Annotated in this window: 59 protein-coding genes and 2 pseudogenes (1 of these 61 running past the window's edge); 34 read left to right on the top strand and 27 right to left on the bottom strand. The window is 63.3% G+C overall.

Going from position 1 to position 54,788, the window contains the following annotated elements; all coding sequences use genetic code 11:
* From BMZ25_RS07485 to BMZ25_RS21135, 5 genes are all read right to left on the bottom strand, one after another.
* On the bottom strand, window positions 1-522 hold the start of the coding sequence (locus BMZ25_RS07485) for an APC family permease (protein ID WP_092691267.1). 825 nt of this gene lie to the left of the window's left edge; 522 of the gene's 1,347 nt are visible here — the first part of the coding sequence; the start codon lies at window positions 520-522; the stop codon falls past the left edge of the window.
* Window positions 519-1,193 (bottom strand): TVP38/TMEM64 family protein, encoded by a 675-nt coding sequence (locus BMZ25_RS07480; protein ID WP_092691265.1) that lies wholly within the window; start codon window positions 1,191-1,193, stop codon window positions 519-521. Before BMZ25_RS07480 ends, BMZ25_RS07485 begins: the two co-directional genes overlap by 4 nt.
* A gap of 16 nt (window positions 1,194-1,209) precedes the next feature.
* Complete coding sequence (locus tag BMZ25_RS07475; RefSeq protein ID WP_092691262.1) at window positions 1,210-1,620, bottom strand: DUF6010 family protein; 411 nt, start codon at window positions 1,618-1,620, stop codon at window positions 1,210-1,212.
* A complete protein-coding gene (locus tag BMZ25_RS07470; protein WP_092691256.1) occupies window positions 1,617-2,003 on the bottom strand; it encodes a DUF302 domain-containing protein in 387 nt (128 codons plus the stop codon). The genes BMZ25_RS07475 and BMZ25_RS07470 overlap by 4 nt, the downstream gene beginning before the upstream one ends.
* Window positions 2,004-2,078: 75 nt before the next feature.
* Window positions 2,079-2,639 carry an EF-hand domain-containing protein gene (locus BMZ25_RS21135; protein WP_092691250.1) on the bottom strand — a complete coding sequence of 187 codons (561 nt, stop codon included), beginning with the start codon at window positions 2,637-2,639 and terminating at the stop codon, window positions 2,079-2,081.
* A gap of 170 nt (window positions 2,640-2,809) precedes the next feature.
* Here BMZ25_RS21135 and BMZ25_RS07460 point away from each other — a divergent pair, with 170 nt between their 5' ends.
* The 3 genes from BMZ25_RS07460 to BMZ25_RS07450 are packed head-to-tail and all read left to right on the top strand — an operon-like array spanning window position 2,810 to window position 5,273.
* The gene (locus BMZ25_RS07460; protein WP_092692426.1) at window positions 2,810-3,532 is read left to right on the top strand and encodes a response regulator; all 723 of its coding nucleotides are present in this window, start codon (window positions 2,810-2,812) and stop codon (window positions 3,530-3,532) included.
* Between the two features lie 56 nt (window positions 3,533-3,588).
* Entirely contained in the window at window positions 3,589-4,950 is a 1,362-nt protein-coding gene (locus tag BMZ25_RS07455; RefSeq protein ID WP_235859816.1) for an ATP-binding protein, read from the top strand.
* 2 nt (window positions 4,951-4,952) lie between these two features.
* Window positions 4,953-5,273, top strand: coding sequence for an SHOCT domain-containing protein (locus BMZ25_RS07450; protein WP_235859815.1), 321 nt, complete (start codon window positions 4,953-4,955; stop codon window positions 5,271-5,273).
* A gap of 110 nt (window positions 5,274-5,383) precedes the next feature.
* Here BMZ25_RS07450 and BMZ25_RS07445 read toward each other — a convergent pair whose 3' ends face one another.
* From BMZ25_RS07445 to BMZ25_RS07430, 3 genes are all read right to left on the bottom strand, one after another.
* Entirely contained in the window at window positions 5,384-7,438 is a 2,055-nt protein-coding gene (locus BMZ25_RS07445) for a protein-disulfide reductase DsbD family protein (RefSeq protein ID WP_328586840.1), read from the bottom strand.
* A gap of 65 nt (window positions 7,439-7,503) precedes the next feature.
* Entirely contained in the window at window positions 7,504-8,274 is a 771-nt protein-coding gene (locus BMZ25_RS07440; RefSeq protein WP_092691239.1) for a DsbA family protein, read from the bottom strand.
* A 255-nt stretch (window positions 8,275-8,529) separates the two neighbouring features.
* Window positions 8,530-8,787: a DUF2933 domain-containing protein gene (locus tag BMZ25_RS07430; RefSeq protein ID WP_235859814.1), complete on the bottom strand. Its 258-nt coding sequence runs from the start codon at window positions 8,785-8,787 to the stop codon at window positions 8,530-8,532.
* Window positions 8,788-9,050: 263 nt separating this feature from the next.
* On the opposite strand from BMZ25_RS07430, the gene BMZ25_RS07425 reads away from it, so the two are divergent.
* The 7 genes from BMZ25_RS07425 to BMZ25_RS07400 all read left to right on the top strand — a co-directional run bounded on the left by BMZ25_RS07425 (window position 9,051) and on the right by BMZ25_RS07400 (window position 13,795).
* The gene (locus BMZ25_RS07425; RefSeq protein WP_092691220.1) at window positions 9,051-9,515 is read left to right on the top strand and encodes a c-type cytochrome; all 465 of its coding nucleotides are present in this window, start codon (window positions 9,051-9,053) and stop codon (window positions 9,513-9,515) included.
* Window positions 9,515-9,901, top strand: coding sequence for a hypothetical protein (locus tag BMZ25_RS20415; RefSeq protein ID WP_143071501.1), 387 nt, complete (start codon window positions 9,515-9,517; stop codon window positions 9,899-9,901). The genes BMZ25_RS07425 and BMZ25_RS20415 overlap by 1 nt, the downstream gene beginning before the upstream one ends.
* A gap of 11 nt (window positions 9,902-9,912) precedes the next feature.
* Window positions 9,913-10,425, top strand: a complete 513-nt coding sequence (locus tag BMZ25_RS07420) for a cupredoxin domain-containing protein (protein WP_092691217.1) — start codon at window positions 9,913-9,915, stop codon at window positions 10,423-10,425.
* A gap of 65 nt (window positions 10,426-10,490) precedes the next feature.
* Entirely contained in the window at window positions 10,491-11,885 is a 1,395-nt protein-coding gene (locus tag BMZ25_RS07415) for a multicopper oxidase family protein (protein ID WP_092692424.1), read from the top strand.
* Window positions 11,867-12,379 (top strand): c-type cytochrome, encoded by a 513-nt coding sequence (locus tag BMZ25_RS07410; RefSeq protein ID WP_092691212.1) that lies wholly within the window; start codon window positions 11,867-11,869, stop codon window positions 12,377-12,379. Before BMZ25_RS07415 ends, BMZ25_RS07410 begins: the two co-directional genes overlap by 19 nt.
* Before the next feature lies 1 nt (window position 12,380).
* Window positions 12,381-13,112: a DsbA family protein gene (locus BMZ25_RS07405; RefSeq protein WP_092691206.1), complete on the top strand. Its 732-nt coding sequence runs from the start codon at window positions 12,381-12,383 to the stop codon at window positions 13,110-13,112.
* Window positions 13,109-13,795: a L,D-transpeptidase gene (locus BMZ25_RS07400; protein ID WP_092691201.1), complete on the top strand. Its 687-nt coding sequence runs from the start codon at window positions 13,109-13,111 to the stop codon at window positions 13,793-13,795. Before BMZ25_RS07405 ends, BMZ25_RS07400 begins: the two co-directional genes overlap by 4 nt.
* Before the next feature lie 505 nt (window positions 13,796-14,300).
* Here BMZ25_RS07400 and BMZ25_RS21345 read toward each other — a convergent pair.
* Genes BMZ25_RS21345 through BMZ25_RS07365 form a run of 7 tightly spaced genes read right to left on the bottom strand, consistent with a single transcriptional unit; the run spans window position 14,301 to window position 17,733 of the window.
* Window positions 14,301-14,432, bottom strand: a complete 132-nt coding sequence (locus BMZ25_RS21345) for an NAD-binding protein (protein WP_328586845.1) — start codon at window positions 14,430-14,432, stop codon at window positions 14,301-14,303.
* The gene (locus tag BMZ25_RS07390) at window positions 14,433-14,960 is read right to left on the bottom strand and encodes an FAD-dependent oxidoreductase (RefSeq protein ID WP_235859813.1); all 528 of its coding nucleotides are present in this window, start codon (window positions 14,958-14,960) and stop codon (window positions 14,433-14,435) included.
* Between the two features lie 37 nt (window positions 14,961-14,997).
* Window positions 14,998-15,327: a YnfA family protein gene (locus BMZ25_RS07385; protein ID WP_092691190.1), complete on the bottom strand. Its 330-nt coding sequence runs from the start codon at window positions 15,325-15,327 to the stop codon at window positions 14,998-15,000.
* 33 nt (window positions 15,328-15,360) lie between these two features.
* On the bottom strand, window positions 15,361-16,776 hold the full coding sequence (gene merA, locus BMZ25_RS07380; protein ID WP_092691187.1) for a mercury(II) reductase: 1,416 nt from the start codon (window positions 16,774-16,776) through the stop codon (window positions 15,361-15,363).
* 12 nt (window positions 16,777-16,788) lie between these two features.
* Entirely contained in the window at window positions 16,789-17,016 is a 228-nt protein-coding gene (gene merF, locus BMZ25_RS07375; protein ID WP_092691182.1) for a mercury resistance system transport protein MerF, read from the bottom strand.
* Complete coding sequence (locus BMZ25_RS07370; RefSeq protein ID WP_092691179.1) at window positions 17,016-17,321, bottom strand: hypothetical protein; 306 nt, start codon at window positions 17,319-17,321, stop codon at window positions 17,016-17,018. The genes merF and BMZ25_RS07370 overlap by 1 nt, the downstream gene beginning before the upstream one ends.
* A 13-nt stretch (window positions 17,322-17,334) precedes the next feature.
* Window positions 17,335-17,733, bottom strand: coding sequence for a mercuric transporter MerT family protein (locus tag BMZ25_RS07365; RefSeq protein WP_092691176.1), 399 nt, complete (start codon window positions 17,731-17,733; stop codon window positions 17,335-17,337).
* 73 nt (window positions 17,734-17,806) lie between these two features.
* Between BMZ25_RS07365 and BMZ25_RS07360 the strand changes: the two genes are divergently transcribed.
* Window positions 17,807-18,262, top strand: a complete 456-nt coding sequence (locus BMZ25_RS07360) for a MerR family transcriptional regulator (RefSeq protein ID WP_092691174.1) — start codon at window positions 17,807-17,809, stop codon at window positions 18,260-18,262.
* 331 nt (window positions 18,263-18,593) lie between these two features.
* Here BMZ25_RS07360 and BMZ25_RS07355 read toward each other — a convergent pair whose 3' ends face one another.
* Window positions 18,594-19,496 carry a LysR family transcriptional regulator ArgP gene (locus tag BMZ25_RS07355; RefSeq protein WP_092691171.1) on the bottom strand — a complete coding sequence of 301 codons (903 nt, stop codon included), beginning with the start codon at window positions 19,494-19,496 and terminating at the stop codon, window positions 18,594-18,596.
* Between the two features lie 94 nt (window positions 19,497-19,590).
* On the opposite strand from BMZ25_RS07355, the gene BMZ25_RS07350 reads away from it, so the two are divergent.
* From BMZ25_RS07350 to BMZ25_RS07335, 4 genes are all read left to right on the top strand, one after another.
* Window positions 19,591-20,202 carry a LysE/ArgO family amino acid transporter gene (locus BMZ25_RS07350; RefSeq protein ID WP_092691166.1) on the top strand — a complete coding sequence of 204 codons (612 nt, stop codon included), beginning with the start codon at window positions 19,591-19,593 and terminating at the stop codon, window positions 20,200-20,202.
* 12 nt (window positions 20,203-20,214) lie between these two features.
* Window positions 20,215-20,850, top strand: a complete 636-nt coding sequence (locus BMZ25_RS07345; RefSeq protein ID WP_092691161.1) for a LysE family translocator — start codon at window positions 20,215-20,217, stop codon at window positions 20,848-20,850.
* 13 nt (window positions 20,851-20,863) lie between these two features.
* Window positions 20,864-21,763, top strand: a complete 900-nt coding sequence (locus tag BMZ25_RS07340) for a dihydrodipicolinate synthase family protein (RefSeq protein WP_092691158.1) — start codon at window positions 20,864-20,866, stop codon at window positions 21,761-21,763.
* A 320-nt stretch (window positions 21,764-22,083) separates the two neighbouring features.
* Window positions 22,084-22,830: a sulfite exporter TauE/SafE family protein gene (locus BMZ25_RS07335; protein ID WP_092691154.1), complete on the top strand. Its 747-nt coding sequence runs from the start codon at window positions 22,084-22,086 to the stop codon at window positions 22,828-22,830.
* Between the two features lie 21 nt (window positions 22,831-22,851).
* On the opposite strand, the gene BMZ25_RS07330 is transcribed toward BMZ25_RS07335, so the two are convergent.
* The 3 genes from BMZ25_RS07330 to BMZ25_RS21385 all read right to left on the bottom strand — a co-directional run bounded on the left by BMZ25_RS07330 (window position 22,852) and on the right by BMZ25_RS21385 (window position 24,137).
* On the bottom strand, window positions 22,852-23,502 hold the full coding sequence (locus BMZ25_RS07330; protein ID WP_092691151.1) for a 5-formyltetrahydrofolate cyclo-ligase: 651 nt from the start codon (window positions 23,500-23,502) through the stop codon (window positions 22,852-22,854).
* Window positions 23,499-23,930, bottom strand: a complete 432-nt coding sequence (locus BMZ25_RS07325; RefSeq protein ID WP_092692420.1) for a PACE efflux transporter — start codon at window positions 23,928-23,930, stop codon at window positions 23,499-23,501. The genes BMZ25_RS07330 and BMZ25_RS07325 overlap by 4 nt, the downstream gene beginning before the upstream one ends.
* Window positions 23,931-24,044: 114 nt before the next feature.
* Entirely contained in the window at window positions 24,045-24,137 is a 93-nt protein-coding gene (locus BMZ25_RS21385; RefSeq protein WP_177190416.1) for a hypothetical protein, read from the bottom strand.
* 352 nt (window positions 24,138-24,489) lie between these two features.
* Between BMZ25_RS21385 and istA the strand changes: the two genes are divergently transcribed.
* The 3 genes and pseudogenes from istA to BMZ25_RS07300 all read left to right on the top strand — a co-directional run.
* Window positions 24,490-26,055 (top strand): IS21 family transposase, encoded by a 1,566-nt coding sequence (istA, locus tag BMZ25_RS07310; RefSeq protein ID WP_092691145.1) that lies wholly within the window; start codon window positions 24,490-24,492, stop codon window positions 26,053-26,055.
* Window positions 25,988-26,716 (top strand): IS21-like element helper ATPase IstB, encoded by a 729-nt coding sequence (gene istB, locus BMZ25_RS07305; protein ID WP_092691140.1) that lies wholly within the window; start codon window positions 25,988-25,990, stop codon window positions 26,714-26,716. Before istA ends, istB begins: the two co-directional genes overlap by 68 nt.
* A 156-nt stretch (window positions 26,717-26,872) precedes the next feature.
* Window positions 26,873-27,523: pseudogene (locus tag BMZ25_RS07300) on the top strand (transposase); the annotation flags it as partial.
* A gap of 143 nt (window positions 27,524-27,666) precedes the next feature.
* Here BMZ25_RS07300 and rnk read toward each other — a convergent pair.
* From rnk to BMZ25_RS07280, 4 genes are all read right to left on the bottom strand, one after another.
* Window positions 27,667-28,110: a nucleoside diphosphate kinase regulator gene (gene rnk / locus BMZ25_RS07295; RefSeq protein WP_092691137.1), complete on the bottom strand. Its 444-nt coding sequence runs from the start codon at window positions 28,108-28,110 to the stop codon at window positions 27,667-27,669.
* A gap of 82 nt (window positions 28,111-28,192) precedes the next feature.
* Complete coding sequence (locus tag BMZ25_RS07290; protein WP_092691134.1) at window positions 28,193-28,660, bottom strand: hypothetical protein; 468 nt, start codon at window positions 28,658-28,660, stop codon at window positions 28,193-28,195.
* Between the two features lie 309 nt (window positions 28,661-28,969).
* Window positions 28,970-29,236 carry a DUF6522 family protein gene (locus BMZ25_RS07285; RefSeq protein WP_235859811.1) on the bottom strand — a complete coding sequence of 89 codons (267 nt, stop codon included), beginning with the start codon at window positions 29,234-29,236 and terminating at the stop codon, window positions 28,970-28,972.
* Window positions 29,237-29,280: 44 nt separating this feature from the next.
* Entirely contained in the window at window positions 29,281-29,700 is a 420-nt protein-coding gene (locus BMZ25_RS07280; RefSeq protein ID WP_092691131.1) for an Rrf2 family transcriptional regulator, read from the bottom strand.
* Between the two features lie 150 nt (window positions 29,701-29,850).
* Between BMZ25_RS07280 and BMZ25_RS07275 the strand changes: the two genes are divergently transcribed.
* From BMZ25_RS07275 to BMZ25_RS07265, 3 genes are all read left to right on the top strand, one after another.
* Window positions 29,851-30,246 (top strand): group III truncated hemoglobin, encoded by a 396-nt coding sequence (locus BMZ25_RS07275; RefSeq protein WP_092691128.1) that lies wholly within the window; start codon window positions 29,851-29,853, stop codon window positions 30,244-30,246.
* Between the two features lie 187 nt (window positions 30,247-30,433).
* Window positions 30,434-31,639, top strand: a complete 1,206-nt coding sequence (locus BMZ25_RS07270) for an NnrS family protein (RefSeq protein WP_092691123.1) — start codon at window positions 30,434-30,436, stop codon at window positions 31,637-31,639.
* An 11-nt stretch (window positions 31,640-31,650) separates the two neighbouring features.
* A complete protein-coding gene (locus tag BMZ25_RS07265) occupies window positions 31,651-32,316 on the top strand; it encodes an NnrU family protein (protein ID WP_092691120.1) in 666 nt (221 codons plus the stop codon).
* 3 nt (window positions 32,317-32,319) lie between these two features.
* On the opposite strand, the gene BMZ25_RS07260 is transcribed toward BMZ25_RS07265, so the two are convergent.
* Both BMZ25_RS07260 and BMZ25_RS07255 read right to left on the bottom strand, forming a co-directional pair.
* Window positions 32,320-32,631: a carboxymuconolactone decarboxylase family protein gene (locus BMZ25_RS07260; RefSeq protein ID WP_092691117.1), complete on the bottom strand. Its 312-nt coding sequence runs from the start codon at window positions 32,629-32,631 to the stop codon at window positions 32,320-32,322.
* Between the two features lie 11 nt (window positions 32,632-32,642).
* Window positions 32,643-33,341 (bottom strand): helix-turn-helix domain-containing protein, encoded by a 699-nt coding sequence (locus BMZ25_RS07255; RefSeq protein WP_092691111.1) that lies wholly within the window; start codon window positions 33,339-33,341, stop codon window positions 32,643-32,645.
* A 251-nt stretch (window positions 33,342-33,592) separates the two neighbouring features.
* On the opposite strand from BMZ25_RS07255, the gene BMZ25_RS07250 reads away from it, so the two are divergent.
* The 10 genes from BMZ25_RS07250 (at window position 33,593) to BMZ25_RS07205 (ending at window position 47,072) form a co-directional block, all read left to right on the top strand.
* A complete protein-coding gene (locus tag BMZ25_RS07250) occupies window positions 33,593-36,316 on the top strand; it encodes a nitrate/nitrite transporter (protein ID WP_092691108.1) in 2,724 nt (907 codons plus the stop codon).
* Window positions 36,317-36,380: 64 nt separating this feature from the next.
* The gene (locus BMZ25_RS07245; protein ID WP_092691104.1) at window positions 36,381-40,139 is read left to right on the top strand and encodes a nitrate reductase subunit alpha; all 3,759 of its coding nucleotides are present in this window, start codon (window positions 36,381-36,383) and stop codon (window positions 40,137-40,139) included.
* Window positions 40,136-41,662 (top strand): nitrate reductase subunit beta, encoded by a 1,527-nt coding sequence (gene narH, locus BMZ25_RS07240; RefSeq protein ID WP_092691102.1) that lies wholly within the window; start codon window positions 40,136-40,138, stop codon window positions 41,660-41,662. Before BMZ25_RS07245 ends, narH begins: the two co-directional genes overlap by 4 nt.
* A complete protein-coding gene (narJ, locus tag BMZ25_RS07235; RefSeq protein ID WP_092691099.1) occupies window positions 41,662-42,366 on the top strand; it encodes a nitrate reductase molybdenum cofactor assembly chaperone in 705 nt (234 codons plus the stop codon). The genes narH and narJ overlap by 1 nt, the downstream gene beginning before the upstream one ends.
* 1 nt (window position 42,367) lies before the next feature.
* Complete coding sequence (gene narI, locus BMZ25_RS07230) at window positions 42,368-43,153, top strand: respiratory nitrate reductase subunit gamma (RefSeq protein WP_092691096.1); 786 nt, start codon at window positions 42,368-42,370, stop codon at window positions 43,151-43,153.
* 5 nt (window positions 43,154-43,158) lie between these two features.
* Complete coding sequence (locus BMZ25_RS07225; RefSeq protein WP_092691091.1) at window positions 43,159-43,953, top strand: peptidylprolyl isomerase; 795 nt, start codon at window positions 43,159-43,161, stop codon at window positions 43,951-43,953.
* A 21-nt stretch (window positions 43,954-43,974) separates the two neighbouring features.
* The gene (locus BMZ25_RS07220) at window positions 43,975-44,544 is read left to right on the top strand and encodes a hemerythrin domain-containing protein (protein WP_092691088.1); all 570 of its coding nucleotides are present in this window, start codon (window positions 43,975-43,977) and stop codon (window positions 44,542-44,544) included.
* Window positions 44,534-45,166 carry a carbonic anhydrase gene (locus BMZ25_RS07215; protein WP_092691085.1) on the top strand — a complete coding sequence of 211 codons (633 nt, stop codon included), beginning with the start codon at window positions 44,534-44,536 and terminating at the stop codon, window positions 45,164-45,166. The genes BMZ25_RS07220 and BMZ25_RS07215 overlap by 11 nt, the downstream gene beginning before the upstream one ends.
* Window positions 45,163-46,443: a molybdopterin molybdotransferase MoeA gene (locus tag BMZ25_RS07210; RefSeq protein WP_092691082.1), complete on the top strand. Its 1,281-nt coding sequence runs from the start codon at window positions 45,163-45,165 to the stop codon at window positions 46,441-46,443. Before BMZ25_RS07215 ends, BMZ25_RS07210 begins: the two co-directional genes overlap by 4 nt.
* Window positions 46,444-46,454: 11 nt before the next feature.
* Window positions 46,455-47,072, top strand: coding sequence for a DUF2478 domain-containing protein (locus tag BMZ25_RS07205; RefSeq protein WP_092691079.1), 618 nt, complete (start codon window positions 46,455-46,457; stop codon window positions 47,070-47,072).
* A 181-nt stretch (window positions 47,073-47,253) separates the two neighbouring features.
* On the opposite strand, the gene BMZ25_RS07200 is transcribed toward BMZ25_RS07205, so the two are convergent.
* A protein-coding gene (locus tag BMZ25_RS07200; protein ID WP_092691075.1) for an IS3 family transposase occupies window positions 47,254-48,422 on the bottom strand; the annotation gives its coding sequence in 2 pieces (ribosomal slippage) (window positions 47,254-48,158 and window positions 48,158-48,422; 1,170 coding nt in all).
* A 1,327-nt stretch (window positions 48,423-49,749) separates the two neighbouring features.
* Here BMZ25_RS07200 and BMZ25_RS07190 point away from each other — a divergent pair.
* Window positions 49,750-51,588 carry an ABC transporter ATP-binding protein gene (locus tag BMZ25_RS07190; protein ID WP_092691069.1) on the top strand — a complete coding sequence of 613 codons (1,839 nt, stop codon included), beginning with the start codon at window positions 49,750-49,752 and terminating at the stop codon, window positions 51,586-51,588.
* Window positions 51,585-53,486 (top strand): ABC transporter ATP-binding protein, encoded by a 1,902-nt coding sequence (locus tag BMZ25_RS07185; RefSeq protein WP_092691063.1) that lies wholly within the window; start codon window positions 51,585-51,587, stop codon window positions 53,484-53,486. The genes BMZ25_RS07190 and BMZ25_RS07185 overlap by 4 nt, the downstream gene beginning before the upstream one ends.
* Before the next feature lie 219 nt (window positions 53,487-53,705).
* Here BMZ25_RS07185 and BMZ25_RS20775 read toward each other — a convergent pair whose 3' ends face one another.
* Window positions 53,706-53,879 (bottom strand): RSP_7527 family protein, encoded by a 174-nt coding sequence (locus BMZ25_RS20775; RefSeq protein WP_177190415.1) that lies wholly within the window; start codon window positions 53,877-53,879, stop codon window positions 53,706-53,708.
* Between the two features lie 625 nt (window positions 53,880-54,504).
* Here BMZ25_RS20775 and BMZ25_RS07180 point away from each other — a divergent pair.
* Window positions 54,505-54,788: pseudogene (locus BMZ25_RS07180) on the top strand (BCCT family transporter); the annotation flags it as partial.

Here is a 54,788-nt window from a genome sequence, read left to right as displayed (position 1 = left end):
CGCCCAAAGCGCCGCAATGCCGAAGAGCGCGATCCCGCCGACCTTGAGGACCGCCATGATCTGCGAAAGGAGCCCCACCGATCTGTTGCCGGAGGCATTCACGAGGTAGGCGAAGACGATCAGGCCGACACCAATCGTTGGAACGAGCCAGCCGCCCGGCTCCATCCCCAGCCCGCGCATCAGGTAGGTGGCGAAGGTCCGTGCGACGAGGCTTTCGTTGATGACCATCGAAAAGGCCATCAGGAGTGCCGCGCCAGCGGCAACCGTCGTCGGCCCATAGGCCTTCTTCAGGATCATGCCGATGCCGCCGGCGGACGGCCAGGCATTGGACATCTTGATGTAGGTGTAGGCGCTGAATGCAGTCACGACGGCGCCAGCGACAAAGGCCAGAGGGAACCACGGGCCGGCCAGTTCGGCAATCTGCCCAGTCAGGGCAAGGATACCGGCGCCGATCATAACGCCCGTTCCCATCGCCACGGCGTCGAGAAGGCTGAGGCTGTTTTTCTTGTAGTCGGAACTCATGATCGACTGGCCTCCGTCACATCTTTGTTCGGGGCGCCCTTTCTGAAAGCAGAACCACGCCGAAGCGCAAGCAGCAGGAGGGGAAGCCCCGTCATCAGCCCGAGCCCAAGCGCGCCCCATTCCGCGCTGCCGAAGGTGCCCTCCATCGCCGCGCTTCCGAAATGCGCGAGCACGAAACTCGCAGGCAGGATGCCGGCCATCGTGGCTAGGGCGAACCGCCAGAAGTGCAGGCGACTGAGGCCAGCGGCATAGCTCATCGCGTCAAAAGAGACGAATGGCAGAAGACGACTCACGAACACCGTGAGCGTCAGCGCGTTCTGAGACCCCAGCAGACCGTATTCGGCCTTTTCGCCAAGGAGGCGCTCGACTGGCCCACGCCCCAGCCCGCGGGCGATGAGGAAGGCCGCAAGTGCGCCGATCTCGGACCCGAGGGCGACATAGGCCGATCCGGCATAGTGGCCGTAGGCCGCCCCCGAAGCCAGCGCGATGGGCGCGCTCGGAATGGGACTGGCGACGACGGCCACAGTCATCAACGCGATCACCGCGAGCGGGCCCCAAGGCCCTGCCGCCGAGACCCAGCTTTCAACGGCGTTGCGGTCGACAGATCCAGGAAGCCATTCACCGATCCAGGCACCCAGAGCCAGCAGGACAAAAAGCCCCGCAGCGGCCATGCCGATGGACCGATATCTACGACGCATAGAGCAGCACCAGAAAAGCGGCGACGGCGAGGTCAACGACAACACAGAACGAAATGTACCACGCTGGTACCGGGGCACCGAAAGTGCGACGATGATGGGCCATGTCCCAGACCGCGTGCAGCGCCAAGCCGAGGGGTAGTGCAATCCAGTGCCAGACAAGGCCGGCCAACGCTGCGAGCCCGAAGAGCACGGCACCCGTAAACTCTATCCAGAATACCCGGGCATCCGCTGCACGCGCTCCGAACCCGATATAGGCTCCACCGATCAGCGCGAGTGTCACCGCAGCGATGGCAACAGAGACATCCTTGCTGACCAACAGATGCACGGGAACGGACATTGCAAACAGCAGACCGCCGGTGGCGGCCGGTGCCGGCATCCTGAGACCGCTTTCTTCGGTCATGCGCTCTCGACAGCACCGAACAGCATGTCGCGGACCTGCCCGGCGACCTCGTGCAGCTCGGCGTTTTCCACCGCCTGCATCGATGCGACCGGGTCGATGGCGCTCACCTCGGTGCCGCCCTCGACGCTGCGCAGGATGACATTGCAGGGTAGCATCGCGCCGATCCGCGGCTCGAGGCTCATGGCCTCCCAAGCCATGTTCGGATTGCAGGCGCCAAGGATCTTGTAGCCATCCATGTCCTTTTCGATCTTTTTCTTCATCGTGGCCTTTACGTCGATCTCGGTCAGAACGCCGAAGCCTGCCTCCGTCAGCGCCGCGCGCACGCGGGCTTCCGCGTCGTCGATGCCCGTGCCCGCCATCTTGCGGTCGTGCGTATATGCCATTCTGTCTGTCCTTTCATGGCCGAGGCCCGGTCCCGCGGGACGCAGGGCCGGGCAAGGGATGGCGATAAGGCGAGCTCAGTTGTTGCCCATGCGACCCTCGCCGGGTGCCCCCATCATGCCGCCGTCGCCCTGCATGCCGACGTTCGGTCCGGGCATCATGCCGTTGCGCATGGTCTCCATCTGCCCCATCATGTCAGCCGGCTCGACTATTTCTGCCGCGGTCACCGCGCCATCTCCATCGGCGTCAAGGAATTGGAAACGGTCCACCATGGTTTCGCGAATGAGCGCGCTGTGGAGGGTCTCGAATTCGGCGAGCGACAGGTCTTCGTCGCCATCGGCGTCATATTCCGCTAGCAGGGCCTGTAATCCTTCGTTGGCCTCCTGCGATGTCACCGTGCCATCGCCATTCGTGTCCAGCCGCTCCATGATCGTGCCCATCATGACCATGCCGCCCGCGGGCCCACCGCCCCCCATCATCTGCGCGTGCATCTGCATCATGTCATGATTGCCAGCCCTCGGACCCTGCGCTCCCGAAGCGCCCTGGCGATCATGGCCATGATCGCCCGCGGCTAGGGCGACACCGCCCAGAGACATCAGAATGGCGGTAGCCGCCGTGAGTTTCGCTCCAGCCTTCATGTCCGTATCCTTCCTCGTGTTAAACGCCTCACCGACATGGGAAAGTAATAATGAACGCCAAGGCTGCGTCATTTCCGATATTGTATCCGTTCGTCGCAACGCGGGTGCCTGATACAAAGCGTTACAATCGCGGTACTGACCCAGTGTCGCCACCCTGCCAAATGATCTGGGTGAATAGTTTGCCGCATATCCTGGTTGTCGACGACCACCGCCAGATACGGGACTCGGTCACGCGATTCCTGGAACGAAATGGTATGCGGGCGACTTCGGCAAAAGATGCTCGAGACATGGACGAGAAGCTCGCGAAAGGTCACTTCGACCTGATGGTGCTCGACGTCATGATGCCGGGCGAGGACGGACTTTCGATCTGCAAGCGCCTATCGGCCGAGAAACGGCTTCCGATCATCATGCTCACGGCACTCGGGCAGGATCAGGACCGTATCGTGGGTCTGGAGATCGGCGCTGACGACTACCTCCCGAAACCGTTCAACCCGCGCGAGCTTCTCGCGCGGATCAAGGCGGTTCTGCGCCGTGCGCCCGAGGAGAGGAACGAGGCCGGAACGCTTTCAGGTCGCATCCTGCGGTTCGGTGGGCTGACGCTGGATACCGATGCCCTTATCATTACTGACCGTCACGGCGATCGCGTGCGACTAACGACGGCGGATTTTCGGTTGTTGACGGTCCTTCTGGCGCGTCCGCGCACGGTTCTGAGCCGCGAGCAGCTTCTTGATCTCACGGCGGGACGCGCGGCGGGCCCACTCGACCGCACGATCGACAACCAAATCTCTCGGCTGCGGCGCAAGATCGAGACTGATCCGTTGCGCCCGACGCTCATCACCACCGTTCGGAGCCATGGCTACAGTCTGAACGCGGATGTTGAAGTGATCTCGTGACCCGGTCGCAGATAGGCAGCCTGCGCGCGCAGCTCGTGATCCTCATCCTCGGGGCGTTGGCCGTCGCGCAGGCGGTGAGCCTGTGGCTCTTCGCGGACGAACGCAGCCTGGCCGTCCGCGCCGCCCTGGGCTTCGAGGCGGCGGGGCGCGCCGCCAATGTCGTGCGCCTACTGGAAGAAGCGCCGCCCGATCTTTCCGCGTCAATCGTGCGGGCGGCGAATTCGCCGCTTGTGCGGTTCGACCTTGCGCCCACCCCGAGTGTCACCGCGCCCGATCATCATCACGCCGCCTACATCGAAACGCGCGTCAGGGCATTGCTTGGCGACAGCTTCAGTCGCGACATTCGGGTCAACCTAAGGGAAGCCGCCGTCCCTCTTCATCCGATCCCGAACCTTTCCCCTCAAATGGCCAAGATGCATCAAGAGATGATGCGTGGCCGGATGCAGGCGGTCGAGATGAGCCTGTCCATCGCTTTGACCGGCGGCCGATGGCTGAACGTCGCCACGCGGTTCGAACGCCCGCCATTGCAATGGCCCCTGTTTTCCTTCCTGGCCTTCGGGCTGACGGCCGCGTTGATCCTCGTCGCGGCGTTCTGGTTCGTGATGACCCGCCTGACCGGGCCCCTGCGGGTTCTGTCGCGCGCCGCCGAGGATCTGGGGCGCGGCGACGCGGGTGAGCTGTTGCCGGTCGCCGGCCCTGAAGAGGTGCGGGACCTCACCCGCGCGTTTAATCGCATGCAAGAGCGGCTGACGCGCTTTGTCGCGGATCGCACCCGCATTCTCGCCGCGGTCAGCCATGACCTGCGATCGCCGCTCACGGCGATGCGCTTCGATGCCGAACTCGTCGAGGACGAGGAGACCCGCGAGAGCCTGATCGCCTCAATCGACGAGATGCAGACGATGGCCGAGGCCACACTCAACTTCGCCGAGGGCCTGGCGGGGCGCGAAGTCTCAGAGGTCGTCGAGGTACCCGATTGGCTCGGGGCACTGGCAGACGACAAGGCCACGCCGTTTGATCTGAATGGTGGCCCGTCGATGACGATGCGCATTCGTCCGCTCGCACTGCGCAGGGCCGTTCGCAACCTGGTCGAGAACGCTATCCGCTACGGTGGTAGCGCCACGGTCGGCTGGCACCGCGCGGGCGACGACCTGGTGCTTGAGGTGACCGATCACGGCCCTGGAATCCCCGAGGACGAGCTCGAAGAGGTCTTTGCGCCATTTCACCGGCTGGAAGCGTCCCGCTCGCTCGAAACCGGGGGGCACGGGCTGGGCCTTGCCATCGCGCGGGCGATCATACGCGGACACGGCGGCGACATTCGGCTCGAAAACCGTGCCGAAGGCGGACTGAAGGCTTCGATCTTCATCCCGTTGTCGGAGGACGCACCAATCAACACCGATAGGCATTGGAAGGAGACCTGAAAATGAGACGAATGGCAATCTGGGTAGTCATCGGTCTTGCGGCGCCGACACTGGCCGCCGCGAACCCCGGAGAAAACTGGCAGGGAGGGTATGGTCACATGATGGGGGGCGGCGGATACGGTATGTTGGGCGGCATGGTGATGATGCTTGTGTTCTGGGGCATTATTATCGCGCTGATCGTCTTTGCGGTGAAATGGTTCAACGACAATCAGGACGGCAATCGCGGAAAGCGTGATGCGCTCGCGATCCTGCGCGAACGTTTCGCTTCTGGCGAGATCGACGAGGAAGAGTTCGACAGCCGGCGCAAGGCGCTGGAAAAGTGAGGCAGGCACACCCAGGTCGCGCCCGCGGCTGTAGCGGAACAAGGCCGGGGCCAGTACCGAGTCGTTACTCGGCGACTGCCGTGCGAATAAACGGGCGCGGCAGCGCGCGGTCAGGGCTGTCCGGAGATGTCCCTTTCTTCGCCCGCGGCATCGTCGAGCGCCGCCATGACCGCCTCCGAACTCAGCAGTTCCGGCAGGACGATCCCGTCCGGTGCGGCCGGGCCATAGACCGCGTTGAACGGAATTCCGTAGCGCTCGAAGCCTTCCAGGTAGCGCGAAATCGCCGGATCGGGTCGGGTCCAGTCGGCTTGCATGGGGGATATACCCTCTGCGGCAAGAGCCGAGACGACCGGCTCGCGGTCGAGCACGACCGCCTTGTTCGCCTTGCAGGTCAGGCACCAGTCGGCTGTGACATCCACGAACACGACCTCGCCTGTCGAGACGCGGCGCGCGATTTCTGCCCGGTCGAAAGGCACCCAGTCGGTCACCTGCGCGCCAAGTGCACGGGGTGCCGATGTGTCGGCCAGATACGCCGCCCCGAAGAGCATGATCCCCACGAGGGGCAGCGCGAGCCCGGCGCGGACAGCACCCCGGAGCCTCGGCAGCGACAACAGCAGAACGAGGGCCGCCGTCATTCCCACGACCGCGAGCATCGTGGTCGTGCCGGCAACGCCCTGCAGCACCCAAACAAGCCAGGCCGCGGTGACAGCCAGAAGAAGGCCCAGCACCACTCGCAGCGCTATCATCCACCGCCCCGGCCGCGGCAGGTGGCGGACCAGACCCGGGCGGGCGGCAACCAGAAGGTAGGGGGCGGCGAGCCCCAGCCCGAGGAAGGTGAACACCAGCGCGATGTCGGTGCCGCGCCCGGCCAGTGCGAAGGCGATGGCTGTCCCGAGAAAGGGCGCCGAGCAGGGCGTGGCCAGTACCGCGGCGAAGGCGCCGGTTAGGAAATCGCCCACATGCCCCCCGGCGGTCCCGGCCCGGGCAAGCCGGGTTTGCAGACCGGCAGGCAGGGCGATCTCGAAGGCGCCGGCGAGGTTTGCGGCGAAGGCGGCAAGGATGCCGATCATGAGTGCGAGGAAGACCGGGTTCTGGAACTGCAGGCCCCAGCCGACGGTGACACCCGCCTGCCGCAGCGCGAAGAGGACTGCGGCGAGGCCCCACATGAGGGTCATGACCCCCGCGGCCGAGGCGAGGAACCCCCATCGCACGCTCGCGCGACCGGCGCCGTCTAGCTTCATGGCAGAGGACAGCTTGATCGACAGCACCGGCAGCACGCAGGGCATGACGTTCAGGATCAACCCGCCGATGAAGGCCGTCAGCGCGATCCAGACCATGCTGGAAAGTGGTGTGGCGGCGCGTGCTTCACTGTAGGGCGGTGGCGGTGCCGCGGCCAGCCTGTCCGGCGTCGCGGTCACGGCCCAGCCACGGGTATCGGTCGCGGTGAGCGACGGCACCGCAGTCGGATCGACAGGCGGAGAAAGAATGGGCAGGCGCGCCCAGAGCAGGCGGCCATCCTCGCCCAGCCTGATGTCGGGGGCCCCGAGGGAGGCCCCTTCTCCCAGTTCCGGGAAAACATCCGGCGTCTGGAAGGGCGAGGAGCGCCGCAGCGTCACGGTCAGCGCGGTTGCGTCGGCATCGATATGCGCGGTGGCGGACCGAATGCCCCCGGCTTCCGCCCCGACCGGGACGCGGCTCGCGTAATCGGCGATGCGCGCCGCGCTGTTCGGGTCGATAGACGCGCCTTCGGGCAGGTCCAGCGAAAGGTTGAAATCCTGCGGCACGCAGACATCGGAACAGGCCAGTAGCGTCACCGAGGCGGACAGAAGCGCGGACTGGCCGGGTTGTTCCAGCGCGATGCGAAGCGGAAAGATCACCTCGTCACGATAGCCGAAATTTTCGATGCCGAAGGCGGTGAACCGCTCGGGCGCGGGCCATTGAAATTCGACTTCGTCCACGTTGCGCGACCCGGTCCAGTCGATCTCGGGCGGGAAGCCCACCTCGCCGGGTGTGCGCCAATAGGTCTTCCAACCCTCGCCAAGGTCCAGCGCCAGCCCTGCGGAAATCGTACCGGACTCTCGCGCGATGCCATTTTCTGCCGTGATGAGCTGCGCGCTGACCGCCGGTGTCGTTGCCCGGTCCGACGTTGCTGCAAAAACCGCCAATGACCAGCCGACAAGACACAAAATGCTCCACGCGATCGTCGTGACGCACTGCCTGCTCGATCTGGTCAGCATATCCGACGCCAGCCTTCCTCGCGTTCGACGTTGACCACGCGGCGCAACACGGCGTCTGTCACTTCGCCCTGAATGACAGTGCCGCCGACCACCATGGCCGGTGTGCCGATGAACCCGAATATCCGAGAGAGCGCCTTGCTCACCATGAGGTCTTCGGCGACATCCCGGCTCTGCATGTCATTGATCAGCCGCTCCCCATCAATCCCGATCGTTTCGGACAAGTTCAGAAGGTAGTCGCGGCCAGGCCGAAAGGCTGTTTTCCATAGAGCTTCCTGGAAGGGGACATATGCACCCTGCCGTTTTGCCGCCAATGCGGCTTGCGCTGCACGGGCGGACCCTTCACCGAGGAGCGGCAATTCATGCCAGGAAACCGTCACACCACTCTCGCGAGCCTTGGCAAGCTCCTCGAGACGGCGCATCTGCACACGGCAGTACGGACAGTAGTAATCGGAGAATGACGCGACCGGTACGATCGACGAATCGTTACCCGCAACCGGATAAAGTGCCTTGCACAGGTCTGCTTCGACCTCGGCGATGGTTTCCGCCCGCGGCCCATCTTCTTTAGCTTCAAGGCCGAAAAATGGGTCGAATGCGCCGGACGAAGAGCTTCCGCCGGATATCCGCCGGAAGCCCTCCGGGCGCGCCAAAGGCTCGAACTCGGGCATGCCGGAGAAACGATCCAGGAGTGAGGGAAGCGTCTGAAAGCCGACAACAACGCCTGCAGCGACGCCGAGAAAGGCAAGTGTGGAACGTCTTGATGTCATTGCAGTTCCTGCGACCTACTTGCGAGAGCGTCGAACGCATAGCCGACCCTCCCGTCTTCGCAGGCGAGGGTGACGACACTGTCAGTGCCGGTCTGGACCGAGCGGCACCTATCCGGAAGCGACAACGCCGCATCGCGCGTGGACAGTGTGGTGTCTGGATCCGCGCACTGCAGCAAGGCCGTCCCGCAACCGGCCAGCGCAAGAAGGGCGACCAAGGCAAGTTTCGGACGCAGTCCGCAACCCGTTGCCGCCTTGTCAGCGCGCGGCATCGACTTGGACGACCGCCGTCGATTCCCGATCCTGTTCGGGGTCCTCCTCGCGGGTCTCCGCTGCGCTCTCGTGGCAGGATTTGCCCATCATGCGATGCATCACGACATGAGTGGCGAGGCACAGCGCCAGCGGGACCAAAAGCCCAAGATTGCTCGCAAGCCCGCCGAGCGTTCCGTTCGCCAAAAGAAAGGCGCCGAGCGGAACAAGCATCACGGCACAACAGGCCAGCATGCCGAGCTTCATGCCTGTACCGCCTGACAACAGGGTTCGTGGTTTCCAGGTCATCTTCCTCACCGCCTCGCTCAACTGACCGAACGATAGCTGCCTATTCCGGACAAACGTCAAGGATACATTCGAATACAAAAAACACGGGCTTGTCAGGTTGCAGGGTCGACGCGAGCCAGTACTAAACGCTTGAATTATCGAGCGGTCTGAAACCACAGCGCCATGCCAGCGGGTGCCGCTTTCGATGGGAACAGATCACAAGCTAGGAAGGGGCAACGAACGTGGACAAGCTCGGGCTTCTGATCGGTGGTGTCTTTGTTGCCGGGCTTGGTGTGGCGATCTGGCAATTCATGCAACCGACCGAGCAAACGGCGGGGTCCATGGTTCATCCGGAACCAACAGCATTGAGCGACCTGGCCCAAGGCGCGCCTATCGTCGAAGTTCGACTTCCCGCGCAGTTGTCGCCCGAAGCGACGATCGGCAAGCGCGCTTTCGAGGCCAAGTGCGCAGCTTGCCATGGCGCGAACGCAGCCGGTCAGAATGGCGTCGCACCACCGCTGATCCACCGCACATACGAACCGAACCATCATTCCGACGAAGCTTTTCAGAGGGCGGTTCAAAACGGTGTGCGCGCGCATCACTGGCCCTTTGGCAACATGCCCCCGGTCGAGGGGCTAACCCGCGCCGACGTTCAGTATATTGTGCGCTACGTCCGTCAGCTGCAGCGCGAGAACGGGATCAATTGATGCGGGTGCTGTCCTTTCTCGCCGAGCGCGGGGGTCTTGTCGCGATGCTCATGATCGCGCTCGCGGTCCTCGCCGCTCCGACGCCCGGACTTGCCGACACGCCAGATGCTCATTCCGAGAGCGCCGTGGTCGCGGACAACCACGGCGCGCCCGCCGGGCACGCGGCGCACGAGGGTGAGGTCAACCGCTCCTGCCACCCCGACCCGACTTGTTCCCCGGCCGCCATTCTCATGACCCGACCGATATTCGGGGCACAAGGTTTCCCGGCCGCGCGACAGGCGCTCGCGAAAACAACAATCCGCGGGAGAAATGCGCCTGTTGATCTTCCTCCTCCGCGACCCTGCGCCGTGTCACGACTGAATTCCGTGATCGACACCCAGACATGAGAGCCCAAGACATGATCAAGACACTTCTGACCGGCACCGCCCTTGCGGCAAGCCTTACCGCCTCCCTCGCAGTTGCCGGCCCTGGACACGGAGACGGCATCGGCGAACCTGGCGATGCCGCGCAAGTCGACCGTACTATCACCATCGAAATGGATGAAATGAACTACAGCCCCGAGACCGTCGAGGTCGCTCCTGGCGAGACAATCCGCTTCGAGGTGGTCAATGTTGGCCGCGCCGTGCACGAATTCAACATCGGCACGAGCGAGACCTGGAATGGCCACCGTGACGAAATGCAGACGATGATGCGCGAAGGCATGATGACCGTACGCAGCATCAATCATGACCGGATGAGGGAAGCCGGTATGATGCATGACGACGCCAACAGCGTCCTTCTGGAGCCGGGAGATACGGACGAAGTCATCTGGACGTTCTCCGAAGGCGGTGAGATCGGGTTCGCCTGCAACGTGCCCGGCCACCGCAACGCCGGCATGGTCGGCGATTTCCGGATGAGCCACGACTCCTGAAGCTCAAATAACTGGTGGCGGGCGAGATATTCGCCCGCCCCGACGCCTTTCTGGAGATATTGGCCATGCCGACACGACGCGCCTTCATCGGACAGACCGCCGCCGTTATGGGTCTGGCGGTGAGCGGCCGGCAGGTGTCTGCCGCCTCTCACGCGCCTGCGACCCTGACAGCGCGTGACGCCACGGCGCAACTTGCTCCCGACGGCTATGCGCCGACATCCATCTGGGGTTACGAGGGCCGGGCGCCCGGTCCGGCGATCCGGGTGCACCAAGGCGAAAGGGTGCGGCGGCGGCTGGTCAACGGCCTTCTCGAGCCGACCTCGGTCCACTGGCACGGGATCCGCATCGACAACGCGATGGATGGCGTCTCGGGCCTGACGCAAGAGGCCGTCGCACCGGGTCAGGCGTTTGTCTACGATTTCGTGGCACCCGATGCCGGGACCTACTGGTACCATGCGCATAACCGGTCCTGGGTGCAGGTCGCCCGCGGTCTGCACGGGCCGCTGATCGTGGAAGAGGCCGAACCGCCCGAGGTGGATCGCGAGGAGACCCTCGTGCTCGATGACTGGTTGCTCGATCCCGAAACGGCGATGATCGAGGACAGCTTCGACCAACCGATGAGAATGAGTCATGGCGGCCGGATCGGGAACCTGATCACCACCAATGGGCGGTTCGACCTGTCCATACCGGTCGCGCGGCACATGCGTTTGCGCCTGCGGCTTATCAACGCGTCGAATGCACGGATCTTTCCGTTGCAGCTTACCGGAATGCGGGGCTGGACGGTCGCACTCGACGGCATGCCGCTTGCCGCGCCCGAACCGCTGGAGGACGTTCTTGTTCTCGCCCCAGCGCAACGCGCCGATCTGATCGTCGATGTGACGACCGAAGCGGGCGAGATCGCGCATCTCGTCCGGATCGGCAATAACGACCAACCCGCCTCGCAGGTGGCGTTCCCCGTCTCGGGCAGCACCGCGCAGACGCCGCGCACGATACCGGCGGCCCTGCCACCCAATCCCGGCGACGACCTCGGGGCGCTCGCCGATGCTCAGCCTTTGCGGCTCGTGATGTCGGGCGGCGCTATGGGCCGGATGGACAGCGCCTTCCTGGGCGGAGAGCGCCTGGGCTTTCGCGAGCTTGCGGCGCGGGGACGGTTCTGGGCCTTCAACGAGATGGCCGAGATGACGCAGGCCCCGCTGGCTGATCTTTCTCTTGGTGAGCCGGTGCGGCTGGAGATCGTCAACGAGACCGCCTTTCCCCACGCGATGCACCTGCACGGGATGCACTTCCGCGAAATCCGCGACGGTGAACCCGTTGGCCCCATGCGCGACACGCTTATGGTGGCCGTTCAAGAGACGCGCGAGATTGGCTTTATCGCGGACAATGCGGGCGACTGGCTATTTCATTGCCACATGCTCAGCCATGCGGAAAGCGGGATGATGACATGGGTGCGGGTGACATGATGCGGTGGGGTCTCATTATCGGCCCAGCAGCACTCCTGCTTGTTGGCACGGGGGCGTGGCTGACGCTGCAGGACGCGCCGCAGGCCACGATGGCTCCCACCATGCCGGTGATGCCGACCGCGGTGGATATCGCGCAAGGAAAGGCGCTTTATGCCGAAAGCTGTGCGTCTTGCCACGGCGCCAATCTCGAAGGGCAGCCGGATTGGCGAACGCCGGGTCCGGATGGACGGCTACCCGCGCCGCCTCACGATGAAACCGGGCACACCTGGCACCACCCCGATCGTGTTCTGTTTCAATACACGAAGCTCGGTGGACGGGAAGCCCTGGCGCTGCAAGGCGTGGAGTTCGACAGCGGCATGCCCGCATTCAGCGATGTTCTGACGGATCGCGAGATCTGGAACATTCTCGCCTACATCCAATCAACCTGGCCCGAGCGCGCCCGCGCCATGCAGGCCGAACGCACGGCCGCCGATCTGGCGAATGGAGGGAGCTGACATGAAGAAACTCATCTCGATGATCGTGGTGGCGCTTTCGTTGGCGCTGCCACTGCAGGCGGCGGCCGAGGGCTTGTCCGAGGACAGGGTGCGCGAACTGGTCCTCGAGACCATCCGCGAGAACCCCGATATCGTCATGGAGGCCGTCGCGATCCTGGATTCCCGCCAAGCCGAGGCGCAGGCGGCGTCGCAGGCCGAGGTTCTCGACGAGGAACGCGAAACGCTGGAACGCGATCCCAATGCGCCGGTTCTGGGCAACCCTGAGGGCGATGTCACGGTGGTAGAATTCTTCGACTACAACTGCCCCTATTGCCGTCGTGCCAAGCCGGAGATCGAGGCTCTGCTCGCGGCCGATCCGAATGTTCGCCTTGTCTATCGCGAATGGCCGATCCTCGGCGAGGGGTCGGTTTTTGCCGCCCGTGCCGCACTGGCGGCACGCGAACAGGGCCTCTACGAGGACTTCCATTGGGCGATGATGGGCATGAACGGCCGCGCGGAAGAATCCGCTGTCCTTCGGATCGCGGAAGAAATCGGGCTCGACATCGTGCAGTTGCGCCGCGACATGGAAGCACAGGAGATCGACGCGCACATCCAGACCTCGATGCGTCTCGCGCGGGCCCTCGGCATCACGGGCACGCCATCTTTCGTGATCGGCGACGCCCTCGTTCCCGGTGTCGTGGACGTAGAACGATTGCAGACGCTTGTCTCCGATGCGCGGGAGCCGGAACAATGAAGACAACTGGGAAAACGGGCCTGACACGTCGCCATTTCATCGTGACCGTATCCGCGCTGTTCTCGCCACCCATCTCGGGGACGCTTCTGGCCGATACCTGGCCGAGTGAGGCGCAGAAAAGTGCATGGGATGCCGAAGTGACTCCGCCCTTCTTCGACCTCGAGACGTCCAATCCTTGGGGCCTCGATGCGCGTTTTCTTCCGCAACGGGTCGAGGCCCGTGCGAGCCTTGTTCCGGGGAACATCCATGTGGATGCAATTGCCCGCTACCTCTATCACATCGAGGAAGGCGGGACGGCTATGCGCTATGGCGTGGCCATCGCACGCGGCGATCTCTACGAACCCGGGACCTACACGATCCAGCGCAAGGTCCGGTGGCCACACTGGACGCCGACGCGCTCCATGATCGAACGCGATCCAGAGCTGTACTCGGATTTTGAAGACGGTATGGAGCCGGGTCCTGACAATCCGCTCGGCTCGCGTGCACTGTATCTCTTCGTGGGCGATCGCGACACCTATCTGCGCATCCATGGCTCGCCGGAGCCCCGCTCCATCGGGGGCCGCGCGAGTTCAGGCTGTGTGCGGATGGTCAATGCCCATATGATCGCGCTGTACCCGCAGGTTGAAACCGGCGTGACAGCTTACTTGCATCCGCCCGAAGACTACGTCGGCGCACAGAGTTGAGCACCAAATTCGAGGCACCCGGGAGAAGCCGGTAAACTCACTGCGCGAAAGGACCGGACTTGGGACGAAAATTTTCTAGCAGCCTCGTGTTGCCGGCCATTCTGAGCGGATGCACCGCTGTCGTTGGCACCGGGGACACGGACCCCGAGCTCATCCCCGAGCAGGTTGCTGCCCTGGCAGCCCCCTATCAGGATGTCTCTACGGCGCGCCTTTTGCCACGTGACGAATGTTACTGGTATCTTCACGAGGGGCCCGTCGAAACAACCCTTTTGCCGCTCAGAACCGTCGACGGGCGACCGATTTGCGCTGCGAGAGATTAGAAGGCGGCGTCATGGTTGGCGTCAAATTTCCCGGGTCGACGCTCAACCTACAGTTCGAGCGGCGCGGCGTTGCGACAGCTCGCGATAGAGCGCTTCCCTCGTGACGCCCAATTCGGCGGTCAGGCCGAGCGACAATTGATGGGTGAAGTGCAAGACGCAATTCTAGAATAAATGAAAACAATGACTTAGGATGAAGAACGTTGGAGCAGCATTTCAACGAGGTCGACGTCGAACATCTTCAGTTGGCGGGCGCCACGATCAAGGATCGTCACCTGGGCTCCCGCGCGCGCCGCGATATGCGCGAACTCGAAGGAGATTTAGCCGTCGCCCACGAACACAATCCGGCGAGGCAGCTCGGCGAGGTTCAGGAAGTCGGTGCTGTCGATCAGCCCTTCGGCCCCGGGAAAATCAAGCGGCCGCGGCTTCGCCCCTGTGGCGATCAGCGCGTGGCTGAAAACGATCTCTCCATGGCCGTCGATCTCGACCCGATCATCGGCGGTGAAGCGGGCGCGGCCGTGCAGCGCTCGCACCCCGGCCTCCGTCAGCCCACTTTCCATGCTCTGGGGCACCGGGTCGGTGAAGTTCTCCTTGTGCTTCATCAGCGCAGGCCAGTCGATCCGAGTCTCCCCTCTGGCGCCCTTGCCTTCGAGTCGTCTGGCGGCCTCCACCGCCTCAGCACCGGCGCGCAGCATCTTCTTCGGGTCGCAGTCCCTGAGCGCGCAAGTGCCGCCGTAGGGCAGCTCGTCGACGTTAGCGACGGACCAGCCGGCACGGGCGCATTTCTTTGCGGCGGTGATCCCGGCCATGCCGGCGCCGATGACGATCAGGTCGAGCGCGTCGGTCATCTCTGCTGCTCTCTCGATCATTTTGGAACTGGTGATTTCAGACCGGCGCCCGGGGGCCTGCGATGATGGTGAAGGCACCCAGCAGGCACAGGCCGACCCCGATCACGTCCCACCGATCCGGTCGCACCCCTTCGACGGCCCAGAGCCAGAACAGCGAGGCTGCGATGTAGATGCCGCCATAGGCCGCGTAGGCCCGTCCAGCGGCAGCGCTGTCGGCCAGCGTCAGCAGGTAGGCGAACAGCGCCAGCAAGGCCATGCCCGGCCCGATCCACCAGATCGGCTTGTCGAGCCGGAGCCAGGCCCAGAAGGCGAAGCATCCGGCGATTTCGGCGAGGGCGGCCCCGATATAGGCGGCAAGGGTCGGCATCGAGTGCTCCGTGTCCTATGGCGATGAAGAACGCTACCCCGCGCAGCAGCTGAGCGCGGCCACGTCCTTCTCGAAGGTCTGGGCAGCAAGCTTTAGTCCCTCGACGGTCGTGAGATAGGGCATGATCGTGTCCCCCAGGTCCTCGTAGGTCAGCCCGGCCTTCAGGGCCATGGCCGCTGTCTGGATGCTGTCGGCGCCCTCGGGGGCGAGGATCTGCGCGCCCAGCAGCCGCTTGCTCCCCGCCTCTGCCACCAGCTTGATCAGCCCACGCGTGTCGCGGGCGGCGAGTGCGCGCGGCACGGCATCGAGCGGCAGGACCGCGGTAATCACCTCTCGCCCGTCGGCCCGCGCCCGGGCCTCGCTCAGGCCAACGCCCGCCACCTGGGGATCGGAGAAAACCACCCAGGGCATCGTCCCATTGTCGTAGGCACGCGCCTCGCCCGCCACCGCGTTCCGGGCGGCAAGCTTGGCACCGTAGGCCGCCATGTAGACGAACTGATCGCGCCCGGTGACATCTCCCGCAGCCCAGACGTTCGGGTTGACGGTGCGCATCTGCGCATCGACCACGATCCCGCCCCGCGCATCGGTCTCGATCCCGGCGGCACCGAGGTTCAGGTCGTCGCTGTTCGGCACTCGTCCAGTGGCGAGCAGCAGCCGCTCGGCGCCGAAGCTTTCACCCCCGGTGCCCGTCAGGCGCACGGTGCTTCCGTCGCGTGCCACGCTTTCATATCCGGTGATCCGGGCCAGACGGATGCCCTCATCAGCGAGGTAGCGCTCCAAGGCCTCGGAGATTTCCGGCTCGGCCTCCGGCAGCACGCCGCGGCGGCTGACCAGCGTCACGATGACACCGGCGCGGGCGAAGAGCTGCGCCAGCTCCACGCCGATGTAGCCCGCGCCGAGGACCAGCAGGGAAGCGGGCAGCGCCGTCAGTTCCAGGGCCGATGTGCTGTCGAGGGCGTCGATCTCCTCGATGCCGGGGATCGCGGGCACATGGGGGCGCGATCCGGTGGCGATGACGATCTTCGCCGCCGGAAACGTCGCGCCGTCTACGGTGAGCCGGCCCTGCTCGTCAAACCGGGCACAACCCTCGATGTAGTCCACATTCTCGTGCCGAGGCAGCACGTCGGCGTATTTTGCCGCGCGCAACTCATCCACGAGCGCCTGTTTCTGTGCCACAGTCGCAGCCCAGTCGGTGACGCGACCCTCGGCCTCGACGCCGTCGAACCGCTTCACGGCGCGGGCGTGGTGCAGGCCCTCCACGGCGCGGATCAGAGCCTTGGAGGGCACGCAGCCCAAATTGACGCAGGTGCCTCCGATGGTGCCGTCGCCGATCAGGGCTACACGTGCCCCGGCCTCTGCGGCGGTTATCGCAGCCGAAAATCCGGCCGAACCAGCGCCGATCACGGCAAGGTCGTAGGCGCCGCCCTCGGGTGTGCCGCAATCTTTCATGTCAATCTCTCTTCAGTTGGTGCGCTGGCGCCGCCAGAGCGCGTAGAGGGTGATTCCAATGAACACCGCGAGCGCAGGCAGGAGCACCATGTCGAGCCAGCCCAACAGGGCGGAGAGCCCGACTGCGCCCAGGAGGATCACCAGGATCGGGGTGAAGCAGCACAGCGCTACGACTACGGTGCCGATCAGCCCGCATTTCACGAGGCGGTCGTTCCCGTCGGAGCGCCTCTCGCGGCCCATTACGAGCCGCTTTCGTCGGCCAGGGAGGCGCCGTAGCCGACACCCATGACGACGGCGATCAGTTCCTCTGGATTGGTGACGTCATCATCGTAGCGCAAGGCATAGAAACCGTCTTCCGCCTCGCCCTCGACAAACTCTGCGATCTCCACCGTCTCCACGCGCTGAAGGGCCGTGGCGACGATGTAGCTGCATGATGGGCACGTCAGTCCGGTGACGTGCACGCGGGTCTCGGCTTCGGCTGCGAGGATCGCGGTCGGGATGACCGAAAGGATCGCGACCAGCAACAGGTGGCTCAGCTGTCTCATGATGGGCTCCGTTTCAAAAAGTCAGGATGCGCGGTGCGGCGTAGGGAAAGATCAGGGCCAGCAGGACCACGGCCAGCGCGCTCCAGAGCACCCCATGCATGAAGCCGCGATCCACCGGGCGGGCGCAGGTACCGGTTCCGCAATCCTCGGCAGGCACCTTACGGTAAGCCTTCCAGAAGCCATAACCGAGGGCGACAGCCGCGAGAGAGAAGGTCACCCACTTGTAGGCGTAGAGCGCCGTAAGCTGGCCGATGAAGACCCCCGTGACACCAAGGCTCACCAGAACCAGCGGCAGGATGCAGCAGGAGGTCATCGCCAAGGCGCCAAGCACCCCGACCCCGGTCGCAGCCCATCCCGCCTTGTCCGTCCGGCCCCCATCCTGCCGTTCTGTTTCGATCGGCTTGGCCGTCATCGCGTCACCTTGTTGTAGTTCCTTGAATGGCAAGGTAGGGTCTGTAGTAGCTACAGGATCAAGGAATAATCCGATGCCTGACATTCACGCCTCCGCGAGCGACCTAAAGCGCTCCGACCTGGCCAGGCTCACCGGCTGCAATCTGGAGACCATCCGTTACTACGAGGGCATCGGCCTGATGCCTGATCCGCCCCGGACGGCATCGGGCCACCGCCGCTACGGCACGGCCCATGTGGAGCGGCTAAGTTTCGTGATGCGGGCTCGAGACCTCGGCTTCACCATGGAAGAGATCCGCGGCTTGCTGTCCCTGGTCGATCGCGGCAGTCACACCTGCGCCGAGGTCGAGCGGATGGGGCGCCACCATCTCGATGTGGTCCGCGCCAAGATCCGGGGTCTCCAGGCGATCGAGACCGTGCTCGCCGGAACCATCGCACGCTGCACCGGGGCCGACACTCCCGACTGCCCGCTGCTCGACGTCCTCAATGATGGCCAGAGGAAGCCAGCACCGATAGAAAGAGCGTCCGAATAGCTGCCATCCAGTTGGAGTGTAGCGAAAGTCCGGTATCCACCGTACCTTCGGTAGCGTTCGCGAACGCAGCGGATATCGAGCACGCGCAGCGAACGGCAGGCAGGTTCCCCCGGCGCGGTCGCTGCTCCCGAGGATTTCGCTGCGCTCAGTTCGAACGACCGGATCCACAGCTGCGATGCGACATGAAGATTTGCTGCGCCGCAACAGAAATGCCGCTGCGAGCGCACGCAGCGGGAATTTGCTTCTTCCGCAACGGGCTCACAGCCGCCATCCGCAGCGCGCGGCCGGATCGGCCGCAGACTAAAGCTGCCGTTTCCAACGAGCGCCACGCTCACGAGCTGAGCTCGCGCTGCGCTACTGAAAGAATGGCCCGGGACAGTTCGTGAAGCTGGTCGGCAGCCAGCCGGTTGATCTGCCAGAACAGGTGTCGCTCCAGCACCTTTCCGGGGACAAGCTCGACGAGATCTCCGCGCTCGAGATGGTGCCTCGCGAGCTGGACCGGATTTAGGGCCCACCCCATACCGGCGAGGCTGCCTTCGAGGAAGCTCTGTGTCGATGGGAGCCAATGAGTGGGGAATGACATGTCGTGCCCGAAAATCTCGCGCGCCCAGGCATCCTGGAGACGGTCCTTCTGGTTAAAGGTGAGGGCGGGCGCGAGTTTGAACGCCTCCTCCGTCAGACCATCCGGGAAGTATCGGGTAATGAAATCGGGGCTCGCTGTCGCCTGGTAGCGGAACGAGCCGAGCGGCGTGACCCGGCATCCCTGCACTGGGCGTTCCAGCGCGGTGACAGCGGCAAGCACACGGCCGCGGCGCAGCCAGTCGGCGGTATGGTCCTCGTCGTCTATGGCGACATTCACGAGATAGTCGGTGGTCTTGGTGAAGGAGGCGATGGCCTCGAGAAACCAGGTCCCGAGGCTGTCGGCGTTCGTGGCCACGTTGAGGGTCACCCGTTGCCCGGCACCTTCAGGCCCGGAGAGCTCGGGCAGCTGTTCCATGAGATCCTTCTCGAACATCCCGACGCGATCCATGTGTCGGCAGAGCGCAAGGCCCCTGTCCGTGGCGGTGCAGGGCGTCCCCCGCTCGATGAGCACCGCGCCGAGACGCTCCTCGAGATGCTTGATGCGCTGAGAGACAGCAGAGGGTGTCACGTTGAGCGACGCGGCGGCGCGTTCGAAGCTGCCCGTCCTGACGACCGCAGCGACGGCCCGGAGAGCTGCGTAGTCCACCGCCATTTAGTTTCCCTTCATTGGTATCAGTGACTTTAAATTGTCTAATCTCAATCGACCGCATACGCCAAGGGCAGTCTTTCGGATCGGAGCCCAGCACATGGATCTCGCAGTCTTCTTCACCGGCATGATGATGAGCCTCAGCCTCATCGTGGCGATTGGCGCCCAGAACGCCTTCGTGTTGCGGCAGGGGCTGCGGGGCGAGCATGTCCTGGCGGTCTGCCTCGCCTGCGCAATTTCGGACGCGATCCTGATCACCGTGGGCGTGACCAGCTTTCGAACGGTCTCGGAATGGTTGCCGTGGCTCGAGCCCATCATGCGTTACGGCGGCGCGGCCTTCCTGATCTGGTATGGCGTGAAGAGCCTCCTGTCGGCGCTGCGGTCGAACGAGGCACTGGCCGCGGATGCGTCGCTGCCGGTGACCGATCTGTTCCGCACGCTGGTGGCCTGCCTCGCCATCACCTGGCTGAACCCGCATGTGTATCTCGACACGGTCGTCCTGCTGGGAACCATCTCTACCCAGTTCACCAGCAGCCAAGGATCCTTCGCTGTCGGCGCAATCCTCGGGTCGTTCGTCTTCTTCTTCGCCCTCGGCTACGGTGCCATCAAATTGCGCCCGGTTTTCGAGCGGCCGGCGGCCTGGCGCATCCTCGAGACACTCATTGCGCTGGTGATGTGGATCATTGCTTTCAAGCTTCTGGCCGGAACCTGAGGGAGGGACGCGATGGAGAACATCAACCACCTGCTCGTCGTTTTCACCGCCTACGTGATCGCGGCCGGGAGCCCCGGGCCAAGCACCCTCCGGATCATGGGCGTGGCGATGACCCACGGTCGGCAAGCCGGACTGGCGCTGGCCGCGGGGGTCATCTCCGGATCGCTGTTCTGGGGTCTGTCCGCGGCCACAGGCGTTTCCGCGTTACTCGCGCGCTATGCCGAGGCCCTGTTCGTCCTGAAGGTCTTCGGCGGCCTATACCTGCTCTACCTCGCGGTGCGCGCGGCCCGAAGCGCGATGACCTCCGGCCCGGCAACCTCAACTGGCCCCGCACGAGCTGATACGCCACCGTCCTCGGCTGCGCTCTACCGCCATGGATTGATCATGCATCTGGCCAACCCGAAGGCCGTGCTGGCCTGGATTGCCCTCGTCACCCTCGGCCTCGGCGCCGAGGCCTCGTGGCATGACGTGGCCACCATTCTGGCGGGCTGCGCGGTCCTGAGCGTGACGATTTTCGGCGGCTACGCGCTCGTGTTCTCGACGGCGCCGATGATCCGCATCTACCGGCGCGCCCGGCGCGGGATAGAGGGCGTCTTGGCCGCGTTCTTCGGATTCGCCGGTCTGCGCCTGCTCTTTTCGCGCGTTTGAAGGAGAACCCTCCATGACCCTGTTCACCGGCCTGTCGGCCTTTCCCCTTACCCCCGCCGACGACGGGGGGCAGCTGAAGCCCGAGCTTCTGCAACGCTTTCTCGAGCGGATCGTGGCAGCGGGCGTGGATTCCATCGGGCTACTCGGTAGCACCGGCGGATACGCCTACCTGATGCCGGAGGAGCGCAAGCGCACTCTCCGGGCCGCAGTAGAATGCGTGGCGGGCCGGACGCCGCTCATCGTCGGTGTCGGCGCCCTTACGACCGATGTCGCCGAGAATCTCGCGCGAGATGCCCGAAAAGCTGGCGCGGACGGTCTGCTTCTTGCTCCCATGTCCTACCAACCGCTGACCAACGAGGAGGTGTTCCGCCATTTCGAGGCCGTCGCCGCGGCCGGCGAGCTGCCCCTGTGCATCTACAACAACCCGAGCACCACGAAATTCACCTTCAGCCCGGACCTGATCGCGCGACTGGCCGAGCTTCCGAACGTGACCGCGGTGAAGATGCCTTTGCCTGCGGACGGCGATTGCGCGGGTGAGATGCAGCGCTTGCGGGCCGTGACACCGGAGGGCTTTGCCATCGGCTACAGCGGAGACTGGGGTGCGAAAGACGCGCTGCTCGCTGGCGGGGCCTGCTGGTATAGCGTGGTGGCCGGACTCTTGCCGGAACCCGCCCTGGCGCTCACCCGTGCGGCCCAGGCGGGGGATGCGGCCGAAGCCGAGCGTATCGATGACGCCTTCGCTCCCCTCTGGGCGCTGTTCCGGGAGTTCGGGAGCTTCCGGGTGATGTTCGCTATGGCGGAGATCCTCGGATTTGGACCTATCACGCCGCCGGGCCCGATCCTGGCGCTTGAGCCAGCATCCCGCGAAAGGGTCGAGGTGGCGCTGCGTCCGCCGCTCCAAGTCGCCGGCTGACAACTCGCACTGTGGTTACGCAGCATATTGCCGGAGTGTCTTGGAAGGGCTCGTCGCGAACCTTCGCGGCGGCTTGCCTGAGCGATGGCTCAGCGGACGAACGAGTCATTCGCTGCACTGCGTACGAAGGTCTGGGGTCGGCTTCGAGCTTGCTGGCGGATTGATATGTGGACGAATTTCTATCGTGGGTCCCGCCAAATGTGACAAGAAAATATACGATAATAACAAACTCCCCAGCTGATATCACTCACAAGAGCAGACCAATTTGCAGCCCAAAATTTTGAGACGTAGAGACATTACTTCAATTCAAGGATGTCCAGATGTTTTCCATCGTCATACTCGTCGTCGCGGGCCTGCTCGCGGGCATAGTCAACGCCATTGCCGGCGGTGGCACACTGCTTAGCTTTCCCGCCCTGGTCTGGCTTGGGGTGCCCCCGATCATGGCCAATGCGACCGCGACGATGACTGCGTTGCCGGGCTATATCGGGAGTGCCTGGGCCTATCGACGTGATATTTCCGCGGAAGGAAGCCTGCGGCTGGGCAGTATCATCCTGATCGCCGCGCTTGGCGGGCTCGCTGGGGCTGGGCTTCTCCTGATTACTCCGGGCGGTGCTTTTGTGGGTATCGTGCCGTGGCTGTTGCTGGCGGCCACGCTGCTCTTCGCAACTGGTCCGCGTCTGATAGCCATGGTTCGCGCGAGGGGATGGAAGATCGGGCCGGTTCTCTCGGCGGTCGCGATCTTCCTTGTTGCCGGCTACGGCGGTTACTTCAACGGCGGGTTGGGGATCATGTTACTGGCCGTTTTCGGCCTGATTGGTTTCCAGGATCTGCATGGCATGAATGGCCTGAAAAACATGCTCTCTGCCGTGCTTTCATTGGTATCCGTGGCGACCTATACGGCCGCCGGCCTGATCGCGTGGGAGTCCGCTGCAATCCTGGCACTTTCGACAACACTCGGCGGATACATCGGAGCTCGGCAAGCGCGCCGCATAAGGCACACTGAATATCTGCGCATCCTAATCGTCGGCATAGGTGCTGCTCTGACTGTGGGGTTCTTCGTGATCTGACCGCGGAAACGCATCGCGCTCCTATCGGCTCAGATGCGTTCCATCCGACAGGAGCACCTCTGACATGGGGATGTCCCAGGGCATCGGATAGATGGTCCACAGGCGGCATTCAGAAAAGCCGACGCCGATGACCCGTGGACGAGGCTCGAACTGAGACAGGGTCCGATCGTAATATCCCCCGCCTTTTCCGAGGCGGTAGAGCTCTGCGTCGACGCCCACAAGTGGCGCGATTACGACATCGGGCGCACACGTGGCGCCATCGGCGGGCACGAAGATGTTCCAGAAGCCGCGGGTCATCCGGCTATCCGGGGACCAGGTGCGAAATTCGAGCGGTGCCTGTTCTTCCACGACCACCGGAAGCAGCACCCGAGCACCGGCAGCATCGGCGGCGCGCATCCACGGGCGGAGGTCCGGCTCTCCCCGGATCGGCCAGTAGACGGCGACGGACATGCTGGCCTCGAGGCTGATGATCCGGTCCAAACCGTCGATGAGGGCCTCCGTCGCCCTCTGCCGCTCTTCTGAGGACAATGCACGCGCTGCAACAAGCCGCGCCCGCTCGGCGCGGCGGAATCTTGCCACATCTCGCGCTGTATCCGGATCGACCGGGTGTCCGTCGACCAGAAGGTGAGCAAAGCAGGGGCCCGTGCCCCCGGCGGTCTCGTCTTCCATCATGCGGGTGCCCGCCCTGTCTGTTGCGGCGGGAATAGGATATCGTAGCCCCATGTGAAAACGAAGGCGTAGACCATGTAGAAGGCCGCGAAGGAAATCTCCATCATTAGCGCGGCGGCCAGCGAGACATCGAGCCACCACGCGAACAGCGGGAGCAGAAGGACGAGAAGGGTTGTCTCAAAGAGCACGGCATGAACGAGCCGGAGTGGCAGGGTCTTACGGAGATCGCCGCGGCGCCAGTTCAACAGATGATCGAAGCCGAGATTGAAGAGGTAGTTCCAGGCCGTCGCGGCCGTGGCGCCGAGCACCACCAGAATGCCCATGTCCCCCATCGGATGATTGAAGCCCCAGGCAAAGAGCGGTGTGACGATCAGGATGCCGATGAGCTCGAAGCTGATGGCCTGACGGATACGGTCTGTAGTGCTGCGCATGGAAGGGCTCCGATTGTTCGTCGGGCCGTGCCGCGTGTTGACCATCTGGCCGAGTAAGGTCGTCCTCACCTGTCGCAATGATGAGCACCGACTGCCGGCTTTTCAACCCGAGCCTTATACCGCCGAGCGCTCTTCTGCCCAATGAAGCAGCAAGCGGATGATGTCGGAGCGCGTAAGAATGCCGACGAGACGAGCGTCTCGCGTCACCGGAACGCATGACGTTTGACACTTTGCGGCGCGCCGCGCGGTGCCGTCGATTTATGGGACGCTCCTGTGCCGCGACGATCTTGAGGAGATCTGCCTGAAGGAGGAGGCCATGCAATGTCATCTCATCGCCTACGACGGGGAGACTTTTCATGGCGTGCCTGCTGAAAAGACGCGCAGCCTCCGAAATCTGAGTGTTGGGGTGCACCGTGATGAGACCGGTTGTCATGATGTCCGCGCAGGTCTGTGAACCGGCATGGAAAAGTGACCCTGTAGCGGGGTGATCGGCGTCCAAAAATGACCCCCTTACATCGGTGGCCATGATGCTCCTGGGGCAACCGGGAGCAGGTGCGGGATGTTGGTCGTGGAGACAATCGCGAAGATCCGTCGGGCATATTTCCAAGACAAGAAGCCGATCAAGCAGATCTGCCGGGAGCTGCGCGTGTCGCGGAACACCGTGCGCAGGGTGATCCGGTCCGGAGCAACAGAGTTCAGTTACGAGCGCAGCGTCCAGCCCCAGCCAAAGATCGGGCCGTGGAAGGACGAGCTCGACCGGATGCTGGCGGAGAATGCCCGCAAGCCTAAGCGGGACCGGCTTACGCGCATCCGGATCTTCGAGGAGCTTCAGTCACTCGGATACGAAGGCGGTTACGATGCCGTTCGGCGCTATGCTTCGTCGTGGACGAAGACCGAACGGGAAGCCTCGGCTGCCGCCTACGTGCCCCTGAGCTTTGATCCCGGCGAAGCCTATCAATTCGACTGGAGCCATGAGGTCGTCCTGATCGACGGGGTGACCACGACGGTGAAGGTCGCGCATGTCCGGCTCTGCTACAGCCGGATGCTGTTCGTGCGGGCCTATCCCAGAGAGACACAGGAGATGGTGTTCGACGCGCACGACAAGGCGTTTGCGTTCTTCGGCGGCGCCTGTGCGCGCGGCATCTACGACAACATGAAGACCGCGGTGGACACGATCTTCGTCGGCCGGGATCGTGCCTACAATCGCCGCTTCCAGCAGATGTGCGGGCACTACCTCGTCGATCCGGTCGCCTGCACGCCTGCCTCGGGATGGGAGAAAGGCCAGGTCGAGAACCAGGTCGGCGTGGTCCGCCGGCGGTTCTTCGTGCCGCGGCCGCGGTTCAAGAGCTACGCCGAGCTCAACGCCTGGCTCGAGGATCGCTGTCTTGCTTGGGCCAAGACGCACCCTCATCCCGAGATGCGCGAGCGGACCACCTGGGAGGTCTTCGAGGAGGAACGACCGAGCCTGGTTCCTTATGCCGGGCGGTTCGACGGCTTCCACGCCGTGCCGGCCTCGGTCTCCAAGACCTGTCTCGTCCGGTTCGACAACAACCGATACTCGGTCGACGCCCGGGCTGTCGGCCGGGCTGTCGAGGTCCGCGCCTATGCCGAACAGATCGAGATCTGGCAGGACGGCAAGATTGTCGGCGAGCATGCCCGCGCCTTCGGCCGCGGCAAGGATATCTACGATCCGCTACACTACCTCCCTGTCCTCGCCCGCAAGCCTGGGGCTCTCCGGAACGGGGCGCCGTTCAAGGAGTGGGAATTGCCGGCGGCAATGCGGCGCGTGCAGCGCAAGCTCAGCCGAGTGCCGAACGGCGACCGCCAGATGGTCGAGATCTTGAGCTCGGTCCTGACCGACGGCCTGGACGCGGTGGATGCGGCCTGCGCCGAGGCGCTGAGCGAGGGCGTTCACTCGTCCGCCGTCGTTCTCAACATCCTCGCCCGGCGCCGGGAGCCCGGGCCGACGCTGACCGTCGCGACACCGGACGCGCTGCGTCTGAGCTGCGAGCCGGTCGCCGATTGCAGACGCTACGACAGCCTCAGGAGACCGGACCATGGAAAGATCGCAGGTGCTGGACGTGATGGGCCAGCTCAAGCTCTACGGGATGAAAGCGGCCTATGACGAGATCATCGCCACCGCCGTGAAGCGGCAGCACGAGCCGCAGAAGATCGCCGGCGACCTTCTGAATGCCGAGATCAGCGAGAAGCAGGCGCGCTCGATCAAATACCAGATGACCATCGCCAAGCTGCCGCTGGCCAAGGAAATCGACGAGTTCGACTTCGAGGAGACGCCCGTCAACGAGACGCTGGTCCGCGACCTGGCGGGTGGAGACTTCCTCGAGCAGCAGCGCAACGTCGTGCTGATCGGTGGGACCGGGACCGGAAAGTCGCATCTCGCCGTCGGCATAGCCCGGGCCTGCATCCGCAGCGGCAAGCGTGGGCGGTTCTTCAATGTCGTCGACCTCGTGAACAAGCTCGATGCCGAGGCCCGCGCCGATCGCCAGGGTCGCACTGCGGATATCCTGTGCCGGCTCGACTTCGTCATCCTCGACGAACTCGGCTACCTACCGTTCGCCCAGACCGGCGGTCAGCTGCTCTTCCACCTGATCAGCCGTCTCTACGAGCGCACCTCGATCCTGGTGACCACGAACCTCGACTTCGGCGAATGGCCGAGCGTCTTCGGCGATGCCAAGATGACCACCGCGCTCCTCGACCGGCTCACCCATCACTGCGACATCGTCGAGACCGGCAACGAGAGCTGGCGCTTCAAGACCCGAGCCTGAGCCCCGGATCATCGCTGGCCCGATCCGGCTGCGCCGCCTGAAAGCTACGCCGCCTCGGGCCAGCTCCCCGTGCTCCCAGAGGGGTCAGTTTTGGAGGCCGATAAGGGGTCAAACTTCGGCGCCGATTGACAGTTAAGCGATTGATCCAGTGGATCAATCGTAGCGGAGGACGGGCTGAGCCGCGGCCTCGTCCGCCGGATCGTGCGTGGCGAGCGCGACGATGTCTTCCGGGTGCGTCAGAACAGCCTGACCCCCTGGCTGCCCCGGCTGGAGGAAGATTGGGCCGCCGGGTGCCGCAATGCCACAGAGCTCCGGCGCCAGCTTCGCGCCTCGGGCTACGGCGGCAGCCTTCGGGTTGTCGGCGAATGGGCGACGCGACAACGGCGTGCAGAGAGCGCGATGCTGGCCGGCAACGGGAAATGCCCGCCCGCGCGCAGGATCGCGCAGCTCATGACCTCGGCACGCAATCACCTTTCCAAGGCGGACGCCGTGCTCGTTGCGCAAGTCGAAGCCGCGCTGCCAGCCTTGGCGGCCACCCGTCTCCTCGTCGATCGGTTCGTCGCCATGGTGCGCAACGGCACATCGGGCGACCTGGCGGCGTGGCTCAATGAGGCAGCGGCCAGCGAGATCGCCTCATTCACCCGCGGCCTCGTCGCTGATCAGGCTGCCGTGGTCGCAGCCCTGACGGAGCCCTGGTCCAACGGCCAGACGGAGGGACAGATCAACCGCCTGAAGACCCTCAAACGACAGATGTATGGCCGCGCCAACATCGAGCTCCTGAAGGCGCGTCTGGTCGCCACATCATGAACTAAGAGATGCACTAACTTTGATTCAGCCCCACTTTTCCACGCCTGTCCACATCCCTGAAGGAGCGTCGCGGCCTCGTCAGCGCATCGCGCGGCTCCTTCCGGGCAAGCCATGGGCCTGGTCAAGGCTCCAGCAACAGCGGATCATTGGACCTCCAGTCCTTTGGCGGCATACTGACATGTGACGTGCAGCACGGTCAGAATCCGCCGTTTTCCGTCCCTAGTCTCCCAGTGAAGCGATGCTCCCTCGGTCAGTCCGATCAGGGCGACCCCGATCGGTGTGAGGATGGAGATCTGGCCGCGAGCAATGTCGGCATCCTCGGGATAGACCGGCGTTACCGTATGTTCCTGGCCGGTCGTTTCATCGCGGAAGGTGACCGCGCGACCGATGGCCACCACATCGGGCGGAAGTTTCGCCACCGGAACGATGCGGGCCCGGCCGATCTCGCCGAGCAACCGATCGGCAAGGTCTGGATCTCGCTGGATCGCGCCCTCCGCAAGAGCTTCGAGCCTGTCCAGGCAGTCGGCGCCGATGACGACTATGGGCTGTCGACCGGTGCCGCGTGAGGTGGGGCTCTTCTGGGCCATCGAGTTTTCCTTTCCGCCGCCGGGCGGCGTTGACGCATTGTAGATGACGAAGCTCTGGGAGGCGCCGGAGGCCGATCGGTGATCAGGCAGCGTCGTGGTTCAGAGGTGGACCTACATCCAGCACGACGACCGTATCGATCTGACCGTCGTCCCGCAGGAGAGGCGATTTCTGTCGCTTTCGCATGCCGATCAGAGTCGCCCCGAGCAGGGATGCGACGAGGACATGGCCCGGGATCGGTGCAGGGCTCATGGAGAGCACGCCGGATCGACTCCCCTCTCCGCTGATCATGTAGGTAACATGACATCCTGACATGACGAGCTCAGGCGAGGCAGGCTCGAGGGCCCCACGCGAGATCCGCAACTTATGGCGCAGAAGTCCGTTCAGAAGGCTAGTGTTTGGCGCGTTTTTGGTCCCGCGATGGCGTAGTAGACGCTCAATGCCGGCTCTGTCGTCGACCGTGAGGAAGAAGCCAGAGTCGACAGTATAGTGCTTGAACAGCGTGCGAAAGTCGCTGCCCGAAGGCAGCTGGGTGATGTTGGTCGTGATCATGATGTATCTCCCGGGGCTGTGAAGCCCGCGTTCTCAATTTGAGGATATGAGAAAGCCCCGGGGGGTCGAAGACGCGCTTATGCGCGGACCGCCCGGGGACCCGGGCGGTTCAGAAGCAGAAACCGGAAGTGGTTCTCGTGCATGACCATCAGCCCAACTTAATCATCGCGGGGTAGCAGTCAATCCTGAAGGGGCCGGAACCTCCTGATCGACCGCGGTGATGAAGATGACGAGGAGGGCGAGCGCGCCGGTGAGTGCCACGGCCACGCCAAGCCATTGGAGATCCCCTTTCGTTCGAGGTAGTGGTGGTCAGTCGCTGGCGCTCAGGCTCGCGAGGTCGATCGCACCCGTGGTTGGCGCATGAGCGGGAAATGTGGAGCGGGACAGGATCGCGCCGGTCTCGTCGACGACCAATCGGAGCGCCCGGCCGCCGGAATAGAAGGTCAACCGCCAGCGGCCGGCGTCGTCATCGATGCCGGTCTCGCAGCGGCTGGTGATCTCGCCGTTACGAAGCCTTGCCGGAACATCCTTGGGTGGAAGGTCGAATGCGCCGCCAACGATCTCCGCGTCGACCACGAAGCGTCGGTGCTGAAGGTCACTTTGCTCATCAGACTCTCCTTTCACGCCGCGGCCGGCGCAGGAGTCGGCAAGGCGACATCGGCGAGTGTCGAGCGGTCGAGCTCGGCCAGGAAGGCCGCCTCCGCCGCATAGAGTTTGCCTTTCAGTCGGCAGACCGGGGTGACGCAGCAGGCCCCGTCCGGTGCGAAGCACTCAACCAGGGCCTGGTCCTGCTCGAGCAGCCGAACGAGGTCTCCCAGCCCGATTTCGGCCGCCGGACGGGAGAGCATGGCGCCGCCGCCGGCGCCACGGCGCGTGGACACGAAGCCGTGCCGCGCGAGACGCTGGATTACCTTGTTGAGATGGTTGCGGGAGATCCCGAACTCGTCGGCGATCTCGGCCGTGGAGAACGCACGATCCGGGGCGCTGGCCATGCGCATGAGGGCGCGTAGTCCAAAATCGGTGAAGCTGGTCAGGCGCATATGGCAACCTCGCTATGAATAGGCATTTACAATACCTATTAAACACGCGATGCTGGTCCCGTTACAATCGCCCAGGCCAGTTCAGCCATGTCACAGACGCGAACCCCTCTCCCGCCGATCCGCTCCTCGCGACCCGCCATGACTTTGGAAATGAAGGAGCGAACCGGTCTAAGCGAAGCCGTTCTCGTGGATCTCATGCATGGCTTCTACGGCAAGATCCGTGTCGATCCGGTGCTGGGTCCGATCTTTGCCGAACGGATCACCGACTGGGAACCGCATCTCGAAAAGATGGTGGACTTCTGGTCTTCGGTCGCGCTGATGACGGGGCGCTACCACGGCGCACCGGTCCCAAAGCACGCGGGGTTGCCAGTGACTTGGACACACTTCGAGCGCTGGCTTGATCTGTTTTGGGAGACGGCGGGAGCGGTCTGCACAAACGAGGGAGCTGCACATATTATCGAGCGTGCTGAGCGGATCGCGCGGTCGCTGCACATGGCCAGCCAGGATGCCCAGCTCCGAACGGAAGCAGTACCGAGTTTGAGATAAAGTAATTGCGCCAGCAGATGTTAGTCGCTTTCACGTCCTGCCTTTGCGTTATGTTGGGCCCAGTGGTGTTGCTTCGTAGACATCGCGCTTGGTTTTGCCGGGCTGAACACAATGTTTCCGAACTCCAAGGTATACCGCTCGGCCTGTTCCTGACTGCGGATGGCGGCGCAGCGGAAAGAACAGACAGATGACCACAACAACCCATCAGATGCGTGACTGGACGGGACCTGCGATCCTCTCTTTTGGATTTCGACCTTTCTTTTTTGGGGCAGGAGTCTGGGCAGCATTGGCTATGGCCCTCTGGCTGCCGATGCTATCGGGCAACCTGATACTACCCACAGCGTTCGATCCCGTCAGCTGGCACGCGCACGAATTCCTTTTCGGTTATCTCGGTGCTGTGATTGCGGGTTTCCTGATGACCGCAGTCCCGAACTGGACGGGTCGTTTGCCCATTGTGGGCTGGCGGCTTGGGGGGCTCGCCGGTCTCTGGCTGGCCGGCCGCGGGGCGATCGCCGTCTCAGGCGCCCTGCCTGCCGGGCTTGTGGCGGCCATCGACCTCGCCTTTCCGGTGGTCTTGGCGCTGGCGATTGGGCGCGAGATCGTGGCGGGCCGGAACTGGCGCAACCTGATGGTACTGGGAATGCTCGGGGTCTTCATTCTCGGCAACGCTCTGTTCCACGGGGAGGCTGCGCGTGGAGTATACGCCGCTCAAGGCTATGGCCTGCGCTTGGGCCTTGGCGCGGCTATCATGATGATTGCGGTCATCGGCGGGCGCGTGGTGCCGTCCTTCACGCGCAACTGGATGGTGAAGCGACGCAGCGCGGTTTTGCCGGCGCCGCCAATGCAATCGTACGACAAGGCGACCTTGATCGCATTGCTTGTGGCGCTGGGGTTGTGGGTCACCCTTCCTGTGTCAATGTCCACGGGTCTGGCGCTGGCGATCGCCGGGGGGCTGCACGCGGTGCGACTGGCCCGCTGGTCGGGGCACCGGACGCTCGCCGAACCGCTGCTGACGGTGATGCATGTTGGCTACGCTTTCGTGCCACTCGGCGCCCTTACTCTATCGGTGGAAATTTTTGCGCCCGGATCTTTCGGGGTGGCTGGAGCGCAGCACCTATGGATGGCGGGTGCGCTTGGGCTGATGACGCTGGCGGTGATGACGCGGGCGACTCTGGGTCACACCGGGCGGGAACTGACGGCGGGGGCGGGCACGGTCACGATCTATGCGGCGCTGGTGCTGTCGGTGCTGGCACGCGTTTTGGCGGGTTTCTGGCCCGAGATGGCGAGACCGCTCCAAATGATGTCGGGGTTGGGCTGGATCGTGGCATTCGGCGGATTTGCCGTCCTCTTCGGTCCACTTCTGCTGCGCCTGCCTCCGGGCAAGCGCATCTAAGGATCGTGGCCATGAACTGGCTCGAGTTCATCCTCGCTTACACGGCTTTCTTCCTGTCGCATTCGATCCCTGTGCGCGCCCCCCTGCGGCCGTGGCTGCAGGCGCGACTGGGTACGACAGGGTTCACGGTTGCTTATTCCGCGCTGTCGATAGGGGTTCTTGCCTGGCTGATCGGCGCGGCAGGGCGCGCACCTTTCATACCGCTCTGGAATTGGGCGCCGTGGCAGAACCACGTTCCTCTGGTGGTCATGGGGTTCGTGTGCCTGATACTTGCGGTCTCCATCGCGCGGTCCAACCCGTTTTCCTTTGGCGGTGCCCGCAATGACCAGTTCGATCCGACGCGGTCCGGCGTCGTCCGCTGGTCGCGCCACCCGCTGCTTCTGGCGCTGGCGCTTTGGGCCGCCGCCCATGTCGTGCCGAACGGGGGTTTGGCCCACGTGATCCTGTTCGGCACCTTTGCGGTGTTCGCCCTTACTGGCGGACATCTGATAGACCGCCGAAAGCGCCGCGAGATGGGGGCGGAGTGGCAACGTCTGCGGTCGGTGGTGGTCGACGCGCCGCTGCTGCCCATGCGTGCGTCAACAGCCATGTTCACGCGGCTTCTGGCCGGAGCTGTTCTCTACGCGACGCTCCTCTGGCTGCATCCAGTTCTCTTCGGCGTCAGCCCGCTTCCTTGATCCTCAGTCCTTGATGTCTTCGATCCAAGTCTTCGCGGCGACGGCACGTGGCAGACCAAGAGGGCCGATGGCCAGCATCGCGATCTGCATTATTGCCGCGACTTCAATCTCCTCCGATCTGGCGCGCCGTGTGTGCGAATGCACCGCGCCTTCGGATCCAGCGCCAACGGCAAGCGCTAGTTTGACGAGACGCCGTTCGCGGCCCGTCAGCGGACCACAGTCGGCGGTTGCCTTGCCCAAGGCAGCATACGCCTTCCAGACATCGGGGTATTCCTCCGAGAGGTCTCCGGCGGCGCCAGGCAGGGATTTGGTCATCGGTCTGTCCTTCAAGTTGAAAAGTTATCGATGAGGGGATTTGGTTTGGCGAAGTGCTCCAAATCCGCCTGATTGTTTATGGTGATCCGGGTGCCTCTCACGATCACGCCATAAGGCTGCAGGCCCTTGAAGGCTCGGCTCAGGTTTTCGGGGGTCATGCCCAGAACCGAGGCCAGGCGTCGCTTCTCGAAGTCCAGCTCGAACGCTGCCCCGCCTCCAGCATGCCTCTGATGCCTTAGCAAGTAATTCGCGAGCCGCTCTAGCGAAGTCCTGAGCTTGAGATCCTTCTGCGCCTTAATGGCGGAGCGATAGCACTGCGCCAGTTCAGTCACGATGGTGCGGGCAAAGTTGCTGTCGATGTCGAAGATCGCGCGCACATCCTGACTCGGTATAAGCGCGATGCGGCTCTTCTCAAGCGTACGCGCCGACATCAGGTAGGGCGCATCCTTGATGGTCGCAGCAAGGATGAAGGTGGAGATGGGACGGACAGTCGCCATACTGGTATCCCTGCCATTCCAAGCCGAAAACAGATCGACAGATCCGGAAATAACAATGTGAAGAAAATCGCTCGGCTCTCCTTCGGTTATCAATTCGATCTGCGCCGGGAAATTTTGAACATAGGCGCCACGCATCAGGGATTTGAAATTGTCGTCCGCCATCTGCGAAAAGAGTTCGATTCTGCGGATATCCTCGTGCTCTGAAGCAGACATGTTTCTCCTCTGGCGCTCTCCAACCGCAACTCAACCTATAAATTGATAAAAGTCAATGCTAGGCTTGATATTTGTCGTCTTGCTTTTTGATTAGCTGTTTTCGTTGAGGTGACATTTTCATGTAAGCTATTTGTTTCAATACATTTTTTACTCATTTCATGATCTAGATCAAATCATCGGAGCGGCTCCGGCTGCAGGTCTGGCAAGAAGCCCCGCCCAGGGGTGAAACGTTTTCTTGCCGGGGGTCCGACATGCAGACCGCAGCCACAGCCTCACGCAGCGATCAGAATCGCGCTCTGAGTCTGAGCACGATCGCCTTCACCGCCTGTTTCGCGGTTTGGACGATCTTTTCCATCATCGGCGTCGCCATCAAGTCCGAGCTTGGCCTGAACGATACCCAATTTGGTCTGCTGGTCGCCACGCCGATACTGACCGGGTCGATCACACGACTGTTCCTTGGTGTCTGGACCGAGAAATTCGGCGGGCGACTGGTGTTCTCCAGTCAGATGATCCTGACGGCCGTGGCGACCTATCTCCTGACGCTGGCCGACAGCTACACGATGTATCTGATTGCAGCGCTTGGCATCGGCCTCGCCGGCGGTTCGTTTATCATCGGCGTTGCCTATGTCAGCCGCTGGTACGATGCGGGCCACCAGGGCACGGCACTCGGCATTTTCGGCGCGGGCAATGTGGGTGCGGCCGTCACTAAGTTCGTGGCCCCCTTCGTCATGGTCGCCTACGGCTGGCACGGTGTGGCCTATGTCTGGGCGGCGGGACTGGCCATTATCGGCGTGCTGTTCTTCCTGCTTGCCAAGGATGACCCCGAACTCGTCGAACGGCGCAGGACGGGGGCCAAGGCGCCCACGCTGGCGCAGCAGTTCGCGCCGCTACGGAACCTGCAGGTGTGGCGCTTCTCGCTCTACTACTTCTTCGTGTTCGGGGCCTTCGTCGCTCTGGCGCTGTGGATGCCGCACTACCTGATCGACGTCTATGGCGTTGACGTGAAGACGGCGGGCATGGCCGCGGCCTCGTTTAGTTTGTCGGCGTCGCTGTTCCGGGCCTATGGCGGCCATCTCAGCGACAAGTTCGGCGCGCGCCAAGTCATGTACTGGACCTTCGGCTTCGCGTTGGTCTTGCTCCTCATGTTGTCCTATCCGCCGACGGACTACGTCGTACAGGGCAAAGACGGCCCGATTGCCTTCTCGACCTCGATGGGGTTCTGGCCGTTTATCGCTGTTCTGTTCGCGCTGGGTTTCTTCATGAGCCTCGGTAAGGCAGCGGTGTTCAAGCACATCCCCGTCTACTATCCGAAGCATGTCGGCGCGGTCGGTGGGCTCGTGGGCATGATCGGCGGCCTCGGTGGCTTTATTCTGCCGATTATCTTCGGCGCGGCGCTGGACCTCACTGGCGTCTACACTTCTTGCTTCGTGATCCTCTTCGGCCTCGTAGCCATTGCACTCAGCTGGATGCACCTTTCCATTCAGGCAATGGAAAGCAAGGCACGCGGTCCGGAGCTCGACCGGCTGCCGGCATTGCCCGAGATGGAAGAAATCCACGTTCCCGGCAAGACCGACATGCCGCGCGTGCTGGAGGACTGGCGCCCGGAGGATTCCGTGTTCTGGGAGCAAAAAGGGCACCGCATCGCCAAGCGGAACCTGTGGATTTCCATTCCCTGCCTTTTGCTGGCCTTCGCGGTCTGGATGGTGTGGTCGATGGTCGTGGCGAACCTGCCGTCCATCGGCTTCGACTTCACGTCGAGCCAGCTGTTTTGGCTGGCCGCGCTGCCCGGCCTGTCCGGTGCCACGCTGCGGATCTTCTACAGCTTCATGGTTCCGATCTTCGGCGGGCGGCTGTGGACGACCCTGTCCACCGCGTCGCTGCTGCTGCCGGCCCTAGGCATCGGCTACGCCGTGCAGAACCCCGATACGCCGTACCTGATCTTCCTGGTCCTGGCGCTGCTCTGCGGCTTCGGTGGCGGCAACTTCGCCTCGTCGATGGCCAATATCGGCTATTTCTTCCCGAAATCCGAAAAGGGCAACGCGCTGGCGATGAACGCGGGCCTCGGTAACCTGGGCGTTTCCGTGATGCAGTTCCTGGTGCCGATCGTCATCACCGCGGGTGTTTTCGGAACACTGGGCGGCCAGCCGCAGACGCTTACCGACGGCGGGCAGCTCTGGATGCAGAACGCGGGCTTCGTCTGGGTGCCCTTCATTCTGGCGGCAACCGTCGCGGCCTGGGTGGGCATGAACGACATCGCCGATGCGCGCGCCAGCTTCGCCGATCAGGCGGTCATCTTCGGGCGCAAGCACAACTGGCTGATGTGCGTCCTCTACACTGGAACCTTCGGAAGCTTCATCGGCTACTCCGCAGGCTTCCCGCTGCTCACGCGCCTAGCCTTCCCTGAGGTGAACGCAGTGAATTATGTCTTCCTCGGGCCGCTGGTCGGCGCACTTAGCCGCGCGGGCACGGGCTGGATCAGCGACCGGTTCGGTGGAGGTAGGGTGACGTTCTGGACTTTCGCGGCAATGATCGCGGCTACGTTCGGCGTGATCTTCTTCCTCGGGGTCGGCTCGTTCATCGGTTTTTTCGCCTGCTTCATGTTGCTGTTCTTCCTGACGGGGGTCGGCAACGCCTCCACCTTCCAGATGATCCCGGTCATCATGGGCCGCGAAGTGCCGCGCCTGATGCCGCATCTGAGTGTCGAGGAACGCAAACGGCAGATCGCCATGGAATCAGGCGCGATCACGGCTTTCACGTCTGCCATCGCAGCCTACGGCGCATTCTTCATCCCGAAAGCCTACGGCACATCGATCGCTATGACCGGGTCCGCTGTGGGGGCGCTGTGGGGCTTCCTGATCTTCTACGTAATTTGCGTGGCAATCACCTGGCTCGTCTACACGCGTCCTGGCGGTCTGCTGCGCGACATCGAAAATGGTCGCAACACCGCGGGCGCCACCGCTCAGCCTGCTGAATGACCAAACCGATCACACGGGCGGCATTCGCTGCCGTCCAGACCCAGATAGCCGAAAGGACAGCAAAATGAGCCATCTGCTCGACAGACTGAACTTCTTCCAGAGCAAGGAGTTGGAGCAATTCTCTGACGGTTGGGGGCAGACCACTCGCGAGAACAGGGAGTGGGAGGAGACCTACCGGAGCCGCTGGCGGCACGACAAGATCGTGCGCTCTACGCATGGGGTGAACTGCACCGGATCCTGTTCGTGGAAGATCTACGTCAAGTCCGGTATTGTCACTTGGGAAACGCAGCAGACCGACTATCCTCGAACTCGCGCCGGCCTACCCAACCATGAGCCGCGGGGATGCGCGCGGGGCGCGTCTTATAGCTGGTATCTCTATTCAGCCAATCGCGTGAAGAATCCGCTGATCCGCGGTAGCTTGATGCGAGCGTGGCGCAAGATGCGCGAGAAGATGACGCCGGTCGCCGCCTGGACCGCGATCCAGAACGATCCGGTGCTGCGCGCCTCTTATACCACGACACGCGGCAAGGGCGGATTCGTGCGGGCAAGCTGGGACGAGGCGACCGAGCTTGTCGCCGCCGCGAACGCCCACACCGCGAAAACGTACGGGCCCGACCGGGTGTTCGGCTTCTCGCCCATCCCGGCCATGTCGATGGTGAGCTATGCCGCCGGCTCGCGATACCTGAGCCTTCTGGGCGGCACCTGCATGTCCTTCTACGACTGGTATTGCGATCTGCCACCGGCCTCGCCCCAGACTTGGGGAGAGCAGACCGACGTGCCGGAATCGGCCGACTGGTACAACGCTGGGTTCCTGATGCTCTGGGGCTCGAACGTGCCGCAGACGCGGACGCCCGACGCCCATTTCTATACCGAGGTGCGCTATCGCGGCACCAAGTCCGCCGTGGTCAGCCCGGACTATTCCGAGGCCGCCAAGTTCGGTGACATCTGGCTGAACCCGCAGGCCGGCACAGATGCCGCGCTGGCGATGGCCATGGGCCACGTCATCCTCCGGGAATATCACCTCGACCGTCAGGCCGAGTATTTTGAACAGTACGCCCGAAAATACACCGACATGCCGATTCTGGTCCGGCTCGACGAGAAGGACGGGCACCTGGTTCCGGGCCGGATGCTGCGCGCGGAGGACTTCGACGGCAAGCTGGGCGAGACCAACAATCCCGACTGGAAGACCGTCGCGTATGACGAAGCGTCGGGCAAGATCGTGGCGCCGAACGGCTCGATCGGGTTCCGCTGGGGCGAAGAGGGCAAGTGGAACCTTGAAGAGCATGCAAAGGGTGCCGAAGCCAGGCTGCGCCTGACCCAGATCATGGATGGCGACCACGATGAGGTCGTGGGGGTCGATTTCCCCTATTTTGGCGGCGCGGCCACGGGCGATTTCGTGAAATGCGACCACCCCGACGTCCTGACCAGGAATATCCCCGCGCGCCGGGTGACGCTGGCCGACGGCAAGGAAGTGCTTGTCGCGACCGTATTCGACTTGTTCTGCGCGAACTACGGTCTTGATCGCGGTCTGGGCGGTGACTGGGTGTCGAAGAATTTCGACGACGATAGCCCATACACTCCAGCGTGGGCAGAAAAAATCACCGGGGTGGCTGCTGAGAAGATAATCGCGGTAGCCCGTGAGTTCGCAGGCAATGCCGAGCGGACTCACGGCAAGTCCATGGTCATTCTCGGCGCCGGTCTGAACCACTGGTACCACATGGACATGAACTATCGCGGCATCATCAACATGCTGGTGATGTGCGGATGTATCGGCCAAGAGGGTGGCGGCTGGTCGCACTATGTCGGACAGGAAAAGTTGCGCCCTCAAACCGGGTGGCAGCCGCTGGCCTTCGCGCTGGATTGGAATCGCCCCCCCCGGCACATGAATTCGACCTCCTGCTGGTATGCCCACACCGACCAATGGCGCTACGAGACACTCCGCGCGGGCGAAATCCTGTCACCAACTGCGCCCGAAGGCGACTGGGACATCAGCCTGATCGACTACAACATCCGCGCGGAGCGGATGGGATGGCTGCCCTCGGCACCGCAATTGAAGACAAACCCGCTCGAGGTGTCGAAAGCCGCAAAAGCGGCCGGCGTGGACGTCAAAGATTTCGTCGCCAAACAGCTGAAATCCGGCGACCTGCAGATGTCCTGCGAAGACCCGGACGCCCCGGAGAACTGGCCGCGCAACCTGTTCGTCTGGCGCTCGAACCTTCTGGGGTCATCCGGCAAGGGACACGAGTATTTCCTCAAGCACCTGCTGGGCACAGATCATGGCGTCATGGGCAAGGACCTGGGCGAGGAGGGCGGTGTGATGCCGAAGGAGGCCATTTGGCATGACGAGGCGCCGAAAGGCAAACTCGACCTCTTGGTGACTATCGACTTCCGGATGTCCACCACATGCGTCTACTCCGACATCGTGCTGCCGACAGCCAGTTGGTACGAAAAGGACGATCTCAATACGTCCGACATGCACCCGTTCATACACCCGCTGCAGGCGGCGGTGGACCCAGCCTACGAGAGCAGGTCGGACTGGGAGATCTTCAAGTCGATTGCGCGCAAGTTCTCGGAAGTCGCGCCAGAGGTGTTGGGGGTAGAGACCGACATCGTCCAGCTTCCGCTCTTGCACGACACGCCCGGCGAACTGGCGCAGGCACACGTGAAGGACTGGAAGAAGGCCGAATGTGAGCTGATCCCTGGCAAGACCGCGCCGAACTACATCGCAGTCGAGCGTGACTATCCGAACCTCTACAAGAAGTTCACCTCAGTCGGGCCGCTGCTGGAAAAGCTGGGCAACGGCGGCAAGGGGATCACCTGGGACACCAAGACCGAGGTAAAGCACCTGCGCGACCTGAATGGCGTGGTGCTGGACGAGGGCGTCTCGAAAGGTCAGCCGAAGCTGGAGACGGCAATCGACGCGGCCGAGATGATCCTGATGCTCGCCCCGGAGTCCAACGGCGAGGTGGCCGTAAAAGCTTGGGAGCAACTGGAAAAGCCCACCGGACAGCACCACGCACATCTCGCCGAGGGTGCTCACCATACCAAGATCCGCTTCCGCGATATCGCGGCGCAACCGCGGAAGATCATCTCGTCGCCGACCTGGTCGGGGATCGAGAGCGAGGAGGTCTGCTACAATGCAGGCTACACCAACGTCCACGAATTGATCCCGTGGCGCACGCTGACGGGCCGCCAGCAGCTCTACCAAGATCATGAATGGATGCGGGCCTTTGGCGAGGGTTTCGTCAGCTACCGCCCTCCGGTGGACCTCAAGACGATCACCGCAGCTGTCAACAATGACGCGACCGAGGGCAGCCCACACGTAGTTCTGAACTTCATCACGCCACACCAGAAGTGGGGCATCCACAGCACCTACACCGACAACCTCCTGATGTTGACGCTGAACAGGGGCGGTCCGGTCGTATGGATGTCCGAGGTGGATGCGCAGAAGGCGGGGCTGGTCGATAACGACTGGGTCGAGGCGTACAACGTCAACGGCGCGCTGACCGCGCGCGTGGTGGTGAGTCAGCGGATCAAGCAGGGCACGCTGTTCATGTACCACGCTCAGGAAAAGATCGTGAACACGCCCGGGTCCGAGAAGACCGGCAACCGCGGTGGCATCCACAATTCGGTCACCCGCGCGACGCTGAAACCCACCCACATGATCGGCGGTTACGCGCAGCTGTCCTACGGCTTCAACTACTACGGGACCGTGGGCAGCAATCGCGACGAATTCGTGATCGTGCGGAAAATGAAGAAGATCGACTGGCTCGATACCCCTGCAAGCCGGTCCGCAACCCCAAAAGTGGAGGCGGCGGAATGAGAGTTCGCGCGCAAATCGGCAAGGTCCTGAACCTCGACAAGTGCATCGGGTGTCACACCTGCTCGGTCACCTGCAAGAACGTGTGGACGACGCGCGAAGGCGTCGAATACGCGTGGTTTAACAACGTCGAAACCAAACCCGGCACCGGCTATCCCACCGACTGGGAAAACCAGAAACGATGGAACGGTGGCTGGGCTCGCTCGTCGTCGGGCAAACTGCATCCAAAGCAGGGGGCCAAGTGGCGGATCCTGGCGAACATCTTCGCCAACCCGGACCTACCCGAGATCGACGACTACTACGAGCCATTCGATTTCGACTACGACCACCTGAAATCCGCGCCCGACATGGATGATTTTCCCACCGCACGGCCACGATCGGCGATCACCGGTGAGCGGATGGAGAAGATCGAGAAAGGCCCGAACTGGGAAGAGATTCTGGGAGGTGAATTCTCGAAACGGTCGCAGGACTACAACTTCGAGAACGTTCAAAAGGAGATCTATGGAGAGTATGAAAATACCTTCATGATGTATCTGCCGCGTCTGTGCGAGCATTGCCTCAATCCGACCTGTTCCGCCTCCTGTCCCTCGGGCGCGATCTACAAGCGCGAGGAGGACGGTATCGTCCTGATCGACCAGGAAAAGTGCCGCGGCTGGCGGATGTGCATCTCGGGCTGCCCCTACAAGAAAATCTACTACAACTGGGACACCGGCAAATCCGAGAAATGCACGTTCTGCTACCCACGGATTGAGTCCGGCCAGCCGACCGTGTGTTCGGAAACCTGCGTCGGGCGCATCCGCTATCTGGGCGTGATCCTCTATGACGCCGACAAGATCGAGGAAGCGGCCAGCGCGGAGCGCGAGACCGACCTTTACGGTGCGCAGATGGACGTGTTCCTCGACCCTAACGACCCCGTGGTGATCGAAGCCGCCCGCCGCGATGGCATCCCCGAGGACTGGATCGAGGCCGCCAAGGTCAGCCCGGTCTGGAAGATGGCAATGGACTGGAAGGTCGCGTTCCCGCTGCACCCGGAATACCGGACGCTGCCGATGGTGTGGTACATCCCGCCGCTGTCGCCGATCCAGAACGCCGCACAGGCCGGCCAGATCGCCATGAGCGACAAGATGCCCGACGTGCGGTCCTTGCGCATTCCGGTTCAATACCTCGCCAACATGCTGACCGCAGGCGATGAAGAACCTATCGTGCACGCACTCGAGCGTATGTCCGCAATGCGGCTCTACATGCGCGCGCTGTCGGTGGACGGCGTGCGAGACGAGGCGATCGCCGCCCGCGTCGGCATGTCCGGCCGGATGATCGAAGACATGTACAAGATCATGGCAATTGCCGATTACGAAGACCGCTTCGCGATCCCCACGGCGCACCGCGAACAGACCGAGGACGGCGCGGACATCCGCGGTGGCTGCGGCTTCACCGACGGCAACGGCTGCTCCGCCGGCGAGGTTGGCAAAACCACGCTGTTCGGCGGCAAGAAGAAACCCTTCGCCCTTCCGCAGGAGACGTTCTGATGACCGACCGCACACTCAAGGCACTGTCGCTGACTCTGAGTTATCCGACGGCCGAGCTGCAGCAGGCGATGCCGGACATCGGGGCCGTGTTCGGCGCCGATGTCCGGCTCGCGCCCGAAACGCGGTCGGAGCTGCAGGCGCTGACCGAAAAGCTGGGGACCGGTGATCTCTACGACGTGCAGGAAAGCTACGTCATGCTGTTCGACCGCTCGCGCACGCTGTCGCTGAACCTATTCGAGCATATCCACGGCGAAAGCCGCGAGCGCGGTGGGGCGATGGTGTCGCTGATCGAGACCTACCGCGAGGGCGGGTTCGAGCCCGCCACCACCGAACTGCCCGATCACCTGCCGGTTCTGCTGGAATTCCTATCAACGCGGTCGCGGCCCGAGGCGCAGGAGATCCTGTCGGACGCGGCGCATATCATCGACGCGCTCGGCACAAGGCTGACGCGGCGGACCAGCGCCTACGCTGCCACATGTGCGGCCCTGGTGCAGCTCTCGGGTGCGCGTGCGGACGCCGACGCGGTGGCCGAGATGCTCACCGTCCCCGACGACGACCCCACCGACCTCGAAGCACTGGATGCGGTCTGGGAGGAAGCCGAAGTCACCTTCGGCCCCGATCCGAGCGCCGGCTGCCCGCAGGTCCGCGACATGTTGGCGGACATGGACCGTCCCGCCGCCAAATCCGTGAACAGGAGCGCGTGACATGTTCGGCACCGTCGACATCAATTTCATCATCTTCGGGATCATGCCCTATGTTGCGCTGACCATCTTTCTCGTGGGGTCCATAGCGCGCTACGAACGCGATCCCTTCACCTGGAAAAGCTCGTCCAGCCAGCTTCTCCGGCGCAAGCAACTCGTCTGGGGATCGATCCTGTTCCATGTTGGCATCCTGACGGTGTTTTTCGGTCACCTGATCGGTCTTTTTACACCGCTCTGGGTGCTCGACTCAATCGGCATTCCCTATGGGCTGAAGCAGTGGATGGCGGTGATAATCGGCGGCCCGGCAGGCATCGCCGCGCTGATTGGCTCGACGATGCTCCTGCACCGCAGACTGGTCGATCCGCGTATCCGCGCGACATCCACGAACGTGGACATCCTCATAATGGCGCTGATCTGGCTACAGCTCGTGATAGGGCTGCTGACCATCACGCAGACGCTACAGCACATGGATGGCGGCACGATGGTGCTGTTCATGGAATGGTCGCAAAGCGTAGTCAGCTGGAACCTAAACGCCTGGGCCAATGTCGTGAACGTGCACTGGCTCTACAAGGTGCATATCTTCCTTGGACTGGTCATCACGATCCTGTTTCCATTCTCACGCCTTGTGCACATCTGGTCCGGCTTTGCGGCGCCGTTCCGCTACATGCTGACCCGGCCGGGCTATCAGATCGTGCGCTCGCGGCGGACACGGCCACTGGAGGACCGCCGCCGCGCCTTCGACAAGGTCAAGGGCGCGCAAAGCCCCTCGTCCACCACACCCGCGGAGTGAGCGCCATGAATGTTGCCCTGTTTCCCGATGTTGTCGTGAATGGCGAAACCATCCCCTCGGCGGCCGTTGCCGCCGAGGCCCAGAACCACACCGGCCCGAAGGACAAGCCCGGCATCGCCTGGCGCAAGGCCGCGCAAGCGCTGGCGATCCGCGCCCTACTTTTGCAGGAGGCCAGGGCCCGGGGGCTGGTGCCCGACCCACTGGAATTGTCCCCCGGACGGACCGAGACAGAGGACGAGGCGCTGATCCGCGCCCTGCTGGACGAGGCACTTACCATCGCGCCCGTAACCGAAGCAGCGGTGCGCGCCGAATGGGCAAAGGATCCTGGCCGCTACCGCTCGCCGCCGCTGTGGGACGTGTCGCACATCCTCTGTGCCTGCGACCCGCGCGACGAGGCGGCGCGCGCCGCAGCTGAGGCTCGGGTCAAAGCGCTGCTGGCGCGTCTCGACGGCGACGCCAAGGGCTTTGCGGCCGCCGCCCGCGAGAGCGACTGCGGATCGAAGGCGTCGGGCGGGCATCTGGGTCAGCTCGGGCCCGGCGACACTGTGCCGGAATTCGAGGCCGCGCTTCGCGCCCTGACCGAAGAGGGCACGACGCAGGTCCCCGTGCTGTCGCGTCACGGCTGGCACATCATACGCCTGAACGCGACCGCGCCGGGGCAGGTGCTGCCCTACGGCACGGTGCGACCGAAGATTGCGCAGGCATTGGAGAAGTCCGCCTGGACACGCGCTTCACGGGACTTCGTAGAGATGCTTTCCCGGACAGCCCACATTACCGGCGCCAGCCTCGACCCGATCTGAAGCGCTCGAGAGGGGGCAGTTATGGGACTTACAGATCCTAAGCCGAGCGGGAGAGGGGACCAAAAGCCGAGCCCGGAGTTGTTTGCCAATCCGCTGGACTGGATAGGCGCAGAGCACCTGCACGAACGCAATATTTGCGATCTCATCGATGGTTTGTCGGTGGCGGAAGCGCTCGACCAGCAATCTGTCCTGAGCGTTCTACGCTTTCTAAATGAGGATTTGACTGTCCATCTGCGCGACGAGGCTGAAGACCTGTTCCCACTTCTTGAACTGCGTTGCACTGAAGAGGATGCGATCTCAAACGCCATGCTGCGGATCAAAACGGACCAGATGGAGGCAATTCGCCTTCTGCCCGAGGTGCGTGTGATGCTGCTGGACTGCCTCGACACCGGTTCCAATCTGACCGCAGAGGATCGTGGGAGATTACGCGACTTCGCCGGCCATATCCGCCAGCACATAGTCGCCGAAAAAGCCATCCTCTTGCCCTTGGCTCGCGCTCGACTGACCCGGGCCGATCTGGAGACCTTGTCAAGACACATGCGGTCTCGGCGCGAACTGTCCGAGATCGCGGAGACACGCGATGCTGAATGATCTCCTGAAGCGCAACCGGATTTGGTCCGACCAGCGTCACGCCGAGGAACCTGAATATTTCAAGCGTCTTGCGGCCCTTCAGGCGCCCGAGTTCTTCTGGATCGGCTGTTCGGACAGCCGGGTTCCGGCAAACGTGGTTGCCGGCCTCGAACCGGGCGAGGTCTTCGTCCACCGAAACGTCGCAAATATTGTCCACTCTTCGGACATGAACCTGCTGTCGGCGCTGGAATTCGCCGTGGATGCCCTGAAGGTGCGCGAGATCATCGTCTGTGGGCACTACGGCTGTGGCGGGGTGAAGGCCGCCACCGAGGACCTGCCGCACGGCTTGGCCGATCACTGGCTGGAGCCTATCCGCCGCCTGGCCCGCAACTATACCGTCGATCTGGCACGCGAGATCGACATGGAAGCACGGCGTGACCGCCTGGCCGAATTGAACGTGATCGAAGGTGTTCGGCGCGTTTGCGAGACGCCGATCCTTCAAAGGGCATGGCGGCGCGGCGCAGACTTGCGTGTCCATGGCCTCATTTACGGGTTGAAGGACGGTCGCTTGCGTAACCTCGATTGCAGCATCGGCCCCGGACCGTTTCAGACTGGCCACTCTCACAAGGAGGCGACACAATGACAGTTCATCAGGCTATCGCAGCACCGGGCTGCGATTGTGACGGTCAGGATATTTTACCCTCCCTGATCAGCATTTCCGAAGCTCTTGCGCGGATTGCGGCGAATGTTGCACCGGTTCGCGAGACCGAAGTTGTTCCATTGGAGAGAGCTCTCGGCCGCACACTCGCTCAACCGGTCCGGTCGCAACGCATGGCACCTTCCTTCGACAACGCAGCGATGGATGGTTATGCGGTCGCGACATCGGCTCTGACAGGGAACGGGCCTTGGAGATTGCCAGTGGTTGCGCGTGTGCCTGCCGGAGATCATCCTTCGGAGTCGCTTGTGGGCAGGACCGCTGCGCGCATCTTCACGGGTGCGCCAATCCCCGAAGGCTCAGACGCTGTCGTGATGCAGGAGAGTGTTACGCGCGATGGGAATTTTGTTCACCTGTCACGCCCTCCCTCGCCAGGCATGAACATTCGCAGGGCTGGAAGCGACATGGCCAGGGGCGCCACCGTTCTGGACAAGGGTGAAAGGCTGGGCCCGAGGCAAATTGCTGCCTGTGCCTCAGCTGGGTCTGATGTCGTTTGTGCTCGACGACGGATTCGCGTAGCGCTCCTCGTAACAGGCAACGAAGTACGCCGCACCGGAGGCGAACTCGACTCAGCTCAGATCTGGGACGTGAATACGCCCATGCTGATGGCAAGCCTTACGGCGATGGGAGTGGAGATTGTCGCGTGCGAGCATGCCGATGACGACCTTTACGGCCTTGTCCGCCAACTCGACGACATGGCGGCGAGAGCCGACCTCGTCATCACCACCGGCGGCATCTCAGTCGGCGAAGAGGATCACGTGAAACCGGCCGTTGGGGCACTGCGCGGCGAGTTTCTGTTTAGCGGCGTAGCGATCAAACCGGGAAAGCCGGTATCATTCGGACGCATCGGGAAAGCGCACTGGTTGGGTTTGCCCGGCAACCCGCTCTCGGCCTTCGTCACATGGCAATTGTTCGGCGTAGAGCTGCTCCGCAATCTGAGCGATGAGAGACCGAGAAGCCTGGAGCGTCGCAACGTCGTTACCGCGAGCGAAATCCATCGCAAACCAGGGCGCTGCGAACTCAGACCCGCAATGCTTGCCGGGTTCGATGCGCATGGCCGCGAGATCGTGAGTTTTGACACTGCCACCCATTCGGCCCGTGTCGGGCATCTTCCGATGGCGGACGGCTTGTTGTTCCTGCCGGCCGATGCAGAAACACTGCCAGCCGGTGCGCTGGTTGAATTTCAACAATTTTGCCAAGCCTGAGGAGACCAGAAATGAAACTTGCCTACACGATGGCGCCGGGGCGCGGCGACACCGACCTTGTCCTAGAGCGTCTGGCAACTGATCTGGCTGCTCGGGGTCTCAGATGCAGCGGGACTGTCCAGATTAACAGCGAGCGCGATGATGCGGGTCCGTGCGACATGGATGTCCGCGTGCTACCGGATGGACCTGTCCTGCGCATCAGTCAGAATCTTGGTCTGCAGGCCAAAGGCTGCCGTCTTGACCCGACCGCGTTGGAAAGGGCCGTAGGGCTCGTCGCGGCAAACCTATCCTCAGATGCGGATCTTCTGATCATCAACAAGTTCGGCAAGCATGAAGCCGAGGGTAGGGGGTTTCGTGACGTGATTGCTGAGGCTCTGGCTGCGGGCGTGCCCGTTCTCGTGGGTCTCAATGCGCTCAACCGTCAAGCTTTCGACATTTTCGCCGGAGGTCTGGCTATGCAGTTGCCGCCCGAAACCGCCTCACTGATGGCCTGGGTGGAGGAGGTAGCTGCCACGGCGGATGAACTGGTTTTAGCCCGGGAAACAGGGGCAATAACCTCACCAACCCTTGGAAGTTTGACAGCCGTCAAGAAATCGAAGGACGATGCGCCTTACGGATCACTAGCTTAACAAGGGATAGTACCGTGACGGCTTCCGCCGCGAGAAAAACCGAGACGGCCGGAACGGTCACGCTCTCAGCACCTTCGATCCGCTGCGGCGGATGCGTGGCTGGAATCGAGCGCGCGCTCGGGGCGCTTCCTGAAGTCGCGAAAAATGTGGCCTGCCCCTATCGGGTGGTCCGGTTTCAGTCTTAGTGCATGACGGGTCTCGGCGCCAAGGTAGATGCCTGAGGCGGGGGTGATCCGCCATCGCGGGACGGCCAGTGAATGGCCTCCGGAGCTGGTGGTCGATAACCCAGCGAGGAGTGGGGCCTGACGGTATTGTAGTGAACCCTCCACGCCTCAATGATCACGCGGGCCTCGGCCAGCGAGTAGAAGATCTCTCCGTTCAGAAGCTCGTCCCGGAGCTTCGAGTTGAAGCTCTCGCAGTAGCCGTTTTCCCAAGGGCTACCTGGTTCAATGAACGCCGTCTTCGCTCCCACCGTGTCGATCCAGCCCCGCACGGCCGTGGCGATGAACTCGGGGCCATTGTCGGATCGGACGTGGCCGGGCACTCCCCGAAGGATAAACAGGTCGGTCAGGACATCGATCACGGCGGTCGAATTGAGCCTCCGGTCGATCCGGATCGCCAGGCATTCCCGGGTGAACTCGTCTATGACATTGAGCATGCGGAACTTCCTACCGTCATGGGTCCGGCTCTCGACGAAGTCGTAGGACCAGACGTGGTTTGCCCACTGAGGGCGAAGGCGGATGCAAGATCCGTCGTTCAACCAGAGCCGCCCCTTTTTCGGTTGCCTCGAGGGCACTTTCAGCCCCTCCCGTCGCCAAATTCGCTCGACGCGCTTCACGTTCACGGCCCAGCCGGCGTCCCGCAGCATGGCCGCGATCCGGCGATAGCCGTAGCGCCCATACTGGCTGGCGAGCGCGATGATGTCCGCGGTCAGCGCGTCTTCATCGGCCCGGCCGTGCGGCACTTTGCGCTGCGTTGAGCGATGCTGGCCGAACACCCGGCAGGCGAACCGTTCCGACACGCCGAACTTCTGCCGGACATGCTCGACACAGGCTCGGCGGCGGGCGGGGCTCAGAAGTTTCCCGAGGCGGCCTCCCGGAGGATCAGCTTCTCGAGCGTGAGATCGGAGACGGCCTTCCGCAGCCGCTCGTTCTCCTTCTCGAGCTCCTTGAGGCGCTTCACCTGGTCGGTCTTCAGCCCGCCAAACTCCTTGCGCCAGCGGTAATAGGTGAACTGCGTCACACCGATCGACCGCACCGCTTCGGCCACCGATCGGCCTTGCGATACCAGCACGTCGACCTGCCGAAGCTTCGCCACGATCTCCTCCGGCTTGTGTCTCTTCTGTCCCATTCGTTCGTCCTCCATCTGGCTCGAAAGCCTACTTCAGGAAGGACCACTTTTCTGGGGGCAGACCAATCAGCGACGGCGCGCTTGGACGGCGCGCGGCGCTGCCAGGCATGAGACACCGCTGCATGAGGCCCCCATGGCCCTCGCCATCAACTGCACGGGATACACGGCCTGGTTCGCGGTCATGATATTGAAGACCTCGACGAGCCGAGCTCGTCCCGAGCAAAATAGGGTGAGGCACCGCCGAATGTCGCGCTCCATCCGAAGCTGACGGTTCTCTTTGCGTAGGCGCGCCAGCTCTTCGCGTTCCAGACTGGTGGGGCCGTCGTCCCTGACCCCGGCATCGATACCGGACTGTCTGACCCAGCCGGCGACCGTTGCCGCGCAGGGTTCAAACTCCCGCGCCAAGCTCTCGAGACTGCGCCCGGATCTCGGCAACGCGATGATATGGTCCCTGAAATCCGCAGGCTACGGGTTCCTCGTTCTCGGCACGTGGACACCTTCCTATGAAAGCTGACTTGTGTCCACGCGACCGGGGGAACTCCAGTCGCGGTCGATGTTCAAAGAGTGGTATGATATGGGGTATAAATCTGATACACAGTGGGAATATGTATAAATAACAGATTATTATAAGATATATCTTGAGGACTCTCTCTCCGCCACCAATCCTTGGTACCAACGACGTTTTACGCTCTCGGCGGTCTCACCGAAGATCCGCGGACGGTACTCGAGATTTAACAGCCGGCGGCTTGGCTGTTCGGACATGTCCATTGGTCGCGCTCGGTCATTCTCGGAAAACCGGGGGTCACCGACTGCTTGTTCGGCTATCCGGATCAGTGCGCGTCGGGATTTGAAGAGGAAGACTTGAACCGCGGCTTTCTAGCACCGGCTCGGGTGTGGAGACGTGGTCTGATCGCTGAAAATGCGTCTCGGCGTTGAACCATCGCCCGCTCTGACAGGAGCCTGACCCGTTGAATTGTTCGCTGTGGTGCGGACGAGTGCGGGAGGTGATCGGCGTCGATGGTGATCCATCCGCAACGGCAATAGTTCCTACCAATCAGTTCCTTGAGCGCTGTTCCGCCGGGACGCAGTTTAGCGCTGATCTGGTATCCCACCCGAGCCGCAAGAGCTTGGCTCGGAGGTAAACGCATGTGCGCTGTCCGGGGCTGACCTTGGGGCAGCGCCGTGCTATCTCGCCTGAGACCGACGCCGCGCCCTCCCGGACGCGCCGCCCGGGGTTCGCCGTCCGGTCGAGCCCACTTGCACCAAACGGCTTCCGTGTCGCGCGTCCGCAGCCGGACACGCGCGCGTTCGAGCGAGGAGAAGACAGATGACCGCGCCCAGCGACCCGGAAGCCGCCCTTCGCAGCGCTCACAGGGAGGCCGGGCAAGGGCCGATCCGTCGCATCACGCGGATGACGCTCGATCACCCGCTGCTCTTCACCATTTCTGTCGTATCGACTCTGATCGCTGCCGGGTTGCAACTGACCATTCCGCTGCTGCTGGGACGCGCCGTCGACCAGACGCAGGGGCTTCTCGAGCGGCCCGACGAGACCGCGCAGGGCGCGCTGCTCTTGACTGCGCTCACCTTGCTGGTGGTCTCCATCCTGCGGGGTGTCTTTACCATGGCGCAGAACTACACCGCCGAAAACCTCGGCCACAGGGTGGGTTACGCGCTTCGCCTCGCCGTTTACGACAAGACCCAGCGGCTGAGCTTCTCCTTCCACGACAAGAGCCACTCGGGCGATCTCGTGACACTGGGCATCCTCGACCTCGAAGGCGTGCGGATGTACTTCTCCACCGCTTTCATCCGGACGATCCTGCTGACCGTGCTGATCGGCGTGGGGGCGGCGGTCATGGTCTCGATCGATCCGGTGCTGGCGCTCGTGGCGCTTTGTTTCGCGCCCTTCGTCGCCTGGCGTTCCTCGGCCACGCAACTGCGCATGCGGGCCACGTGGCTGGAACTGCAGGACCGCCTGGCGGTGCTGACACGGGTGATGGAGGAAAACCTCGGCGGCATCCGCGTCGTACGGGCCTTCGCGGGCTTTCGGCACGAGATGTTCAAGTTCGACCGCGCCTCGGCCAGGGCGATGCAGCTGGCGTTTCACCGGGTGGCGCTGCGGGTGCGGAACTCTTCGGCGATGACGCTGTCCTTCTTCGCGGCGATGGGGCTGGTGCTCTGGGTCGGCGGCGGCAAGGTGATCGCGGGCAGCCTGACGGTGGGCGAGCTCACCACCTTCCTCACCTTCATGACCATCCTGCAGATGCCGGTCCGGCAGCTCGGGCTCATGGTCAACGCCTTTGCCCGCGCCGGCACCTGCGGTCGGCGGGTCTTCGACCTGCTCGACCGCGAGGTCGAGATCGAGGATGCCCCGGACGCCAAGCCGCTGGAGATCGGCGCGGGCACGCTGCGTTTCGAGGACGTCCATTTCGCCTATCCCGACGCGCCCGAGAGCCCTATCCTGAACGGCGTGAGCTTCGAGGCGACGCGCGGCGAGACAGTGGGCATCGTCGGCCCGCCCGGTAGCGGCAAGTCGACTCTGTCGCACCTGATACCGCGCTTTTACGACGTGACCGACGGCACGATCTCCATCGACGGGCAGGACATCCGCAATGTGCGGCTCGACGATCTGCGCCGTGCGGCGGCAGTGGTGCAGCAGGACAGCTTCCTGTTCACCACGACGCTCGAGAACAACATCGCCTATGCCGATCCCTGGGCCACCGACACCCGCATCGCAGGGGCGGCGGGCTCGGCGCAGCTGCACGACTACATCATCGGTCTGCCCGAACAATATGGCACCGTGGTCGGTGAGCGCGGCGTGTCGCTCTCCGGCGGTCAGCGGCAGCGGCTGTCCATCGCTCGGACCGTGATGCAGCGCCCGAACGTGCTGGTCTTCGACGATTCCACCGCCGCGATCGATGCGGCAACCGAGGCGCGTATCCGCGCGGCGATGGAGGAGGAGGCCGACAGTCGCGTGACGCTGATCGTCGCGCACAGGCTTGCCTCGCTGATGCATGCCGACCGGATCCTCTTCCTCGACAAGGGCCGCGTCGTGGAGGAGGGCACCCACGACGAACTGCTGGCGAAGGGCGGCCGCTACGCGGCGCTGCACGCTCTGCAGACCCGGCCCGAGGACGACGTGATCGCCGAGATGGAGGACGCGCGATGAGCGGTGCCGAGATGGAGACTGCCACCAACGACGTGCGCGACGACGGCCGGCGGCCCTTCCGCGCTGTCGTGGGCTCGCACCGCGTCGAGGAAGAGATGTTCGGTCGCGTCTTCGACGGCAAGGTCGTGGGACGGATCTGGAAGTTCGTCGAGCCCTACAAGAGCCGGGTCTGGCTGGCCTGCGCCGCCGTGCTGACCTTCACCGCCATGCAACTTCTGATCCCGCTGATCATCCGTTACGCCATCGACAGCGGCCTGGCGGGCGAGGACGCCAACCCCGGTGCGCTTGTCTGGTGCGCGCTGGCCTTCGGCGCCGCGGTGCTGGTGAACTTCGGCGCCTCATGGGTGCAGGAGATGAGCGTGGGCCGGGTGGCGGAGAACGTGCTGTTCGATATCCGGCGCGCGATGTTCGAGCACCTTCAGCGCATCTCGCTCAAGTTCATGGACAAGACCGAGGTCGGCCGCCTGATGTCGCGGCTGCAGGGCGACGTGAACTCGATGCAGGAGTTCCTCGAGACCTGCGTGCTCTCGATCGGCGACATCGTCCTGCTGTTCGGTATCGTCGCGGTCATGCTCTGGCTCGACGCGCCGCTGGCGCTGATGGTGCTGGGCGTGATTCCGACCCTGTTCCTGGTGCGCATCGTCTGGCTGCCGCGGGCGCGCGCCGCCTTCACCGCCGCCCACGAGGCCAATTCCCGCGTCAACGGCGCGCTGGCCGAGGCGATCCACGGCGTCCGCGCGGTGCAGGGAATGGAGCGCGAGCGGGTCAACTTCGACCTCTACACCACCATGGCCTACGACACGCTCCAGGCGCATCTGCGGGCCTCGCGCTACGCGCAGATCATGGTGCCCATCGTCGATACGCTCACCGGCATCGCGATGGCCGTGACGGTGGTTGTCGGCGGCTCCATGGTGCTCGGTCAGACGCTGGACGTGGGCGTCATGGTGGCCTTCATCTTCTATATCCAGCGCTTCTTCGATCCGATCCGGTCGCTGACGATGCAGTATTCGGTGATGCAGCGCGCCATGGCCTCGGGCCAGCGGCTGACCGAGGTTCTGGACGTGGAGCTCGACGTGACCGACAAGCCGGACGCGCTGGAGCTGACGCACGACATGGATGGGCGCGTGGAGTTCGACCACGTCACCTTCGGCTACGACCCCGACAAGCCGGTGCTCACGGACATCTCCTTCAAGGTCAATCCGGGCGAGACGGTGGCTCTCGTGGGCCCCACCGGCTCGGGCAAGTCATCGGCCATGGCGCTGATCCATCGCTTCTATGACGTGGACGAGGGCGCGGTCCGCGTGGGCGGCCAAGATGTCCGCGACGTCACGCAGGAGAGCCTCGGGCGCGAGATCGCCATGGTGCTGCAAGAGCCGTTTCTCTTCACAGGCTCGGTGCTCGAGAACATCCGCTACCGCAAGACCGAGGCCTCCTTCGAAGAGGTGGTCGCGGCGGCGACGGCCGTGGGCGCGCACGACTTCATCGAGGCGCTGCCTCAGGGTTACGAGACCCAGCTCGGCGAGCGCGGCGGCAACCTCAGCCTCGGGCAGCGTCAGCTCATCAGCTTTGCGCGGGCGCTCGTGGCGGACGCCCGGATCCTGGTCCTGGACGAGGCCACGGCCAATATCGACAGCTACACCGAGATGCAGATCCAGAAGGCGCTGCAGACCGTGCTCGAGGGGCGGACCGGGCTCGTGATCGCCCACCGGCTGGCGACGATCCGCGGTGCCGACCGGATCGCGGTGCTTCAGGAGGGACGCCTGGTCGAGACCGGAACACATGGCGAGCTCATGGAGCATGGCGGGCTCTATTCGCGCCTCTACAACATGAACTATGCGTCCTTCGACGATGTCCCTCAGGATGCCATCCAAGACGACGAGGGCAGCTTCCGCAGCTGACCCGAGCGCATCGGGGTGGGCGAACGCATATGTCGGCGCCGAGGCCAGTTCGTCGCGTTGATGGTTCGCCTGTATTCAACGGCTTGGACGCTATTCAGCCGGGGGGAGTCGTTGGGTGCCGGTTGGCAAGAAATGTGACCGACCGCCAGCCGGATACAAGAAAGGCGCCGCCGGCGATGGCCGGAAGGCGCCTTCAGCATTGCCCCTCAAGGGGTGGTCTCAGGCCTTGGCGGCTGCCTGGGACGAGAACACGCTGACCGCGTGGCCGCGGATGCCGGAGATCAGGTTCCGGACCGAAGACTTGATGAATTCGGCGCGCATTGCGGTCGCCTGGCGATAGATTTCATCCGCGTCGAGCCGTGCGTCGCTCACGTGATTGATACGGGTCTGCATGGGTCTTTCCTTTCCGCTGCGTTGCAGCAATGACCTATGCCTGTCGGTTCATCTGGACCACAGACGATCCGGGAAACCCGCTACACGTCCAGTGCATAGCCGGGAAACGATCGGCCACGTTCCGGCGTTGCCGGCCTTCTCCGCAGCGCGTGATGGCTCGCGACGATGCCGCACCCCGGCATCAAGGCAGCGAATAACGCGGTCATCGCCGGGACCTCCGACAGGACGGCAAGATAGACATTTCGTAGCGCGCCGCGCTGGACAGGGCCGTAGCCGCCCCAGCCGGCAGGATCACTGCGTCCAGCACGCCTTCGTCGTCGGGTCCGACATTGCCGCCCGCGTCAAACATCAGCCACTGCGGCAGAGCTCGGGCGGGGACAGGGCGGCTGCGACCGATCGTTCGCTGACCTGTGGGGGTGGCGTCGCCATGCGGACGACTTCAATCCAAACGAAAGCTTTTGCCCCGTAGGACAGATCGGTTTCTTCCCCGATCCGACACCCGAGTGGTCCCTCGCGGGCGGCACATCATCTCATCTGAGAAGAATAGCGCGAGCGCCGGCTTGCCCTCTCGTGTGCATAGATGTTCGAAAGGTGGACGATATAACCAACATAGGAGAAGTGCCGCATGTCCGACACGTCATCCGAAGGGTTGGACATTCCGTCACCAGACGGCGATGTCAACACGATCGACACCGACTACGAGGTGGGCCAGGACAACATCCAGAAGTCCGTCGGCCCGCTCACGTTCGATATTCACAACCCTGTCTTCCTGTTCTCGTCGCTGACCATCGTCGTCTTCGTGCTGGTCACGCTGATCTTCCAGGACTCGGCCTCCGCGGTCTTCAACTGGCTGTTCACCTTCGTCACCACGACGTTCGACTGGGCGTTCCTGTCGGCGGCGAACATCTT

This window comes from Tranquillimonas rosea (assembly GCF_900111315.1).
Lineage (GTDB): Bacteria > Pseudomonadota > Alphaproteobacteria > Rhodobacterales > Rhodobacteraceae > Tranquillimonas > Tranquillimonas rosea.
Note: the sequence above shows the minus strand (reverse complement) of the source record. Positions and strands in the feature narration are given on the sequence as shown.

Excerpts from the sequence above, each read along its gene's own strand:
- BMZ25_RS07480 (WP_092691265.1), bottom strand. The coding sequence starts at position 1,193 with ATGGCCGCTGCGGGGCTTTTTGTCCTGCTGGCTCTGGGTGCCTGGATC.
- BMZ25_RS07475 (WP_092691262.1), bottom strand. The coding sequence starts at position 1,620 with ATGACCGAAGAAAGCGGTCTCAGGATGCCGGCACCGGCCGCCACCGGC.
- BMZ25_RS07470 (WP_092691256.1), bottom strand. The coding sequence starts at position 2,003 with ATGGCATATACGCACGACCGCAAGATGGCGGGCACGGGCATCGACGAC.
- BMZ25_RS21135 (WP_092691250.1), bottom strand. The coding sequence starts at position 2,639 with ATGAAGGCTGGAGCGAAACTCACGGCGGCTACCGCCATTCTGATGTCT.
- BMZ25_RS07450 (WP_235859815.1), top strand. The coding sequence starts at position 4,953 with ATGAGACGAATGGCAATCTGGGTAGTCATCGGTCTTGCGGCGCCGACA.
- BMZ25_RS07440 (WP_092691239.1), bottom strand. The coding sequence starts at position 8,274 with ATGACATCAAGACGTTCCACACTTGCCTTTCTCGGCGTCGCTGCAGGC.
- BMZ25_RS07430 (WP_235859814.1), bottom strand. The coding sequence starts at position 8,787 with ATGAAGCTCGGCATGCTGGCCTGTTGTGCCGTGATGCTTGTTCCGCTC.
- BMZ25_RS20415 (WP_143071501.1), top strand. The coding sequence starts at position 9,515 with ATGCGGGTGCTGTCCTTTCTCGCCGAGCGCGGGGGTCTTGTCGCGATG.
- BMZ25_RS07420 (WP_092691217.1), top strand. The coding sequence starts at position 9,913 with ATGATCAAGACACTTCTGACCGGCACCGCCCTTGCGGCAAGCCTTACC.
- BMZ25_RS07415 (WP_092692424.1), top strand. The coding sequence starts at position 10,491 with ATGCCGACACGACGCGCCTTCATCGGACAGACCGCCGCCGTTATGGGT.
- BMZ25_RS07410 (WP_092691212.1), top strand. The coding sequence starts at position 11,867 with ATGGGTGCGGGTGACATGATGCGGTGGGGTCTCATTATCGGCCCAGCA.
- BMZ25_RS07405 (WP_092691206.1), top strand. The coding sequence starts at position 12,381 with ATGAAGAAACTCATCTCGATGATCGTGGTGGCGCTTTCGTTGGCGCTG.
- BMZ25_RS07400 (WP_092691201.1), top strand. The coding sequence starts at position 13,109 with ATGAAGACAACTGGGAAAACGGGCCTGACACGTCGCCATTTCATCGTG.
- BMZ25_RS07390 (WP_235859813.1), bottom strand. The coding sequence starts at position 14,960 with ATGACCGACGCGCTCGACCTGATCGTCATCGGCGCCGGCATGGCCGGG.
- BMZ25_RS07385 (WP_092691190.1), bottom strand. The coding sequence starts at position 15,327 with ATGCCGACCCTTGCCGCCTATATCGGGGCCGCCCTCGCCGAAATCGCC.
- merA (WP_092691187.1), bottom strand. The coding sequence starts at position 16,776 with ATGAAAGATTGCGGCACACCCGAGGGCGGCGCCTACGACCTTGCCGTG.
- merF (WP_092691182.1), bottom strand. The coding sequence starts at position 17,016 with ATGGGCCGCGAGAGGCGCTCCGACGGGAACGACCGCCTCGTGAAATGC.
- BMZ25_RS07370 (WP_092691179.1), bottom strand. The coding sequence starts at position 17,321 with ATGAGACAGCTGAGCCACCTGTTGCTGGTCGCGATCCTTTCGGTCATC.
- BMZ25_RS07365 (WP_092691176.1), bottom strand. The coding sequence starts at position 17,733 with ATGACGGCCAAGCCGATCGAAACAGAACGGCAGGATGGGGGCCGGACG.
- BMZ25_RS07360 (WP_092691174.1), top strand. The coding sequence starts at position 17,807 with ATGCCTGACATTCACGCCTCCGCGAGCGACCTAAAGCGCTCCGACCTG.
- BMZ25_RS07355 (WP_092691171.1), bottom strand. The coding sequence starts at position 19,496 with ATGGCGGTGGACTACGCAGCTCTCCGGGCCGTCGCTGCGGTCGTCAGG.
- BMZ25_RS07350 (WP_092691166.1), top strand. The coding sequence starts at position 19,591 with ATGGATCTCGCAGTCTTCTTCACCGGCATGATGATGAGCCTCAGCCTC.
- BMZ25_RS07345 (WP_092691161.1), top strand. The coding sequence starts at position 20,215 with ATGGAGAACATCAACCACCTGCTCGTCGTTTTCACCGCCTACGTGATC.
- BMZ25_RS07340 (WP_092691158.1), top strand. The coding sequence starts at position 20,864 with ATGACCCTGTTCACCGGCCTGTCGGCCTTTCCCCTTACCCCCGCCGAC.
- BMZ25_RS07335 (WP_092691154.1), top strand. The coding sequence starts at position 22,084 with ATGTTTTCCATCGTCATACTCGTCGTCGCGGGCCTGCTCGCGGGCATA.
- BMZ25_RS07330 (WP_092691151.1), bottom strand. The coding sequence starts at position 23,502 with ATGATGGAAGACGAGACCGCCGGGGGCACGGGCCCCTGCTTTGCTCAC.
- BMZ25_RS07325 (WP_092692420.1), bottom strand. The coding sequence starts at position 23,930 with ATGCGCAGCACTACAGACCGTATCCGTCAGGCCATCAGCTTCGAGCTC.
- istA (WP_092691145.1), top strand. The coding sequence starts at position 24,490 with ATGTTGGTCGTGGAGACAATCGCGAAGATCCGTCGGGCATATTTCCAA.
- istB (WP_092691140.1), top strand. The coding sequence starts at position 25,988 with ATGGAAAGATCGCAGGTGCTGGACGTGATGGGCCAGCTCAAGCTCTAC.
- rnk (WP_092691137.1), bottom strand. The coding sequence starts at position 28,110 with ATGGCCCAGAAGAGCCCCACCTCACGCGGCACCGGTCGACAGCCCATA.
- BMZ25_RS07290 (WP_092691134.1), bottom strand. The coding sequence starts at position 28,660 with ATGATCACGACCAACATCACCCAGCTGCCTTCGGGCAGCGACTTTCGC.
- BMZ25_RS07280 (WP_092691131.1), bottom strand. The coding sequence starts at position 29,700 with ATGCGCCTGACCAGCTTCACCGATTTTGGACTACGCGCCCTCATGCGC.
- BMZ25_RS07275 (WP_092691128.1), top strand. The coding sequence starts at position 29,851 with ATGAAGGAGCGAACCGGTCTAAGCGAAGCCGTTCTCGTGGATCTCATG.
- BMZ25_RS07270 (WP_092691123.1), top strand. The coding sequence starts at position 30,434 with ATGACCACAACAACCCATCAGATGCGTGACTGGACGGGACCTGCGATC.
- BMZ25_RS07265 (WP_092691120.1), top strand. The coding sequence starts at position 31,651 with ATGAACTGGCTCGAGTTCATCCTCGCTTACACGGCTTTCTTCCTGTCG.
- BMZ25_RS07260 (WP_092691117.1), bottom strand. The coding sequence starts at position 32,631 with ATGACCAAATCCCTGCCTGGCGCCGCCGGAGACCTCTCGGAGGAATAC.
- BMZ25_RS07255 (WP_092691111.1), bottom strand. The coding sequence starts at position 33,341 with ATGTCTGCTTCAGAGCACGAGGATATCCGCAGAATCGAACTCTTTTCG.
- BMZ25_RS07250 (WP_092691108.1), top strand. The coding sequence starts at position 33,593 with ATGCAGACCGCAGCCACAGCCTCACGCAGCGATCAGAATCGCGCTCTG.
- BMZ25_RS07245 (WP_092691104.1), top strand. The coding sequence starts at position 36,381 with ATGAGCCATCTGCTCGACAGACTGAACTTCTTCCAGAGCAAGGAGTTG.
- narH (WP_092691102.1), top strand. The coding sequence starts at position 40,136 with ATGAGAGTTCGCGCGCAAATCGGCAAGGTCCTGAACCTCGACAAGTGC.
- narJ (WP_092691099.1), top strand. The coding sequence starts at position 41,662 with ATGACCGACCGCACACTCAAGGCACTGTCGCTGACTCTGAGTTATCCG.
- narI (WP_092691096.1), top strand. The coding sequence starts at position 42,368 with ATGTTCGGCACCGTCGACATCAATTTCATCATCTTCGGGATCATGCCC.
- BMZ25_RS07225 (WP_092691091.1), top strand. The coding sequence starts at position 43,159 with ATGAATGTTGCCCTGTTTCCCGATGTTGTCGTGAATGGCGAAACCATC.
- BMZ25_RS07220 (WP_092691088.1), top strand. The coding sequence starts at position 43,975 with ATGGGACTTACAGATCCTAAGCCGAGCGGGAGAGGGGACCAAAAGCCG.
- BMZ25_RS07215 (WP_092691085.1), top strand. The coding sequence starts at position 44,534 with ATGCTGAATGATCTCCTGAAGCGCAACCGGATTTGGTCCGACCAGCGT.
- BMZ25_RS07210 (WP_092691082.1), top strand. The coding sequence starts at position 45,163 with ATGACAGTTCATCAGGCTATCGCAGCACCGGGCTGCGATTGTGACGGT.
- BMZ25_RS07205 (WP_092691079.1), top strand. The coding sequence starts at position 46,455 with ATGAAACTTGCCTACACGATGGCGCCGGGGCGCGGCGACACCGACCTT.
- BMZ25_RS07190 (WP_092691069.1), top strand. The coding sequence starts at position 49,750 with ATGACCGCGCCCAGCGACCCGGAAGCCGCCCTTCGCAGCGCTCACAGG.
- BMZ25_RS07185 (WP_092691063.1), top strand. The coding sequence starts at position 51,585 with ATGAGCGGTGCCGAGATGGAGACTGCCACCAACGACGTGCGCGACGAC.
- BMZ25_RS20775 (WP_177190415.1), bottom strand. The coding sequence starts at position 53,879 with ATGCAGACCCGTATCAATCACGTGAGCGACGCACGGCTCGACGCGGAT.